Origin of the sequence: Chromobacterium sp. LK11, from assembly GCF_001043705.1 — a bacterium.
In the GTDB taxonomy this organism is placed as follows: domain Bacteria; phylum Pseudomonadota; class Gammaproteobacteria; order Burkholderiales; family Chromobacteriaceae; genus Chromobacterium; species Chromobacterium alkanivorans.
Window position 1 is genome coordinate 222511 of record NZ_LDUR01000009.1, and the last position, 57671, is coordinate 280181.

Below are 57671 nucleotides of genomic sequence, written 5' to 3' on the forward strand. Positions count from 1 at the left end.
CCGGCGTTTGAGCCGCGATGCGGCGCGAGGAGGCATCCATGTTGGACACAGTTGCAAGCGGGGCGAGTACGGTGCGGTTGCAGGGCTTCCGCCGTTTATCGGAATCTTCGGTGCAGCGGCCGGCGCAGGGCCTGGCCGCCGCCTTGAGCGGCGCGCGCGGCGCGGCCGAACGCAGCGTGGAAGACGCGCCGCCGGCGCGCGGCGGCCAGGTTGCGCTTAGCGACGACAAGCTGCGCCTGCGGCGCGAGGACTTGGGCCAGACCTTGCTGGCGATGAAACGCGAAGCGTATCGCCAGGCGGAGCCGGAGCGCTCGCGCTGGCCGCGCTGGGTGCAGGCCTTGAACATCCTGCCGCGCAGCCACGCGGTGGCGCCGCGGACCGTGGCCATCGTGGAAAGCTTGCGGCAGACGCTGGCGGCCGGCGACGCGCAAACGCCGCTGGACATCAAGGAATGCGCGCGGCTGTCGCTGGACATGGAGGCGCTGGCGCGCGCGGCTACGCCGGGCAGCCCGCTGGCGGAACTGAGCCAGCGGCTGGCCTTGTTGGGCCAGGCGGCCTGGGCGCAATTGGCGCGGACGGAGGCGGAAGCGCAGTTGCTGCCGCAGTTCCAGCGCTTCGACCAGCCCGGCGCCAGCCAGGAGCGCAACGTCGGCGGCTCGGTCGGCGTCGGCCTGGGGCTGGGCGAAGCCGGCGCCGGAGCCAAGGCCACCTTCAGCGTGGGCCTGGCCTGGAGCCGCGGCATGGACAACGACGACGAAGGCTTCGTGTTCCAGAACCAGGGCAAGGCGGTGTCGGCGCGCGCCGGCGTTCAGGGCGGCGTAGGCGTCGCCACCTTGTCCGGCGCGGTGGAGGGCCGCCGCCAGCGCACCATGGCGACCGAATACGCCAGCGCCACCGCCTTCGTCAAGCTGAAGGCGGACCAACTGACGCACGGCTCGCGCCGCGACACCCTGGGCGTCAGCGCCCGCACCGTGGTGGGCGCGCTGATCCGCCTGTTCCGGCCCAGCCACGGCAACGAGCTGCGCCAATACCAGCAATTGCAACAGCAGGCGGCGGATCAGCAGCAGCGGCTGGGCGTGCTGCTGGGCTGGCTGGGCCAGCGCGACAACGCCGCGTCCCTGCCCGGCGCGCAAGCGCCTTATCTGCCGCCCAGCAAGGTGGACAGCGTCAAGGGCAGCGCCTCCGCCCGCGCCGAAGCCGTCGGCGTCGGGGCCGGCGTCGCCGCGGCGGTGGAGCGCATCGACATCCAGGCCGACGCGCTGACGCCGATCTGGCAAGGCCTGCGCCAAGAGCAAGGCGCGGCGCGCAACGCGACGATCGCGCAGCAGCGACTGGCCGGCATTGAACAAAAAGCCGCCGCGCTGATGGGCGCGGACGCGCGCAACCATCCCTTGAGCTGGCTCAGCGGCGCGCAGAACATGGCGGAACTGCGCGAGCAGACGCCGGCCAAGCTGCGCGACGCGGCGGAGGGCCTGCGCGCCGAATTCGAACATTTCTGCGCCGTCGCCCAGCAACTGGACGCCGGCATTGGCAAGCGTCAGGGCGGCGCGGCGGTGGAGCGCTCCGTCCAGGCCTCCTGGCGCGCCGGCAGCCGCGAGGAGACGCTGGCCAATATGGCGCTGGCCCACGCCGCGCTGACGCTGACCGCGGCGGGCAAGGGCGACGCCGAACTGCTGCAAAGCCTGGACGCGCTGGCGCCGCGGCTGTACGCGCCGCCCATCCGCCACGACGCGGCGGCCCTGGCCAAACGCACCAGCTTCCACGACGTGCTGCGCCTGCAGATCCGCGACCGCAGCGTCGCGCTGGACCTGGGCGGCGCGCTGGGCCCGCTGGGCCTGAAAGCCGAAGCCTCGCTGACCGAACGCACCCGGGTGCACCACAACCCGGTGCGCGCCGGCGACTACAAGGACGTGAGGATCAGCCTGTCCGGCAATCTGAGCGGCTCTTGGCCGCTGGACGCCTTGCGCGACGCGCTGAGCGCGCAATTGGCGCCGCACGGCCTGGCCGCCGAAGTGCCGGCGGCGCTGGCCGGGCTGCAAAGCTCGGCAGGCCTGCAAGGCGGCGGAGCGCTGACCCTGCTGCTGCGCTTCTATCGGCCGCAATACCAGACCCAGGCAGATTTCCCGGCAGAAGCCGCCGGCTTCCGGCTGCAACTGAGCCGGGTCAGCGCCAGCGGCAACCTCGGCGTGTCCGCCTCCGGCGGCGTGCCGCTGCAGCCGGGCGTGTCGCTGGAACTGGGTCTTAACGCCGGCGCCTCCGCCACCGCGGTGCTGGGGGAGCGTTGGGGCGACAACAGCCTGAGCGCGCCGCTGATGCACTATCTGCACCTGAAGGGCGTGAACGAGAGCGAGCGCTGGCCGGCCTTGAGGGTGGCGCAGCGCCCGGCGCTGGAGGCCCTGTGCCGCAAGCTGGCCGAACCGGGCTCGGCGGTGCGCCAAGAGGCGGATTACTACCTGCGGCGGCAGGGCGCGGACGGCGTGGATTTCTTCGCCGCGATGGAGCGCTTCGCCGCCAGCGGCTCCAAGCCGGCGGGAGACGCCGCGCTGGACGCGCTGGACGCGATGATGGAGCGCCAGCTCCCGCTGTGGCAGGCGGACAAGCAGAGCTTCGCCGGTTGGGAAGAGCTGCCGCTGGCGCGCTAGCGGCGGTGGATAAGGCAAGAGGACACAGCAAATGAGAATCACGGCAAGCGGCGCGGCGATGCCGCCGCCGCGCCCGGACGCCCCGCCGGCGACGGAGTCCAGCCGGCTGGCCCAGGCGGTCAAGGGCGTGGACAGCGTTTGCGAACCCGCGCCGCGGCCCTTGGAGCGTTTCCGCGACGTCGCCCGCTTCGTCGCCGCGCTGATGCCAAGGGAAGGGGAAACCGGCCTGGTGGACGAAGAGCTGCGTGAAGCGCGCGATCCGCGCCATCGCTACCGTCAGTACGCGCAGCCGGCGCATAAGGAATGGGTGGCCAGCGGCGCTTGCGCCAAGGAAAACTTCTTCGCCTGGATGGACGCCCGCCCGCAGCTGGACATCAATCTGGCGCGGCCGGGCCAGCCGCCGCGCATGGCGCGCTTGGGCGATGCGCCGCAAGTCAGCTATCTGAGCGACGCCGCCGCGCTCAAGCCTCATCTGGCCGAAGTGGCCGACGGCGTGTGGCGGCGGCCGGACGGCACGGCTATCGACACCGCCGGCTCCAAGGGCAAGCTGGACATGCCCGGCTACGGCATCCTGGTGTTGGATCGGGAGAACAGGCTGTTCGTCCACGACGCGGTGCTGGGACGGCTGCACCACAGCAGCACCAGCGCCGGCAAGCCGGTGCGGGCGGCGGCGATGATAGAGCTGCGCGAGGGCAAGGCCAGGTCGCTGATGCTGTCTTCCGGCCACTATATGAGCGATCTGGACGACCTGGAGCGGTTGCTGGATTTTCTGGACGGCAAGATGGATCTGTCGAAACTGGCGGTGCTGGCTCCGCATGAGGACCGGGCGGAACTGGCCGAGGTGCTGGCGCCCTATCGCCAGGCCCGGCACTAAAGCCGGGACGGTTTCAGACGCAAGCGGCGCGCCAATTTGGCGCGCCGTTTTTTTATGTCAGCTCGGCGCCCGCGGCTTAGGTGAGCGCTTTTTGGAAGTGCTTGATCTTGGCTTGGATTTAAATACTTACGACTGTTTTATTTTTTTAATTTTCAGGAGTCGCAGACATGATGCTGAATTCAGTCGGAGTTCGTCTGCTTCAAACCTCGTCCTCCAATGCCGGCGTGGAATCGGTGCAGGCCAGCAAGCGTTTTGCTCAGGTTTACGATAAGAGCGATTTCAAGGCGGTGTCGTCGGAAATCCATATGGTTTGGCTTGGCTCCAAGCCTGGCGACAGCCAGCAGAAATATCTGCGCGGAGGGCCGGAGAAAATATGAACAGCACGGTGAGTTTGTGGGTGGATTCGAAACCATTCGGCGCTTGCGCGGTGAATAAGAAAGTCCGCGAACAAGTGAATACGCTATTCCCGGATGCCAAGCAATATCAGCAGGAAAAACAACTACGCGGCTTGTTCAGTCAATTGAAGGCCAGCTTGCAGTCCGAGGACAAACCACTGAGCCGTGCGGCGCAGAGAAAGGAAATGCCATGAGCGAAAAAAATGATGATCAAACCCACTTCTTGGGCAGGTCGTTGAATTCTGTGACCTACAGTTCATTGTCATTCTCTCAAAATATTCATCATGAACTTAGTTCCTTGGTTCGCGATGCACTGACCGAGCTGAGCGTTTCAGACCAATTGTTGTATGGCTTTGACTCACACTCAACCATAGCCATTGATCTAAATGAAGGGCTGTCTATTAATATTTCGTTGGTCGACGATCGCCTCTTCATTTGGTCATTTATCCCGATTGGTGAAGAGCTGTTGATAGACAATGCCAGGCACATCATGCCTGTTCTCACCACTGTAATGGAATATGTTGAAACGGGCCACTTAACATTGGGTAAGTGTAATGATGGTTTCGAATTAAAAGCATTGATTAACCCGAGCGCATTGCTTGAAAATAAATTCAGTGAAGTTATTTATGGTTTTTATGGCGCGCTAAAGATTGTGTCTAGCCACCGATGAGGAAGGATGTTTAATGCTGGAAATTAAAGTCAATCACATCGCCCAGGTCAGCAGATGCCAAGCAGAACAGCAGGGTGAGCCTCAGTTACTGCCGGTTAAAACAATAAAAAACTCCCCAAGCATGATGCGTTTCAAAGAGGCCGCACAATTCATTATGGAAATGATGCCAAGAAAAAGCTGTGGGGAAGCAGGTGCTAACCCAAAATACTGGCTGGAAATTAAAGATCCGAAGCATCGCGATAGGGTTTCGTTGAATGGTCTTGATGCACAGTCCGGTGCATTAAGCGCATGGCAGGAAGACGCTAATAGCAAGGTTGGGCTGTTTCAGTGGATTGATCAGCATCCCGATGTTGAAATCAATACGCTCAAGAATAAACCTAAGCATCCTCTATCGCAGGATGTCGGCTATATCAATTATCTATCCTCTGGTCAAGCCGCTAATTATCGGGTAACGCTTTCTCAGGGTGAATGGAAAGTAGGGGATAAATTATTAGATACGACACATCTGCCGGGCAAGGCCGGGATGGAGGGCCACGCTGCCATTGTTGTCCATCGAGATGGAAATATCTTTGTTCACCCATATGAAAAAGGCAAATGGCAGCATACTTCGACGACAGAAGGTAAGCCGGTTTTATCAGCGGGTATGATACTCATTGCACAGGGGAAAGCGAAATCATTTCATCTGGATTCCGGCCACTATATGCCCCAGCGGCCTCAACTAGAACATCTCTTAGCTCGATTGGCGGCGCAAGGCGTCAATATTGACGAGCTCGATATCCACGCCAAGTCTATCGCGCAGGGTGATATAAAGGCGCTGGTGAGGAAATATTCTGGTTGACGTTGTTTGCCAGGTGGGAGTTTAATAATATAAACGCATTCTATTAGGATATAGACAATGATCCAAGTCCAAACATTGCATCGTTCTACCTCTATTACGCCGACTGAGCAAAGTCATCAGCGCAATCAATCCCTAAATGTGCTGGCAGTGCACAATACTCAAAACTCGCCGATGCACAGAACGCTGGACATCTACGGTATAGATGATAATCGGAAAGCGTTAAGCCAGCTAAATCAGGATAAATACCATGTGTTGATTAAAAAAGACCACTCAGGTAATTCTGATTTAACCCACGGTACCTATGTGTCCAAACAGGGTGAGGATGGCTATGGCAACTTTAACTGGTTAAATCCAAAGGGGCTGATGAAATATCAAACCCCAGATGTCGCTGTTATCAGCTTTACGAATAAAGATCAGTTAACACAGCTTAGCGAGACCTACTCGAAGACTCCCTTGCCGGATTTTCTCACCAAGGTACTTAATACAGAGGCCTGCCTAGATACTGATCTTTATCGCCGGAATGAGAGTCTGGCGCAGTTTGTTTCGCCAATTGACAGCACGCAACATGGATATCTCATTAGTCCCAATACACCGTACTGCGATGCAAAAGTGTTGGATGCCTACGTCAACGCTCCCGAAACACTCAAAAATAGCAAACATGGCATCATCTTGTGCACCTACGCGATTCATCCGGGTATACAGTCCTCATTTCTGGAATCGAGAAATCATCAATCAGGCTCTGAGAGGCTTGAGGCAAGCCAGAAGACGCCACAAAAGATGATTGATGAAAAAACACAGATTGACTCCTTGACCAGTATTCTAAGTTTAAAACAAGAGCATCTTCCGCAGCTCGAAAAATTGCGACAAGAGACAGTGCAACATCTTCGAAATGTATATGCTGTAAATGAACATGACAATACCAGAATGTTTTTCCATTTTCCCGTTGCAGAGAAAACCGCCACGCTTCACTTGCACACCTGGGTAAACAAAGGCGATCACCCGCTAAATGAACCAAGGTCTTTCGATCTTGACGCGATTATTGCGCATCTTAAGTCCGGGAAAGAGATTAGCGATCTTGTTCTTGACCGAAACGGGGGGGATTATTTTTTGCCGACCTCAGATTCCATTAAGGATATTAGCGGTATTCCATTTAAAGGCGTGCGCGGCAATGTTCTAAATCTGCCTTTGTAATATTTATACTTGGCCTTTTGTTCGTTGGAGTGCGATCAGTAAGCCTGAGTGACTAAGTGCAGCCAACGCACCTGCAACGTGCAACATGACAACCACAGGAAATAACTAATGATTTCAATTCAAGCGTTGCGGCCTTCTGCTGCGACTTTGCCCGCTGACTCGAGTCGCTTATGCCATGAGACCCTAGATGTACAGGCAGTACGTAACTCTCAGGCCAGCCTGACACAACACGAAAGTTCTGCGATCCGCAGAACATTGGATGCCTATGGTATTGATGACAATCGGAAAATCCTGAGCCAGCTAAATCAAGACAGCTATCATGTGTTGATTAAACAAGACAACTCAGGCACCGCCGATTTAACCCATGGCGCCTATATATCCAAACAATCTGAAGACGACTATGGTAGTTTCAGATGGCTAAACCCAAGAGGTTTGCAAAAGTATCAAACTAAGGACCTGGCTCAGGTAAGGCTGACAACAACAAACCTGGCACAGCTCCAGGAAACGTACAAAAATGAAAATACTACCCAGTTCCTGGTTGAGCTGCTACGCGGTAACAGCCGGGAACCTGGCGATAAGGTATACAATGAGGTGTATAAAAAAAATCCAGATATCTTCCATTACTCTGCCCCGTTGGAAACGGGTAATGGGTTTCTGATTTATCCGAATATTCCTTATATGTCGCAAACCTACACCGCTGGACAAGTCACGGATTTGGCCGCTAGGCCAGAAGGCATCCAGCTGACGGCCTGGGCCGTTCATCCTGCTTTACCACATGACTTGATTCAGGAAATGAAGGGTGATCCTTCAATAGAAAAAGTAGCGGTTAAGCAGAGTGAGGAATTAAATCAATATAAGGCTGAGTTAAAATCAGGCGTGAAGTCATTGACTTCTATATTGGATTTGGAGCAAAGCGATGTTGGAATGCTGGAAAAACTAAAGCGGGATAGCCTTCAGTATTTAGTTGATACCTATGGGGTGTCTGCTGAAAAAGATAAGGTTAAGTTGTTTTTCCATTTTCCGGTGGCGCCTTCAACCGCTACCTTGCATCTGCATATTTGGGTGAACAAAGGGGATCATCCCTTAAATGAGTCGCGCGCATTTGGTATTGATGAGGTCATTCAGCATTTAAAGAGCGATGGAAATATCAATGAGTTGATATTGTCCCGAAACGATGGGGAATTTATATTGCCGAGCAAAGATATGTTACATAAGATTAAAGGCATGCCTGAAAGTAAAGCACCAATGCCTGCCGACTATAGTGAACTTAGGCTCCCTATCGATGTGGCGCATCAAAAGGACATGGCCTAAGCGCCTGTTCATGATCCAATGCGCATAGCGAGACGCCGCACGGCGTTTTGGCGGGGTTCGCCTCAAGGCTAACCCCGCCAAGGCGCGCATATCCGGCGGACCGGAAACGTTCAGCCTGTTTCCGCTCAGGCGCCGCCGCCGTCCGCGGCCAGCCAGCCCGCGCCGTTGCGGTCCAGCTCGCGCACCGCCTGTTCGCCTATGCACAGCCCCAGTTTGCGGTAACTCTCGAACTGGGATTCGTCGAACCACTGATTGAGCGTGGACTGGTGAGGGAAGGTCGGGTGCTCGGCACGGTATTGCAGCACGTCCACCGGCTCCATGCCCTGCAGGCAGGGCTTCAGATAAAGCAGATGGCCGCTGGCGCCGGAGGCGTAGCGGATGTAGCCGACGGCGAAGGCGGCCCGGCTGAGGCCGGTGGCCGGGTCGCGGCGGATGGCGTCCACGTCGATGTGGATTTCCGCGCCCAGATCGATCCGGCATTTGCGGATGGCGTTGCCCAGGTCCTCGAAAGTCATCTGCTCGTCCTGACCGGCGTCGCTGATCACGATCAGCCGGCATTCCCGCCGCAGCAATTCATACAAGCCCAGGTTTTCGAAGTGGCCGCCGTCGCTGAGGTAGACGAAGTCCAAACGGGCATTGGTCTGCCCCAGCAACTCCTTGAGCAGATAGACCCAGCCCTGCGGCGGGGACATCGCCTGCAGCGCGGCGCCGGGCTTGCCCGGATTGGGGCACCAGCGCCCCAGCCTCACATTGAACACCGTCAGCAGAAAAGTCACCGCCGGCGAGCTGTGATAGCCCTGGTTGGGGCTGACCGCCGCGCCGGACACCGCCATCAGCGAGCCCAGCATCGGCCCCTGCTCGGCGCCGGTGGCGTCGTCGTGCATATAGTCGAGGGTGGGCACGAAGGCGTCGATGGCCTCCGGCGCGCCGTCGGGAAATTTATAGCCGCAGTAGCGCGGGGTGAAGGTGAAGGAGGCGGCCTTGCGTTGCTGCCAGGCCAGGTCGTCGCCGGCCACCAGGTTGAGGGTGGTGTTGATCAGCGGGTAGGGCCGCTGCGGCGGACCGGAGGGCGCGCCGGCCAGTTCGGCCAGCGGCAGGTCGTCGCCGGCGTTGAAGCCGGTGAAGCGGTTGACCGTGTCCGTCCGCTGCGGCGCGCTGGCGCCCAGATAGCCGCGCGTCAGCCGGTTGCGGTAGAAGTTGTGCAGCGAGAACAGATTGATGTCGAAGCGCGAGGAGGCGAACACCGCCAGCCCCAGGCTGGCCAGGATCAGCACCGCGTACAGCCCGCCGCCCATGCCCTGTTGCTCCGAGGCGGCGAAGTGCAGCGTGGTCCAGTCGCCGAGGCCGCAGCTTTGAAAGCCGCACAGCTGCTGGCGCAGTTGCCAGCCGTCGGCGCGGATCTCCAGCGCGGCCAGCAGCCAGCTGAGGCCGGCGCTGAGCAGGATCAGCAGGCCGGCGACGAAGACGTAAGGCCCGATGCGGGCGACCAGGTCGCGCCAGCCAGCGTGCTGTCCGCCGCCGGTCTTGGCGGACTGCCCCTGCCAGACCGCCGCCAGCGTGGTCAGCAGCCAGGCCGGCAGCGTCAGCGCGCGCAGCCAGTCGGCGGCCACCGCCAGCAGCGGCAGCGACAGCGCCACCACGAGGAACAGCAGCACCAGCGCCAGGTCCAGCGCCAGCAGCAGGCCGCCCAGCCGGGACCACCATTCGCGCTGCAGGTCCGAGAAGCTGCGCTTGACCAGGCCGATGTGCAGCGCGGCGCTGAGGGCGAACACCGGCGGCAGCACGGCGAAGGCGCCGGCCACCACGTACCAGGCCTGGGCCAGCGGCGCGCGGATGCCCAGGCCGTAGTCCAGCGCCTGCAGCAAGAGCCACAGCTTGCCGCCGCCGGCCAGGCCGGCCAGCAGCGCCCACAGCACGCTGCGCAGATAGCCGTTGCCGTGCAGCTGGCTGAAGCCGCGCGCCAGCAAGGCCCAGTAGCCGGCGTAAGCCAGGCTGGAGACCAGGGCCACCCGCCACAGCGGCAGCTGGTGCCAGAAGTCGGCGCGGTTTTCCAGTTGCCGCAAGGTGAACACCGCCATCGCGTAACAGAAGAGCAGCAAGAGCGCGATGCTGCAGGCCGGGGCATTGGGCGAGGCGGCGGTTTTGCCGTCGCGGGTGGTGGCGCGCGCCAGCAGCGCGGACAGCGCGGCGGAGGCGGCGGCCACGGCCAGCGCGGCGGTGCCCGCATAGGGCCAGTCGGCGAGATTGCGCGCCAGGCCCACCAGGAAATGAGGGCCCAGCAGCAGCGCCAGCAGCAGGCTTTGCAGCACGATCTGGTTGAGGATGAAGTTGCGCCAGTAGGTGATGACGGCGGACAGGGTGTCCAGGCTGAACGGCCCGGTCTTGGGGGTCAGGTAGTTGCTGTAGTCGCGCAGGAACTGGATGGCCGGCTGACGGCCCTGATGGTCGCGCAGCGTCTGTTCCATGCCGGCGTTGCCGGCGCGGCGCTTGAGCGCGGACAGCCAGCCGCCCAGATAGCCGCCGCCGGAGACGGTGGACAGGTAGTCGAATTCGCGCAGCCAGCGGCTGCTGACCAACGCCTGCAGCACGCCCAGGTTGAAGGTGGCGCTGCGGATGCCGCCGCCGGAGAAGGCGAGGCCGGCTTGCGGCGCGGCGTCGCCGCCCGGGCGTTCCACGCCTTCGTCCGCGCGCGCGGCGGCGAGACCGGCGCGTTCGTCGGCGTGGACTTGGGAGAAGGGCTGGGTCGGGGTGCTCATCGGGTCCTTTCCGACGGAATGGGTCGAGGTGGCGGCGCGGGTGGGGCGGGGAGATGATATGGGTTTGCTTCCCTATCCTCTCCACGCCTAAAGGCCACTCGGCAAGGCCGGTTCGCGCCTGGACGCCATCCCGCAGCGCTTATGAGCGCTTGGCGTCTTCCAAAATCGCCTCCGCCGCCTTCTCCGCGATCATGTACACCGCGGAGACGATGAAGAAGCCGGGGATGCGCGGAAACACCGAGGCGTCCACCACGCGCAGGCCGCTGACGCCGTGGACGCGGAACTGGCTGTCCAGCACGCCGCCGGCTTCGCGCGCGCCGATCGCGCAGCTGCAGGAGGCATGGTGGCCCCAGGCGTTGTCGCGGACGAACTGACGCAGTTCGTCGTCGCTTTGCAGCGCCTCGCCGGGCAGTTCTTCTTCCGCGATCAGGTTCTGCTTTTTCAGGTCCGCGGTCAGGGTGCGCACGAACTTGATGCCTTCCACCACCGAGTCCAGGTCCTGATCGCCGCCGGCGCTGCCTTCCTCGAAGTAATGGAAGTTGATGTCCGGCGGATCGCGCGGGTCGGCGGAACGCAGCGTCACCGTGCCGGCGCGGTTATTGGTGTGCGCCTTGAGAATGGCCCAGGTCAGGTAGTTCAGGTGTTCCGGAAACAGCCGCGAGTAGCCGGGGAAATAACCTTTGAACAGGCCCAGCAGCGCGAAGCAGAACAGGTCGGGCAGCGGGCGCTCTTGCGCCGAGCGGCGGATCACCGCCAGCACCGCGCCGTTGGTGGTGTAAACGCCCTTGCGTCCTTCCGCCCACTGCTTGTACTGCGGGTCGCCGGGCGCGAACTCCGCGCCCTTGAGCACTTCCCAGTGCTTGAAGTTCATCCGGTTGACCACGCCCACTTCATAGCGGTCCTGCAGGTTCTGGCCGACGCCGGGCAGGTCCACCCGCGGCGCGATGCCGTGCTCTTGCAGGTGGGCGGCCGGGCCGATGCCGGACAGCATCAGCAGTTGCGGGCTGTTGAAGGCGCCGCCGGCCAGGATCACTTCGCGGCTGCAGCGCGCCTCGCGGCGTTCGCCGGAGGCCTCGCTGACCCGGCCGCTGGCGCGGTAGAGACCGGCGCCTTTCAGGTATTCCACGCCCACCGCGCGCTGGCCTTCGTCGAACAGCACCCGGGTGGCCAGCGCGTCCAGTTCCACGCGCAGCCGGTCCGGGTGGCGCGCCGCCGCGTCCAGCACCCGTTCGCGGCTGCCGTTGCGCTGATGGTTGCGGGTGGCCAGCGGCGGGTAGCAGACGCCGACGGCGTTGTCGCGCACCAGCCGCCAGTCGTTGGGATCGGCCTGGCCTTGCAGCAGCCAGCGCCAGCTGCGGTGCGGCACGTCCACTTCGTCGAAGGCCTTGTCCACCGACACCAGCAGGGTGTCCACCAGGCCGGCGTCGCCCAGCGCGGATTCCGGGATCGCCTTCTCGGTTTGCAGCCAGCCGCGCCAGCCGTGGCGGGTGGGGTTGACGCCGAGCAGGCCCAGCCAGCGGTAGAGCGGGCGGTGGTGGCAGTTTTCCAGCCGCTCGAAGTAGCCGCGCATGTGGTCCGCGCGCCAGCTGTGGTCGCCGGTGAGCTGGGCGATGCCGTCCCAGTCCGCGTTGTGCGGGTAGACGGTGATCATCGCGTTGTGGGCGGTGCAGCCGCCCAGCGCGCCGGCGCGCGGGTAGAGCACGCCGTCCACTTTCCGGCCGTTCCATTCCGCGCGGTATTTGGGATCGCGCTTTTGCTGGGCGTCGTCGGCGTAGTGGCGGACGAAGTAGTCCAGCTTCATCGCCTCGTTTTCCGAGGCCAGCGCGTGGAACACCGGCACGTCGTAATCGTCGGGCAGCCGTTCGGCCTGGGGTTGCCAGGCGTCGCCGCCCTTGAGCGCGCGCGGGTCGCCGCCGGCCTCCAGCAGCAAGACTCGGTGGCCGGCCTCGGCCAGCCGCGCCGCCAGCGTGCCGCCGCCGGCGCCGGAACCCACCACGATGTATTCGTATTCGTCCATGGCGCGCGCTTTAGAAGGTTTTCAGGAATTCGATCAGCGCGTATTTGTCGCTGTCGCTGAGGCCGGGCTCCTTGGTCTGGTAGCCGGTGCCGAAGTAATGGCCGCGGTTGACCACGAAGTCAGGGCAGGTGCTCAGCTCCAGCATCGGCTGCGCCAGGTTGGCGAACACCTTGCGCGCCTCTTCGTCGCTGGCGCCCGGCGGCAGCGCCTTGAGGTCGTGCTTGATCTTCAGCAGCAGCTCCAGCAGTTTCTTGTCGTGCTTGAGTCGTTCGCCCAGCGAGGGGTTGTCCAGCGTCACCTGCAGATTGGAGATCAGGTTGACCGGGGTGCCGGCCGGGATCGGGCCCAGCTCCACGCCGTCCTTGCCGAACAGCCAGGGCAGATAGCGTTGCAGCGGGCCTTGCAGTTCCTGCAGCGCGTCCGGCAGGTAGCCGGTGGGCACGCGCAGATAGCTGCGGGCGGTGGTGCGGTCGATCAGGCCGGGCACTTTGTCGCCCAGCACCTTGTCCTTCTCGCGTTTCTCCGGCCACAGCAGTTTCTGGATGGAGTCGTTGAAGGACTCCATGCGCGCGGCCACCGACGGGCTGGGGTTGAATTTGCCCAGGCTGTTGTTGAGCAGGAAGGGCGCGGTGGACCAGACGCTGATCAGCGAGGCCGGGCGGGTGAAGCCGCGGCCGCCGGCCGGCATCTTGTACTGCGAGGGGGCGCCGGTGAACGGGTTGTGCACGGTGATCTCGCCGACCGAGGGCAGGTCTTTATAGGTTTTGGACGAGAAGTTGTCCCAGATATTGCCCTTGAGCGCATTGGTGGCCAGCGGGCTGCAGGCGTTGGTCTGCAGCAGGGTCACCGGCACCCGCAGTTCGGTGGACAGGTAGTTGTCCTTCAGGAAGTCGTCGGCCTGGACGATCTGGCGCATCTGCGATTTGAAGTCCTCGGTCTTGGTCCAGTCCCAGTATTTGTTGAAGCAGGCCAGGTAGTCCGGGCCGGCGCAGCCGGCGCTGGGGTCCAGCGGCGGCACCTTGGGCGGCAGCTTGCTGGAGTGGCAGCGCGCGCAGTTTTCCGCGAACACCACTTTGCCGCGGCTGAGCTGGGCGGCGTCGCTGCTCAGGTATTGCGCGCCGCCGGGAGCGTCCTTCAGCTTGTGCGGGTCCGTGCTTTTCAGGAAGAACAGCGCCATGTCCACCGTTTGCAGTTCGGTGGACTGCCAGTACACCGAGTTCTTGCGCGCGTCGGCGATCTGGATCGGGGTGATGGTCTTGCCGCCCACCAGCGGGTTGAAGTGCAGCAGCCATTCCTCGCTGAACAGGCCGATGTTCAGATAGACGCGGTTCAGCGCGCCCAGCGCGCCCACCGAGTCCGAGCCGTCCTTCAGCACCCGCGGCGTCCACACGGTCTTGGGCGGCTGGAAGAACTGGGTCAGCGGGCCGTCCTTGACGAAGTCGTTGAACTGCTTGTTGTTGAGCCCGCCGCCGGCCAGGGTTTCCTTGCCCCAGCGTTTGGCGATGTCCAGCCGCGGCCCCAGGCCGTACACCGCGTTCATGGTGCGCGGGTTGTTGATGGAGTCGGTGGAGATCAGCGAGGTGTCCAGCGCGCCGGGGCGCGAGGTGTGGAACAGCTGGAAGGGGAAGCTGCTGGGGTCCGCCTGCCAGGAGAAGATGCGGTCCACCCAGAAATATTGGGCGCCGACGTTGGAGCTGAGGTTTTCCCACTTCGGATGTTCCGGGTCCGCCGGCGGTTTCACCGGATTGGGGCCTACGTGGCAGAACGCACAGGACATGCCCACGCGGTAGGGGCGGATCAGGTCCTTGTCGTTGTAATACGTCGGGTCTTCGTAATAGCGCTTGGCGTCCCATTTCTTGGCGGCGGCCTCGTCGAAGGCCGGGTTGGGGAACAGGCGCAAGCCCACCACGCCGGTGGCGTAGCCGTAGAAGGAGCCGGCGGGCAGGTTCTTGCCGCGCGCGCCTATGGCCACGCCCGGATATTTCTGCTCGTTCTCGAACGGGTCTTTCGGGCAATCGGCGCGGCGCTGGTCCAGCCACAGGCCGAAGCGCTTGTCGTCCGGGCCGCCGGCCTTGTCGAAACAGGGCTCGTTGACCAGGCCCAGGTAGTTCCAGCGATTGTCGCGGCTGAACTTGAGGCCGGGATGGGAGGACAGGGTCTTGAGCAGGTCCAGGTTGCCGACGCTGACGGTGGCCAGCTTGTCCCACAGCCTGTCGTTGCCGCCGGTCCACACCAGCCAGGTGTTGCGGCCCTTGACCTCGGCGGCGTTCAGCGCCACCGCGCCGTCCATGTCCTTGAAGTAGTCCTCGTCGGCGGCGGGGAAGGATTCCACCGTGCGTTGGGCCTGCTTGGCCTCGTCCAGCACGGTGCCGGGTTTGGGCTCGCCGTCCCGGCAGCCGGCTAGGCTCAACAGCAATAGCAACGCCGCTCCCCGGCGCAGGGTAGGGGTCAACTGGGCCATCGCATTTTCTCCATCGGCAGCAAGGCGGTTTTGATTTTGTTTCATTTATTTGGCATGTCTGGGCCTATCTCTGCCTATAGCACGGCGGCGGCGGGACCGCGCCCGCGTAGTTTTGCTGAGCGTTCATACGGATGGCGAAAATCCGGCGCCATGGTCGATAGTTGAAAGTTGCCCGCGGCGGGAAAAGGAATAATCTCGGCGCTGATCCAGGCTCAAGCGGCGCGCGCCTGCGCGCTCGTCGAGGCTTGTGTCGCGCGGGCGCCGCCGCGGCGGGCCTGTTCTTTGTGTCTGGCGCGCGCCGCGGCGAAAACTCGGATCCCCATCAGATTTGCATCAGGATTCGCCCGCGACGCTGGGCGACACTTTCCCGGTCCAAGCACGAGCCCGGCAGGGCGTTTGACCGATGACCGATAACGATGTGTTGCACCCGCTGGAGACTTTGGAGGCCGCCGCTAAGCGCAGCGCGCCGGCCCAGGACGTCTGGCTGCTGCCGCCGCGCCGGGAAGAGGCGCGGCTGGAATTGAGCTGGGAAGAGGGCGCGGAAACGCTGACCCTGGCGGCGGATTGGCAGGGCCTGCTGTTGCTGGACCGCGTGGAAGTGAACGTGGTCGCCGGCGCGCTGGCCTTCCAGCCGGTCCGGCTGGAAGCGCTGAGCAAGCTGCTGGCTTTCGTCGACGAAGCCAAGACCGACGAGGCCCGCGACGCGGACGCGCCGGCGAGCGAGGCGCGCTGCGCGCGATTGCCGCTGGCCGATCTGAACGCCTGGCAGGACCGCAAGCGCTGCGAATACTGGTTCTTGCTGCAGGTGCTGATGCCGTCGCCGGCCTTCGCCGCGCTGCTGGCGCTGCTGCGCCGCAGCGAGAGTTATTGGCTGGTGCGCTTTCTACTGGCCCAGTCCACCTGCGGCGACAAGCTGCAGGCGCTGGGCGAGCGCTACGGCGTGTCTTACTCCCACTTCCGCCGCTTGTGCCGCCACGCGCTGGGCAACGCGGCCAAGACCGAGTTGCGCGACTGGCGCATGGCCCGTTCGCTGCTGGACGTGGCGGAAGGGCGGGAAAACCTGACCCAGGTGGCGCTCAAGCACGGCTACGCCTCGTCTTCGCATTTTTCCAACGAAATCAAGGGGCTGATCGGCGTGTCGCCGCGCGGTCTGTCCAACATCATTCAACTGGCCACCAAATGAATCGAAGCTTTTTATCCGCCGCGCTGCTGGCCGCGGCGCTGCTCGCGGCCGTGCCGGCCGCCGCCGCGCCGGAACCGGCGCGCGCCGCCGACTCCGCCGGCTACATCGCCAAGAAGGAGGGCCTGCGTTCTTTCTTCGACGCGATTTCCTCGCGGCTGAAAAAGCCGGTGATCGTCAGCAAGCAGGCGGCGCGCAAGCAGATCAGCGGCGATTTCGACCTGGCCAACCCGCAGGCGCTGTTGGACAAGATGACCCAGCAGCTGGGCCTGATCTGGTATCACGACGGCCAGGCCATTTACGTCTACGACGCCAGCGAAACCCGCAACGCGGTGGTGTCGCTGCGCAATGTGTCGCTCTCCGCCTTCAACGACTTCCTGCGTAAGTCCGGCCTCTACGACAAGCGTTATCCGCTGCGCGGCGACAGCCGCAGCGGCACCTTCTACGTATCCGGGCCGCCGGTCTTCGTGGACCTGGTGGTCAACGCCGCCGGCTTCATGGACAAGCAGAGCGACGGCATTGAGCTGGGCCGGCAGAAGATAGGCGTGGTGCGGCTCAACAACACCTTCGTCAGCGACCGCAGCTATGAGTTGCGCGACCAGAAGATCGTCATCCCCGGCATGGCCACGGTGATAGAGAAGCTGTTGCAGGGCGAGGGCAAGCCCTTGCAGACCGCCGGCGTCAATTCGGCGCGGCCGCCGGCGCGCAATAGCGACATCCCCGCGATGCCGGACTTCCCCGCCGGCGGCGAGATCAAGGCGCCGGCCTACCAGGCCGGCCTCAGCCTGCCCGACGCGCTGAAGCAGGACGCGGCGGCCGGCGACATCAAGGTGATCGCCTATCCGGACACCAATAGCTTGCTGATCAAGGGCACCACCGAACAGGTGCGCTTCATCGAAAACCTGGCGCTGGCGCTGGACGTGGCCAAGCGCCACGTGGAGCTGTCGCTGTGGATCATAGACCTGGACAAGGGCGACCTGGATCAACTGGGTGTTAACTGGAGCGGCAGCGTCACCGTGGGCAACAAGCTGGGCGTGGCGCTGAACCCCAGCAATTCGATCAGCACGCTGGACGGCACCCGCTTCATCGCCTCGGTGATGGCGCTGTCGCAGAAGAACAAGGCCAATGTGGTGTCGCGCCCGGTGGTGCTGACCCAGGAAAACGTGCCGGCCATCTTCGACAATAACCGCACCTTCTACGCCAAGCTGGTGGGCGAGCGCAATTCTAGCCTGCAGCACGTGACCTACGGCACCCTGGTCAGCGTGCTGCCGCGCTTTTCCGCCGACGGCCAGATCGAAATGTCGCTGAATATCGAGGACGGCCGCGAGGCCAAGAGCCCGGATTACGACAAGGACCCGCAGGACGCGTTGCCGGAAGTGGGCCGCACCCGCATCAGCACCGTGGCCCGGGTGCCGCAGGGCAAGAGCCTGTTGATAGGCGGTTACACCCGCGACGCCAATATCGAACAGTACAACAAGGTGCCGTTGTTGGGCAGCCTGCCCCTGGTGGGCGGCCTGTTCCGCTACCGCAGCCAGAACCAGAGCAATACCGTGCGCGTGTTCCTGATTCAGCCGCGCGAGATCGACGACCCGCTGACGCCGGACGCCAGCGATCTGTCGGCGGCGGTGGCCAAGGAGGGCGGCATCTCCAGCGATCCGCTGCAGCAATGGGTGCGGGATTATCTGGACCGCGAACAGCGCGCCGACGGTGCGGCCAAGGGCGCGACGCGTGGACATTAGCGGCCGTCCGCCGCCGGTCTTCGGCGTCCGCTCGCCCAAGCACCAAGGCAAGCTGGACGCCCAGCGCGACGCCCAGCGCCAGGGCGAAGCCCGGCAGGCGGAGGCGCAGCAGGTGGAGGACGCCAGTCCGGCGGCCGAGGTGCAGCGCTTCGCCCAGTCCACCGATGAAATGTCGGCGGCGCTGACCCAGTTCCGCAACCGCCGCGATTACGACAAGAAACTGGGCCATCTGGCCGACAGCTTCGAACGGGTGCTGGACGAGGAGGCGCAGCCCAAGGCGCAGCAAATCCTGCACGTGGCCAAGTCCCACGGCGTCAGCGCCGAGGAGCTGCTGCGCCAGGCGCGCTCCTTGTTTCCGGACGACAGCGATCTGGTGCTGGTGCTGCGCGAGCTGCTGCGCCGCCGCCAGCTGGACGAGGTGGTGCGCAAACGCCTGCAGGCCCTGCTCAAGCAGGTGGAGGATCAGGCCGAGCCCAAGCCGCTGAAGGCCGGCATCAACTGCGCGCTGAAGGCGAGGCTGTTCGGCAAGGCTTTGTCCCTGAGCCCCGGCCTGCTGCGCGCCAGCTACCGCCAGTTTCTGGAGAGCGAGGCGGCGGAAGTGGAGATCTACGCCGACTGGGTGGGCAGCTACGGCTACCAGCGCCGGGCGGTGGTGCTGGATTTCATCGAGGGCGCGCTGCTGGCCGACATCGATTCGCTGGACGCCAGCTGTTCGCGGCTGGAGTTCGGCAACCTGCTGGGCCGGCTGAGCCAGCTCAAGCTGCTGCGTTCGGCCGACGCGCTCTTCGTCGGCCGCATGCTGAGCAATCCGCAGGTGTGCGCCTTCAACCCCCACGAGGCGGACTGGCTGTTGTTTTTGCTGTCGCTGCTGCAGCAGCCGCAGCAGCTGGACGGCCTGCTGGCGGAAACGGTGGGCGACACCGCGCTGCTCAGCCGCCACAGCGAGCACTCCACCTTGCTGCAGGCGCTGTACCAGGCCTGCAAGGCGCTGCCGCCGCAGCTGTTCGTCGACGAACGCTGGCTGGACGCCTTGCAGGAGGAATTCCGCCGGCTGGCCGCCATCGCCTACCGCCACGAGCTGGCCGAACGCCGGCGCGAGGCCGAGGGCGGCGGCGCGGAGTAAAACGAGAGCCGCCAGGCAAGGCGGGGGACATGTCCCGTCTTGCCTGGCTGTTTTTCCCGGCGGGCTGCGGCCCGTCGCCAATATCGAATCGCTTTGGATGACTAACGGTGTTTAATTCCCTGCTCAACGGCGCGCGCTCGCGGCCGGAATTGCTGATCCTGCTGTTGATGGTGATGATCATCGCGATGCTGATCATCCCGCTGCCCACCTATCTGGTGGACTTCCTGATCGGCCTCAACATCGTGCTGGCGGTGCTGGTGTTCATGGGCTCGTTCTACATCGACCGCATCCTCAGCTTCTCCACCTTCCCCTCGGTGCTGCTGATCACCACGCTGTTCCGGCTGGCGCTGTCCATCAGCACCAGCCGCCTGATCCTGATCGAGGCCGACGCCGGCGAAATCATCAACACCTTCGGCCAGTTCGTGATCGGCGACAGCCTGGCGGTGGGCTTCGTGGTGTTCTCCATCGTCACCGTGGTGCAGTTCATCGTCATCACCAAGGGCTCGGAGCGGGTGGCCGAGGTGGCGGCGCGCTTCTCGCTGGACGGCATGCCCGGCAAGCAGATGAGCATAGACGCCGACCTCAAGGCCGGCATCGTGGACGCCGACGGCGCGCGCGAGCGCCGCAGCGTGCTGGAGCGCGAGAGCCAGCTTTACGGTTCCTTCGACGGCGCGATGAAGTTCATCAAGGGCGACGCCATCGCCGGCATCATCATCATCTTCGTCAACTTCATCGGCGGCATCGCCGTGGGCATGACCCAGCACGGCATGGACCTGTCCACCGCGCTGTCCACTTACACCATGCTCACCATCGGCGACGGCCTGGTGGCGCAGATTCCCGCGCTGCTGATCGCCATCAGCGCCGGCTTCATCGTCACCCGCGTCAACGGCGACAGCGACAATATGGGCCGCAACATCATGAGCCAGTTGCTGGGCAACCCGTTCGTGCTGGTGGTGACCGCGGTGCTGGCGCTGGCGGTGGGCATGCTGCCCGGTTTCCCGCTGATCGTGTTCCTGATCCTGGCCGCGGCCTTGGGCGGCCTGTTCTATTACAAGCGCCGCGTGGCGCGGAAAGGCGCGTCGGGCGCGGCTCAGGCGCCGGCGTCGGGCGCGGCGGCCGGCGCGACGCCGGCCGGCGGCAAGGACAGCTCGCTGGGCCTGATCGGCAATCTGGACAAGGTGGCGGCGGAGACCGTGCCGCTGATCCTGCTGGTGCCCAAGGCTCGCCGCGCCGCGCTGGAGCAGGCGCAATTGGCCGAGCGGCTGCGCAGCCAGTTCTTCATCGACTACGGCGTGCGTTTGCCGGACATGCTGCTGCGCGACGGCGAAGGCCTGCCGGACAACCGGGTGGCGGTGCTGATCAACGAGATTCGCGCCGACGAGTTCGAGCTGCATTTCGACTTGCTGCGGGTGGTCAATTACTCGGACGAGGCCGCCGCGCTCGGGGTGCAGCCGGTGTTCAGCGCCCAGGGCGCCAGCCAGTGCGCCTGGGTGCGCCCGGCCGACGGCGACAAGCTGGCCAAGCTGGGTTACCAGCTGCGCCCGGCGCTGGACGAGCTCTACCTATGCCTGGCCGCGCTGCTGGCGCGCCACGTCAACGAATACTTCGGCGTCCAGGAAACCAAGCACATGCTGGATCAGCTGGAAGCCAAATACCCGGACCTGCTCAAGGAAGTGCTGCGCCACGCCACGGTGCAGCGCATCGCCGAAGTGCTGCAGCGGCTGCTGGCCGAACGCATCTCGGTGCGCAATATGAAGCTGATCATGGAGGCGCTGGCGCTGTGGGCGCCGCGCGAGAAGGACGTGATCAATCTGGTGGAGCACGTGCGCGGCGCGCTGGCGCGCTACATCTGCCACAAGTTCGCCAGCGGCGGCGAACTGCGCGCGGTGATGATGTCCGCCGAGGTGGAGGACATGGTGCGCAAGGGCATACGCCAGACCTCGGCCGGCGCCTTCCTCAACTTGGAGCCGGCGGCTTCGGACGAGCTGATGGACCTGTTCGCGCTCGGCCTGGACGGCATGGGCATCGCGCACAAGGACCTGGTGCTGCTGGCCTCGGTGGACGTGCGGCGCTTCATCAAGAAACTGGTCGAAACCCGCTTCCGCGATCTGGAAGTGGTGTCCTTCGGCGAAATCGCCGACAGCGTGTCGGTGAACGTGATCAAAACCATCTAAAAAAGGATTCCGCCTATGTTCGCCATGGATATCGCCCAACTGGTCCGCTCCGCGCTGGAAGAGAGCGGCTGCGATCCCGCCCTGCTGGGCGAGCTGGACAGCCATTCCACCATCGCGCTGGACCTGCACGACCTGCCCAGCATCCACGTCAGCGCCCAGGACGGCGAGGTGTGGCTGTGGGCGCGGCTGGGCGAGCATAACGAGGCGGTGCTGGCCCAGCGCGCGGCCCAACTGCTGCAGGACCTGATGCAGGGCTGCCACTTCGCCCGCGGCGGCCAGCTGCAACTGGCCGCCAATGACGGCTATCTGGAACTGAAGGCGATGGCGCACCCGGACTATCTGACCGACGGCAAGCGCTTCTCCGAGGCGTTGAACGGCTTCTTCGACGCGCTGGAGCGCTTCAGCGAGTCGCTGCTGCGATGAAGGCGCCGCGCCTGCTGCGCCGGTTGGCGTATCCGCAACGCCTGTCCGGCCCCATTCTGGAGGCCGCGCTGCCCGAGGTGGCGATAGGCGAGCTGTGCGACATCCGCCGCAGCTGGCAGGACCGCGAGGTGGTGGCCCGCGCCCAGGTGGTGGGCTTCCAGGGCCCGCGCGCGGTGCTCAGCCTGATCGGCAACGCGCGCGGCCTGTCGCGCGAGGCGGTGCTGCAGCCCACCGGCCGCGCCTTGGCCGCCTGGATAGGCGAGTCGGCGCTGGGCGCGGTGCTGGACCCCACCGGCCGCATCGTCGAGCGCTTCGCGCCCGAGGCCGGCGTCGGCGGCGAGGAGCGCGGCATCGACGCCGACCCGCCGCCGTACTCGCGACGCGTGGGCATACGCGAGCCGCTGGCCACCGGCGTGCGCGCCATCGACGGCCTGCTGACCTGCGGCGTCGGCCAGCGCGTCGGCATCTTCGCCTCCGCCGGCTGCGGCAAGACCATGCTGATGCACATGCTGATCGAGCAGAGCGACGCCGACGTCTTCGTCATCGGCCTGATCGGCGAGCGCGGCCGCGAAGTGACCGAGTTCGCCGAATCGCTGCGCGCCTCGCCCAAGCGCGAGCGCTGCGCGCTGGTGTTCGCCACCTCGGACTTTTCCTCGGTGGACCGCTGCAACGCGGCGCTGCTGGCCACCACGGTGGCCGAGTACTTCCGCGACCAGGGCAAGAAAGTGGTGCTCTTCGTCGACTCCATGACCCGTTACGCCCGCGCGCTGCGCGACGTGGCGCTGGCCGCCGGCGAGCCGCCGGCGCGGCGCGGCTACCCGGCCTCGGTGTTCGACAGCCTGCCGCGGCTGCTGGAGCGCCCCGGCGCCACCCGCGGCGGCAGCATCACCGCCTTTTACACCGTGCTGCTGGAAAGCGACGACGAGCCGGACCCGATGGCGGACGAGATCCGCTCCATTCTGGACGGCCACATCTACCTGAGCCGCAAGCTGGCCGGCCAGGGCCATTACCCGGCCATCGACGTGCTCAAGAGCGCCAGCCGCGTGGCGGGCCAGGTTTGCGACGGCGGCCATTTGCAGGCGGCCTCGGCGTTGCGCGCCCTGATGGCGCGGCTGGAGGAGCTGCAAGTCTTCATCGACCTGGGCGAATACCGCCCCGGCGAGAACGCCGACAACGACCGCGCGATGCACGCGCGTGACGCGCTGCGGCGCTGGCTGCGCCAGTCGATGGACGAGGGCGCGGGGTTCGACGACACCCTGCGCAGCCTGCATGAGCTTGTTGCCTAAGCTGGGCGCGCTGCTGCGCCGCTGCCAGGCGGCGCAATCGCGCTGCGAGGCGGAGCTGGCTCAACTGGCGCGCCAGGACGGCGCGCTGGCGGCGGAACAACAGGCGCTGGCCTCGCAGGGGCTGGGCCTGCGCCAATTGCTGCTGGCGCAGCGGCCGGCCGGGGCGATGAGCCGCGGCCAGCTGTTCGCGCTGCAGCGCAAGCAGGCGGTGCTGCGCCGCCAGTTGCAAAACCTGGACCTGCAAAGCGGGCAGTTGCAAGAACAGCGCCAAGGCCTGGCCGGCCGGCGCGAGGAACAACAGGCTTTGCGCCGGCAATGGCTGCGCAAGGAAGACAAGTATCAACGCTGGGCCAAGCTGCAGCGCCGCCAGGAACGGATGCGGCGCTTGCGGCTGGACGAGGCCGAGCAGGAAGAGAGGACGATATGGAAGCGATGACGCCCATTCCCGCGCCGAGCGCGGACACCCGGCCGGGAGCCGCGGCCGACGCCGACGGCGCCGCCGAGGCCTTTGCCCGCGAAGCCCAGAGACAGCGTCAGGACGCCGCCGATCCGGAGCGCGACGGCGAGGACGAGGCCGGCGAGCGCGAGCGGGATCGCTCCCGCCTGCCGGCGGGGGCGCTGTGGCAGCCGCCGCTGCCGCCGCACTGGAACGCCGCGCGCCTGAACTCCGGCGGCCGCCACGCGGCGGACGCCGCCTTGTCCGCGCCGGGCAAGCGCGGCCAGACGCCCTTGGGCGACGGCGAACGGCTGGACGCCGCCGCGCGCGGCAAGACCGCCGCCCGGCCGCAAGACCCGCACGCCGCCGCGGCGGCCTTGGCTGCCGCGCACGCGGCCGGCCTGGCTTCGGATGCCGACGTTCCGGCCAAGGCCCGCTCCGCGTCGCCGGCGCCGGCTGCGCCGCACAAGATCGAGCACGCGCCGGCCAAGGGCGAGGCCCCGCTTCCGGCCGCCGCAGCGTCGTCGACCGGCGCCGACGCGCCGGTGTCGCATGGACGGGGCGCGCTGAAAGCCGAAGCCGCCGCATCGGTTTCCGCGCCGACGCCGCCCGCCGCGCGCGAAGGCGGCGAGGCGCGCAAGACCGAGGCCGCGCCGGCCGCCGCCGCGGCCATCGCGCCGCCGCCGGCCCAGCCATCGGCGCAGCCGACGCCGCCGCGCGAAACCGCGCCGCCGGCGCGGCCGCGCCAGGACCCCGCCTCGACCGCGGCTCAAGCGGCGCCGTCCGCGCCCAGCGCGCCGGAACCGGCCCAGCCGGGGCTGACGTATCGCTTCCAGCGCTGGGGCGGCGAACACGCGGTCAATGTGCAAAGCCAGCCCGGCGGCGTGCTCAGCCTGCAACCGTCGGACAGCCTGGTGCAGCAGCGCCTGGGCGAGCAATGGCAGTCCGGCAACCCGCAGCAATGGCAGATGGCCCGCGACGACGGCCGCGAGCAGGGCCGGCAGCAGCCGCAGCGGGATGAGGAGGAGGACGCCTGATGCTGGCGCTCAGACAGATAGACGCGCGCGAGCGCGCTTTGCGGCGCGCCGCCGAGGCCTGGCGGCGCCAGGGTTGGGACGCGACGCTGGAAACGCCGCCGCGCGGCGGCCTGTGGCTATCGGTGGCCGACGCGGAACAGCGCTGGCAGGGCTGGTTGCAGCCGCGCGCCTGGCTGGAGAGCGCCGCGCCCGAGCTGGCGCGGCTGGCGCTGTCCGCCGGAGTGGAGTCGCAGGCGGCGCAATGGCTGGCGGCGGCGGAACGACCGCTGACGCCGCCGATGCCGGAGCTGGCCTACCAGCGCTTGAGCCTGGGCGAAGCGGGGCCGGGCGACGCCTTGCCGCGCCAGCCGCTGCTGCGGGTGATGTGCGCCGAGGGGCCGCTGTGGCTGGAACGCGCGCCGGAGTTCGAGGCCGGAGACGCGCCGGACCCGGCGCCGCTGTTGAGTTGGCCGCTGCGCTTCGTCGTCGGCGACAGCCGCGTGAGCCTGGGCCTGCTGCGCGGCGTCGCGCGCGGCGACGTGCTGCTGATCCGCGAGCCTAAGGCGGCGGTGCGCTGCCACGACCGCGCATTGGGCACTTATCAAACGTATGAGGAAGGAATCGTCATGGAATGGGATGAATCGCAACAGGAGGCCGAGCAGGAAGCGCCGGCGCGCGATATGGGACAGCTGCCGGTGGAGCTGGAGTTCGTGCTGCATCGCGGCCGGATGACGCTGGCGGAGCTGCAGGACTTGTGCCGGGGCCGGCTGTTGAACCTGCCGGCCGACGTCGAGCGGCGGGTGGAAGTGCGCGCCAACGGCGCCTTGCTGGGACGCGGCGAACTGGTGCAGCTGGCCGGCCATCTGGGAGTGGAAGTGACGGAGTGGCTGGGCGGAGCCGCCGATGTCGAATGATATTTCGCTGATCGCGCTGCTGGCCTTCGCCACGCTGCTGCCTTTCCTGATCGCCTCCGGCACTTGCTTCATCAAGTTCTCCATCGTGTTCGTGATGGTGCGCAACGCGTTGGGCCTGCAGCAGGTGCCGTCCAATATGACGCTCAACGGCATCGCGCTGATGCTGTCGATGTTCGTGATGCTGCCGATCGCGCAGCAGGCTTACAGCCATTACCAGGAAGAGCAGGTCAGCTTCAACAGCGTGGAGTCGGTGAGCAATTTCGTCGAGAACGGCCTGGACGGTTATCGCGGCTATTTGCAGAAGTATTCCGACCCGGAGCTGGTGAGCTTCTTCGAAAAGGCCCAGGCGCAGCGCACCGAGCGCGAAACCGGCAATGCGGCCGAGGACGAACAGCCGTCCATCTTCGCCTTGTTGCCGGCCTACGCGCTCAGCGAGATCAAGAGCGCGTTCAAGATCGGCTTCTACCTCTACCTGCCCTTCGTGGTGGTGGACTTGGTGATCTCCAGCATCCTGCTGGCGCTGGGGATGATGATGATGAGCCCGGTGACGATTTCGGTGCCGATCAAGCTGGTGTTGTTCGTGGCGCTGGACGGCTGGACCTTGCTGTCCAAGGGCTTGGTGTTGCAGTACCTGGATTTGGCTTCGTAGGGGGCAAAACCGCCGATGCTGCGTTGCGCCTCCTTGTCGTACGACGGGTACTGCCTGCGTCGGCGCGCCTTGCCTCGGTCGCTGCGCTCGGTTTTGCTGCCTATGCCGCCCGCCTCAATTTTGGAGTTTTGCTATGAATGATCTGGTGTTCGCCGGCAACAAGGCGCTGTACCTGGTGCTGCTGATGTCGGCCTGGCCCATCATCGTCGCCACCGCCATCGGCCTGCTGGTGGGCCTGTTCCAGACCGTGACCCAGTTGCAGGAACAGACGCTGCCCTTCGGCATCAAGCTGTTCGGCGTCAGCCTGTGTCTGTTCCTGCTGTCCGGCTGGTACGGCGAAACCCTGCTCGGCTTCGGCCGGGAGGTGATGCGCATGGCGCTGGCCAGGGGCTGAGGCGGATGCAGTTCGGCCTGTTCTTCGAAATCCACGGCTGGGTGGCCTCGGCCGCGCTCGGTTTCGCCCGCGTGGCGCCGGTGTTCTTCATCCTGCCCTTCCTGAACAGCAATGTGCTCAGCGGCGTGGTGCGCACCTCGGCCACCATGCTGGTGGCGCTGGGCTTGTGGCCGCATCCGGTGGAGGCGCTGCCGGCCTTCCAGGCGCTGCCCTTTCTCGCGCTGATCGCGCGCGAGGCGGCGGTGGGCCTGCTGCTGGGCTGTCTGCTGGCCTGGCCGTTCTGGGTGTTCCACGCGCTGGGCAGCATCATAGACAACCAGCGCGGCGCGACGCTGAGCAGCAGCATAGACCCGGCCAACGGCGTGGACACCTCGGAACTGGCCAATATGTTCAATCTGTTCGCCGCCGCGGTCTATCTGCAAGGCGGCGGCATGAATCTGATGCTGGACCTGTTCCGCCAGAGCTATCAGTTGTGCGACCCGCTGGGCGCGTGCACGCCGGCGCTGCAGCCGACGCTGAGCCTGCTCAATCAGGTGATCAGCAAGGCGGTGGTGCTGGCCAGCCCGGTGGTGGCGGCCTTGCTGCTGTCCGAGGTGGTGCTGGGCCTGCTGTCGCGCTTCGCGCCGCAGATGAACGCCTTCGCGGTGTCGCTGACGGTGAAGAGCGCGGCGGCGCTGCTGATCATGCTGATGTATTTCGGCCCGATTTTGCCGGACACGGTGATGCGGCTGGCCTTCCCGCCGCAGGCGCTGCCCGGCTGGCTGAGCGCGCCGGTGCCTTGAGATGTCGAACAAGACCGAACAACCGACGCGCAAACGCCTGCAGGACGCGGCCAAGAAAGGGCAGTCCTTCAAGAGCCGCGACCTGGTGGTGGCCTGCCTGACCTTGTGCGGCGTCGCCTATCTGGTGTCCTTCGGCTCGCTGGTGGAGCTGATGGGCGCTTTCCGCCAGGTGATCGCCGGCGGCTTCCAGCAGGACATGCAGGGCTACGCCCAGGCCGTGGTCTGGCTGGGCATCAAGCTGCTGCTGCCCATCTTCCTGCTGTGCATCGTCGCCTCCGCGCTGCCCTCCCTGCTGCAAAGCGGCTTCGTGCTGGCCAGCGAGGCCTTGAAGCTCAATCTGGAAGCGCTGAACCCGGTCAACGGTTTCAAGAAGCTGTTCAGCCTGCGCACGGTGAAGGAGGCGGTGAAGGCCTTGCTCTACCTGGCCAGCTTCGTGGTGGCGGTGCTGGTGCTGTGGCACAAGCACAAGGCGCTGCTGTTCGCCCAGCTCAACGGCGACCCGATGGGCATGGCGGCGATCTGGCGCGAACTGCTGCTGGCGCTGGTGCTGACCTGCCTGGGCTGCATCGTGGCGGTGCTGGTGCTGGACGCGATCGCCGAGTACTTCCTGTTCATGAAGGACATGAAGATGGACAAGCAGGAGGTCAAGCGCGAGATGAAGGAGCAGGAGGGCAATCCGGAGATCAAGTCGCGCCGCCGCGAGGCGCATATGGAGATCCTGTCCGAGCAGGTGAAGTCCGACATCGAGAACTCGCGCCTGATCGTGGCCAACCCCACCCATATCGCCGTCGGCATCTACTTCAAGCCCGAGTTGCTGCCCATTCCCTTCATCTCGGTGATGGAGACCAATCAGCGCGCGCTGGCGGTGCGTGCCTACGCCGAAAAAGTGGGCGTGCCGGTGGTGCGCGACATTCCGCTGGCGCGGCGCATCTTCGCCAGCCATCGCCGCTATTCCCTGGTCAGCCTGGACGAGGTGGAGGAAGTGCTGCGTTTGCTGATGTGGCTGGAGCAGGTGGAAAACGCCGGAGCGGAGGCGTCGGAGCCGGCGCCATCGACGCCACCGGCGGCGGAGCAGGGGAAGGACGGAAGCGTCGCCGGGCCTGCTGTGGATAAATCCGCCGCCAAGCCCGCTTCTGTGGATAAGCGAGACGCGCAGGAGGGCTGAGCGCATCGACGCGCTCCAAGGCCCTTCCCGTCAGCCGCCGTCTATCCTCCCCCGCGCGGCGGCGGCTTCAAAGCCGGCAGGGCCGTGTTGCGCAAGCCCGGATTTCCGGTGCGCCGTCGCCATGAGCGATTCCTGAATGTTTCCCCCCGCCGGCCGCTGTTAAATGACAGCGACGACGGTCACCTCACCCCCAAGACAACCGTCGTCTCTAGCCAGCTCTGCCGGGTTGGTGACAGCGACTAGGAGATGTTTGATGAACCCTGAAGACAGTGTCAGCGACGACCGCCTGGCAGAGATGGTCTGGGAAGCCGTAAGCGCAGGCGCCACCCTGAAAGACGTGCACGGCATACCGCCGGACATGATGGAAGGCCTGTACGCCCACGCTTACGATTTTTACAACAAGGGAAGGCTCGACGAGGCGGAAACCTTCTTCCGCTTCCTATGCATCTACGACTTCTACAATCCCGACTACATTATGGGGCTGGCCGCCGTGTGCCAGCTCAAGAAACAGTTCCAGAAGGCCGCCGATCTGTACGCGGTGGCCTTCGCCCTGAGCAAGAACGACTACCGGCCGGTGTTCTTCACCGGCCAGTGCCAGCTGTTCATGCGCAAGGCGGCCAAGGCCAGGCAGTGTTTCGAGCTGGTGTGCGAACAAAGCGACGACGAGTCGCTGCGCGCCAAGGCCCAAGTGTATCTGGACAGTTTGCAGGAGACGGAGGCCGAGCAATCCCGTCAGCAGGAAAAGGAGCAAGCATGAGCGGTAACACTATCGGTCAAAGCTTCAATCTTGACAGTGCCAAGCTGGCGAAAGCGCTATCGGGCAACACCCAGGCGAGCGAGAAATTCGTCGACGCCGCGCAGAAGTCGGCGCAAGCGCTGTTCACGATGCGCGTCAGCGACGACGCCGGCGCCGCCAAGCCGCGCAGCGACTTGAACACGCCGCCGCTGACCCAGCCCACGGCCAAGGCCAAGGAAGAGCTGGACGGCGCGGGCAAGCTGACGCTGCTGCTGGGGCAGTTGATGTCCTTGCTGGGCAATGTTTCGCTGTCGCAGCTGGAAAGCCGCATCGCCACCTGGCGCGCGATGATGGAAGCGCAAGTGGCGATGGGCGAGAAACTGTCCAAAGAGTTCCAGGACGCGTTCAAGGCGGCGAGCGAAGCCACCGAGGCGTTGAAAGACGCCGTGGGCAACTACGACAGCGCCAAACAGGCCGCGGATGCAGCCCAGAAGAAAGCCGACGCGGCCCTGGCCAAGTTGAACGGCATGTCGCCGGACGATCCGGGCTACGCCGACGCTCAGGCCGCCAGCCAGCAAGCTTCCGGCGAAGCCGCGCAAGCCAAGCAGAAAGCCGACAAGGCGTCCGAGGTGGCGGAAAAGGCCCGCGTGGTGGCGGTGGAAAAGGGCAAGATCGCCGATGATCTGGCCGGCAAGGTGCAAGGCGCCAATGTGGGCGGCGATGTCGCGCGCAAAACCGGCGAGGACAACCTGTCCAATGTAGCCAAGCTGACCATGCTGATGGCGATGTTCGTCGAGATGGTGGGCAAGAACAGCGAAGAAAGCCTGAAAAGCGATCTGGCATTGTTCCAGGCCATGCAGGAAGGCCGCCAGAAGGAAATGGACAAAAAATCCGCCGAGTACCAGGAAGAAGTGCGCAAGGCGGAAGAACTCAATCGCACCATGGGGTGCATTGGCAAGATTCTAGGCGCGGTGCTGACGGTGATCAGCGTCGTGGCCGCAGCATTCACCGGCGGCGCCAGCCTGGCGCTGGCCGCGGTGGGCGTCGCGCTGATGGTGGCGGACGAGGTGGTCAAGGCCACCACCGGGGTGTCTTTCATGGAAGAGGCGTTGAAGCCCTTGATGGACAAGGTGCTCAAACCCTTGATGGACCTGATAGGCAAAGCCATTACCAAGGCGCTGGAAAGCATGGGGGTGGACAAGAAGACCGCCGAGCTGGCCGGCTCCATCATCGGCGCGGTGCTGGCCGCGGTGGCCATGGTCGCGGTGATGGTGGTGGTGGCCGTGGTGGGCAAGGGCGCCGCCAGCAAGCTGGGCGGCGCGCTCAGCAAGCTGATGGGCGACGCCATCAAGAAGATGGTGCCCAATGTGCTGAAGGAACTGGCCAAGAACGGCAGCAAGATGTTGACCCAGGGCTTCCAGCGCCTGGCCAACAGCCTGGGCCTGCGCACCGACGCCGCCTCCAAGCAACTGATGGCCAACACCCTCAACCGCGTGGTGGTGGGCGGGGAAGTGGCGCAAGCCACCTCTCAGGCCGGCGGCAATGTGGCGCAGGGCGTGTTCATGAAGAACGCCAGCGATATGCTGGCCGACTTCACCCTGGCGCGCGCCGCGATGGAGCAGATCGAACAATGGCTGAAGCAGGCGGTGGAAGTCTTCGCCAGCACCCAGAAAGTTACCCAAGACCTGACCACGATGATGTCTTCCGCGTTGCAGCAGAACGCCGAAGCCGGTCGTTTCGTGCTGCGTCAGAGTCACGCTTGAGTTAGGAGAGAATATTATGGCAACTATTATCGGCAGTGTTTCCACCCACAATCCGTTTCCGGCGGCGCTTGAATCCGGCGCGGCTGAAAAATCCCCTGTCGCCAAGTCCTTGGTGGACATCAAGGACATCCTGCCCATCCTGAACAGCGCCGGCCGCGACGGCAAGGCGCTGGCCGAGGTGATGAGCGGGCCGCAACTGCGCCCTCCGTCCGCCGAGGTGAGCAAGCAGGTGACCGACGCGCTGAAGAGCTATTTGAGCGAAAAAGCCCAGGATCCGGCTTTCGTCCAGGATCTGGGCGCGGTGTATCAGAAGGTCGAGTCCGGCGTCAGCAAGCTGGTGGACGACAAGGTCAAGGAGCAGGCCGAGCAGGGCAAGCCCTTCGACATCAGCGGCATGGCGCCCAACGGCGCGGCGCTGATGGTGGCCGCCATTGTCTTGATGTCGGCGCTGCGCACCGCCGACAACACGCTGAGCAGCAAGCTGTCGCTGGTAGGCTTCGACGCCACCAAAGCCACCGCCGCCTCCATGGTGCGCGAGGGCGTGGCCAACCTGTCCAGCAGCATAGCCCAGGGCGTGGGCCAGATGGCCATCACCGGCGTCGGCGCCAAGAAGAACCTGAGCGGCTTGAGCGCTGAACGCGGCGCGCTGAAGAACAACGCGCCCAAGCTGGCCAAGCTGGGAGATGAGGGCCGCAATATCCAGTCCGCGCTGGGCCGCCAGAACACCGTCAAGCTGGGCACCGACGCCGACGGCCTGAAGCAGGTGGGTCTGAAGCCGCAGCAGCCGGGAGCGGCCAAGCCGGGCGCGGGCGAGTTGAACGCGCAGTCCAACGCCGCCGGCAGCGTGGCCGACGGCATGGCCGGCGACAAGATCGGCCTGCAGTCCAGCAACCAGCGTTTGTCCAAGGAGCATGAAACCGCGCTGGGCGGCGCCGGCGAGAACTTGTCGGTGAAGGGACAGGCGGAACAACTGGCCATGGACGACACCAAGCTCAAGGCCGAGGCCAAGAAAACCACCGGCCGGGCCATCATGGACAGCTCGTCCGCGGCCAGCAATATCGCCGGCGGCTCCGGCCGCTACGCGGCCACGCTGGAGCAGTCCGAGCAGCAGATCAGCCAGGCTTCCAGCCGCGTGGCCAATACCGCCTCCGAGGAAACCCGCGAGAGCAGCCGCAAGTCCGACAGCTTCATCCAGGAGCTGCTGCGCACCTTGGACAGCATCAGCCAATCCAAGAACGCGGCCATGGGCGCGGTAGCCGGCAATATTCGCGCCTGATCCGCTAGCCCGGAACCGGGCGGAGCCATCCCAGGCTCCGTCCGCCGGCCCGGCCAACCCGGCCAACCCGGCCGGGCCTGCCTTCCACACCATTCATCCCGCCAGCGCCTTGGCGCCTGCCTCGGCGCTGGCCATGCAGGGGAATTCCCATGAACGGCATTCAAACCACATCCTCCTTGCCGCTGACGCGGCCGCAAATGACGGAAACCCCGGCCGCCGCGCCGCGCGCCGATGTCGGCGGCGTCGCTGCCGAAATCCGCGCCGCCGCGCCGCAAGGACCGGAGCTGTCCGCGCTCAATACCGCTCAGAACAAGGCTGACGCGCTGCGTCAGGTCAACGAAACCGTCCGTCGCGTCATCGAAGGACAGACCACCTATGAAAGCAAGCTGGCGGACCAGCGCTGGCAGGCTGCGATTTCCGGCGGCGAGCAGCCGCCGGCCGAGCGCGTGGCATTCCAGCGCGGCGCGCTGACGCGGGCCTTGGACGAGGCCCGCGACATGCAGACCCTGGCAACCCAACAGTTCGTTGGCGCGCTGAAGAGCGTGGGAGAAAGCGGCTATGTGATGACGCCGCAGCAAAAGCAGCAGCTGCTCGACGGTATCGAGAAGGAAGTCGCCGACATTTCGCCGACGGCGCGGGAGTTTGCCGCGCCGATGCTGAACGCGGCCCGGGACGCCTCCGGCGGTGTGATCTCCGACCGCGAGCTGTGGAAATTGATCAGCGACTCCATCGGCAACATCAAGAACGGCTATCTGGGCGTGTATGAGAACGTGGTGGGCAAATACATCGAGTTCTACCAGGAGTTCAGCGACATCTTGGCCAAGATGGCCGGCTGGATCTCATCCAACGACAAGGGCGACAAAGTCACGTTGAATGTGGGCGATCTGTATGCCGAGCTGAAGACATTGAAGGAGAAATACGAGAACACGGAGTTGTTTGCCAGTACCGCCGATACGCCAGAGAAGGCCAAGGAAGAAGCGGAAAAATGGGCCGCGGAATTGGGCTTGCCCAAGGAATGTGTGAAGGAACAACCCAAGGATTCAGGCAGGTATGTGGTGGTCATCGACACCGGTCCAGTGGATAAAATGATGAAGGCGCTGGAAGGGCTGGCGGGCAACAAGGTGCCGTCGCAAGGGCAGAAGGTGGAAATGGACAACGCCAAATTCCAGTCCTGGCAGTCCGGCTTCAAGGCGCAGGAGGAAAACCTGAAGAACACCTTGCAGACGCTGACCCAGAAATACAGCAACGCCAACTCGCTGTTCGATAATCTGGTCAAGGTGCTCAGCAGCACCATCAGCAGCTGCACGGAAACCGCCAAGTCCTTCCTGCAAGGCTAAGCGCGGCTAAAACTCCCGCGGTGCCGCGCGCCGATTTACCGTACGACGGCTACCGTCGGCGCGCCTTGCCTCAGCCGTAAAACCGACTTCTGTTAGCCGCTCTATAAGGCTAAGGAGAACCACACCATGCCCATTAGCGGAGCATCTCCCCTTCTGACGCGCTCCCTGTCCATGCCGGCGGACGCGTCGCGGCGGCCGGCCACCCCGCTCTCCGAGCGTTTCAACGGCGGGCGCAGCAGCGCCGCCACGCCGGCGCGCCGCCACTCGCTGATGGATCCGGCCAGCTTCAAGGCCCAGCACACCCGAGACAGCGTGGCGGCCTTGTTCGCCGCCTCGACGGACGCCAAGGCGCTGGACAAGCTCTACCTGGCTTCGCCCAATGTTTACGCTCAATTGGAAATCGCTGAGTTCGCCAAGGTTTACGCGCAACTCAAACAGCAGCCGGACTTGAGCCCGCAGGACGCCAAGTCTCTGGACGATCTGGCGCAGCAATACACCGCCCGCATCCAGAAAGACGGCTTGGGCGCCAAATCCGCCTTTGGTCCGTGGACCCAGAGCACCAATAAGCAATACCAGCTGCGCAACCAGCTGGAGCACAAGTTGGCGCAGCTGGCGCACGAGCATTGCGGCGGCGACACCATGAAGTTGGGCAACGACTTTATGCAGCGCGAGGTCAGCACCTTCATCCTGTCCTATGTGGAGACTCAGCTGGGGCGTTCACTGGATGCGGCTACCGGCGAGAAAGTGATGGAGCTGGTGGACAGCGCGGCGGGGCTGGCTTTCAACGCGCTGCGCCAGAGCCGCGGCGAGATGCTGGGGCTGAGCGGCCCGAGCCTGGGCCGGCAGGCGCGCGATCTCGACACCGTGGCGATTCTGCCGCAATTGCTGCGCAGCGTGCTGGCGGGACTGGGTCAGGAAGCGCCACCGCAGGCGAAGCCGGATCTTCCCGACGCGCCCAAAGGGCCGGCCACTCCAAAACCCGATCCTTCCGCCGCGCCGGCGGGCGGGCCCAACATCACCATCAATGTCGGTGGCATCACCATCGATAACAGCGTGAATATCACGGATAGCGGCAATACCTCCGATAGTGGCAACAGCAGCCGCAGCCAGCGGCCCGCCCGAGGACGGCGAGATCCGAGCAGGCTGGTGCAACGTTTGAATCTGAAGATGCATCAGCATCAGCAAGGCGCTCAGCGCGGGACTGCGAGCGGCGACGAGCAGACCCGCCGCGCGCCCGCGTCTGGCGATGGCGCGGGGCGCTCGTTCCGCTCCATGGAGACGCAAACGGATGCGGCCGACGGCCGCGACGGAACGGCGCGTACGACCGAAGTGAAAACGCCGGTGACGGATCTGGATAGGTCGCGCGTCAACGTCGGCTCGACGGATGCCGAGCGCGGGGAGATCCCCGTGGACGCGTCCACGCAGGCCGACGACACCGCCGCCGCTCCTCCGCTGTCTTTCAAGCAGTGGCGCAGCAGCTTCCCCGAGGTGGTGTTGAAGTCCGTCATTTACCAGTCCGATGCCAACAAGGCGGCCGGCGCGTTGGCGCAGGACATTCGCACCGCCATGCTGCTGGACAGCCGCGGCGAGCTGGATCGCGGCCCCCTGGTGCAGGCGCGGGATGCCTTTTTGCCCGAACCCGGCTCAAGCGTGGGCGGAAAGCTTTATGGTAGGGCCATGCCGGAGACGCAATGGCAGCAATTGCGTCAAGGCTTGGAACAGCACCCGCAGCAGACGCAGCTGCGCGGCCAGATCCTGAAAACGGCGCGCTTGACCAGCATCGCTAAATTCGACGGCGACAAGGACTGCGTCATCCTGCGCTTGCTGAACTGGGCATCCGTCCAGGCGCCGGCCACGGCCCAAACGCTGGCGGGCGGCAACAGCCCGCACGTGGAAGGGGCTTTGCTAAGAGAGCTAAGAGAGCAGCCCAATGTCCTGCAAGCCTCCAGCCAGCCGGTGGCCAACGCCGCCGCGCAATACAGCCAGCCGCTGACGGCGCCGACGCGGACGGATACGCCGCCGGTTCTGGCCGATGGCGGCGCGGAAGCGGCGCACACAGAGCCCAAGGCGATGGATCTGCGCCGGCAAGCCTTCCTGCAAGGGATGCTGAACGGCAACGACGCCCAGCCGAGCGAGCTCGAGAACCCTGCCGCATCGTCTCCCAGCGGCACGCCGCCGCCGCTTCAGTCGGCCGCGACAGCGCAAGCCGCGACACCGGCCGATACCCGGCCTGCCGGCGGTTTCAATCTGCTGCGCTTCGGCAATATGCCGACCCTGCCGACGCTGAGCTCCCTGCGCCAGCAAGGCATGGCCTTGAATGGCGAGGTCGAGTTATTGCGCGCGGCGCGCAGCGTGTTGGCTCCGGAGTGGAACCCAAGCGCGCAGCAGCGTGAATTCGATGCTTTGCGCAAGCAGGCCTTGCCGGACGCCAGAAGCGGGCAAACGGGCTTGTTGACCGTGTTCGCCAATGGCACGCAGACGGATGCCCAGGCCAAGGCGGCGGAGCGCTTGCAGCAGGTGCTGGCCACGCACCAGGGGCTGGCGGGACGACGCGAAGCCTTGAACCGCTTTGCGGGCAATTTGATCAAGGAGGGTTATCTGCTGACCAAGGGGCAGCCGGAGAACCCGTTGGTGCTGGGTTTGCTGGACGCGGTGGGTCTTGACGCCGCCACTCAGCGGCAACTCCGCGATGACGGCAATGCGCAGCGTAAAACGCAGCGCAGCGCCGCCTCTGAGATCACCCTGACCACCGACGGCCTGCATCTCGACCCCAACCGCATCCGGGAGCGCAACCGTGGCAATCAGTCTTGAGCAACAAGTGGTGGCGGTGATGGCTTGCTGTTTGTCGGTGGAGGAGTCCAAGCTGCAGCCGCAGGCCTTGCTGGTGGACGAGTTGTACGCGGACTCGATGGAACTGCTGGACATGGTGCTGTTGCTGAACGACGAGTTCGGCATCGAGATCGGCGTCGACGACATCGTCGACATCAAGACCGTGGCCCATGTTTGCCAGGTGGTGGAGCGGCAGCTGGCGCGCCGCCTCGCTCAGTCGCCGCTGGGCGCCGGCTGCGGCAACGCCGCCTCCAGCGTTTGAAGCAGGTCCTGCAGCCGGCCTGAGTCCGGCTGCGGCTGGCGCAGCGCAGTCTGCATTTCCGCCGCCAGCGCCGGCAAGCGCGGCAGGCCGGCGCTGAGCGCCACGCCGTGCAGGCGGTGCGCGTAGTGTTCCGCCTGCGGCCAGTCCCGCGCCTGCAAGGCCTGGCGCAGCGCGGCGGCGTCGGCGTCGCAGCTGTGGCTCAGCAACTGCGTCAGCTCGTCGTCGGGCGGCGCCGGCGCGGCCGGCGACGGACCGGGACGGTGGTCCAGCCACAGCGTCATGATCTGCTCCAGCTGGGCCAGCCGCAAGGGCTTGGTCAGGCAGCTGTCTATGCCGCTGTCCAGGCAACGCTGCTGGTGTTCTATGCCGGTGGTCGCCGAGATGGCGATGATGGGCAGATAGGGCTGCCACTGCAGCGCCGGGTGGCGGCGCAGCCGCAGCGCCAGTTGATAGCCGCTGATGCCGGGCAGATTGCAGTCCAGCAGCGCCATGGCGAAGCGCTGGCCCTGATCCAGCAAGGCCAGCGCGGCGGCGCCGTTGTCCGCCGTCACCGCGCGGTAGCCCAGTTGCAGCAGCTGTTGGGCGATGATGAAGCGGTTGGCCGGCTGGTCCTCCACCACCAGGATGGGATCGCAGGACTCCTTGAGCGCCGCCGGCGCGCTGGCGGCGTCCGGCTCGGCGTTCGTTTCGGCTTCGGCCGGCGCATGGCGCACCGGCAACCACAGCGTCACCGTGGTGCCGCGCTCCGGCAGGCTGTCCAGCGCGATGCGGCCGGACATCAGCTCCACCAGCTGCCGGCAGATCAGCAAGCCCAGCCCGGTGCCGCCGTAGCGCTGTTGGGTATTGTCCGCCTGCGCGTATTCGCGAAACAAGCGGGCCTGTTGCTCCGGCGCGATGCCGATGCCGGTGTCGCTGACCTGGACGCACAGCAGCGCCCGTTCCTTCTCTATTTCCTGCAGTTCCAGCTTCAGGCACACCTTGCCCTGACGCGTGAACTTGACCGCGTTGCTGAGCAGATTGCTCAGGATCTGGCGCAGGCGCACCGGGTCCACCACCAGCAGGCGGCGGCACAGGTCCTGCATTTCCAGTTGCAGTTCCAGCCCTTTCTTTTCCGCGCAGGCGCGATAGATCGCCGCCACGCCGCTGGCCAGCGCCGCCGCGTCGGTGGCCACCGGTTCCAGCCGCAGCCGCCGGGCGTTGAGCTTGGACACGTCCAGCACATTGTCCAGCAGCTCCAGCAGATTCACCGCCGAGGCGTTGGCCAGCGCCGCCAGCTCGCGTTCGCGCGGCGGCAGCTCGGCCTGGCGCAGCAGCTCCACCGAGGCCAGCACCGCGTTCATCGGTGTGCGGATTTCATGGCTCATCACCGCGAGGAAGGTCGATTTCTCCGCCTCGCTGCGCTGGGCGGCGCGGCGCGCGGCGTGGGCGCGCTGGGCGAACAGCAGCAGCAACAGCAAGACCAGGCCGACGCCGGCCAGCTCCAGCGCGTAGTAGCGGCCGATGGAGCGCCAGGACGGCGCGCCGTAGTCGGTGGTCTGCAGCCAGTCTTCCAGCATGTGCTGGGTGTCGTCCGCGGTCAGCTGCGCCAGCGAGCCGTTGATGATGGACAGCAGCTGCGGCTGGTCCTTGTTCACCGCCATCGACACCAGTCTGGGCATTTCGCTGACGCTGCCGGCGATGCGCAGCGAGCCGTAATAACGGCGGCGGATCACGGACTGCATCACCGCGTCCAGCCCCACCGCGGCGTAGGCCTTGCCGTCCGCCACCGCGTCCAGCGCCGCCAGCGGCGTGGGCGTGGCCACGATGTCCACGGCGGGAAAATTCTCGCGCAGGAAGTATTCGTAGGGGTCGCCGCTTTCCACCGCGATGGTCTTGTCGGACAGCTTGGAGGTGCTGAACACGATGGGCTTGTCCGGCTGGGTGACCAGCACGGTGCTGCCGGAGAAGTAGGGGTCGCTGAAGCGGATGCGCCGGCCCACTTCCGGCGGAATCAGCCCGGAGGACAGCGCGGTGAGCAGGTCGATGCGGCCGCTGAGCATCATGTCCACCGCCTGCTGGCGGTTGGCCACCGGCACCAGTTCGAAGCGCAGGCCGCTGATGTCGGAGATGCGGCTCAGATAAGCCTGGGTCAGGCCGCGGTGCTCGCCGTCCTCCATGTATTCGATCGGCCAGCCGTGCGGGTCTATCGCGTAGCGCACCACCGGGTGCTTGAGCAGCCAGGCGCGTTCCGCCGGATTGAGGGCGGCGCGGCTGAAACCGGCGGGCAGGCAGAAGGCCAGCAGCAGACAGGAGGACAGCAAGAGGCGCGCGCGCATGGCTTCAGTGGCTGGCCAGCCGGCTTTGCAGCTTGAACAGCTCGTTGTCGCTGCGCAGGCCCAGCTTTTTCAGCGCGGATTGCTTCTGATTGCTGATGGTCTTGATGCTGCGCGAGAACTTGACGGCGATGTCGCTGACCGTCATGCCGTCCAGGCAGCAGCGCAGCACCTCGCGCTCGCGCGGGGACAGCTCCGGGTGGTCCAGCAGGCTGCGCAGCATGGCTTTTTGCGGCGCCGGCAGGTTGGCGCAGCTTTCGTCCAAGGCGGCGCTCATGTCCGGGCTCAGATAACCGTGGCCGTCGGCCAGCAGGCGGATGGCGGCCACCAGCTCGTCCAGGCTCTGTTCCTTGCCGATGAAGCCGTGCGCGCCGCAGCGCAGCGCCAGCGCCACCGTGGCCGGGGTGTAATAGGCCGACATCACCAGGATGCGCACTTGGGCGAAGCGCCGGCGCAGGCCGCGGATCAGGCTGAAGCCGTCGATGTCGCCGGGGCTGAGCGCGTAGTCGGTGACCACGACGTCGACGCCGTCGTGCTGCGCCAGATGCTGGATCAGCGGCGCGCTGCTGGTGAACTGTCCGGTCACGCTCAGGTCCGTTTCATCGGCCAGGCGGCCGGCCAGGCTGTTCAGCACCATCAGGTGATCGTCCAGCAACATGATCTGTATCGGCTGGCTCCGCAATGATTTGGCATCAGGCATATGAGTATCCCAACAGATGGCGGCGCGGCTGCGCCTTGCGCCATGGTTATGTCTCTGAACCTGTGTACTCTGTTGCGCGGGCGGCGGCTCCGGTTTCGCTCCGGCATCAGGCTTGGTATAGGCCATTACGCAAAGGTTTGGCGGCCGGGAACGCTTGCGCCGCCGGTCTGACCGGTGCGGGAACGGAGGGTGGAATGGCGGGGCGGGCCGGGCGCTGCGGCGCGGCCGGCGTCGCCAGCGGCGGGGCCGGAGGCGAAAGCGTGCGCATTCGTGATCTCGTTCCCCGGATTGTTAAAGACGGCCAGCAGGCCATTATTCCGCGCCGGCTGCGCCTTGTGAAGCGATTTCGACGCATGCCGGCGGCGCTTAGCGCAGCGGCATGGAGCCGGCGGCGAGACGCCGCCGCCGGCGCGATGGCGTGTATCGGTTCTTAGAGCCTGTTCAAAGTCTCGCGAGCAAGGGCGAGACAAGGCGAAAACGACTGAGAAAGCGGAATGTACGAGTGGTGCCTGAGCATTTCGAAGGCGTTTTCAACGCCGTATCGCCGATGCGCAGCAGATCGTAAACAGGTGCTTAGAAACCCGAGAGCACGATCTTGCCCTTGGCCCGGTTGCTCTCCAGCAAGGCGTGAGCGCGTTTCAGGTTGGCGGCGTCGATGCGGCCGAAGCGCTCGGCCACCGTGCTGCGGATCAGGCCGGCGTCCACCAGATCCGCCAGCCGGTTCAGGAGCAGGTGTTGCTGAATCTGGTCGTCGGTGCCGAACAGCGAGCGGGTGTACATGAACTCCCAATGCAGCGACACGCTCTTGCGCTTCAGTTCGCGCACGTCCAGCGCCGCCGGATCGTCGATCAGCGCCAGCTTGCCCTGCGGCGCGATGGCGGCGACGATCTCCTTGAAGTGGGCGTCGGTCTGGTTCAGGCTGGCCACGTAATCGACGCTGGCGTAGCCGATGCGCTTGAGCTCCTCGCTCAGCGGGCGGCGGTGGTCTATCACCTGATGGGCGCCCAGCTCCTTGACCCAGGCCTGGGTTTCCGGCCGCGAAGCGGTGGCGATCACGGTGAGGCCGGTCAGTCGACGCGCCAGCTGCACCAGGATGGAGCCGACGCCGCCGGCCGCGCCCACCACCAGCAGGCTGCGGCCGCTGGGCGCGCGGTTGTCCAGCACTTGCAGCCGGTCGAACAACAACTCCCAGGCGGTGATGGCGGTCAGCGGCAAGGCGGCTGCCTGTTCGAAGTCCAGGCTCTGCGGCATGCGGCCGACGATGCGCTCGTCCACCGCGTGCAATTCGCTGTTGGCGCCGGGGCGGTGCAGCGCGCCGGCGTACCACACCTTGTCGCCGGGCTGGAACAGGCTGACCTTGGCGCCCACCGCGCGCACCACGCCGGCGGCGTCCCAGCCCAGCACCTTGGCCTGGCCGGCCTCCGGCGCCGCGCCGGCGCGCACCTTGGCGTCCACCGGGTTCACCGAGACGGCTTTGACCTCCACCAGCAGATCATGCTCGCCGATGGCGGGCTCGGGCAGTTGCACGTCCTGCAGCGATTCCGGATGCTCGATCGGCAGGTTCTGGTAATAGGCGACGGCTTTCATAGGGTGTTCTCCATAGCGTGCGGGCCGATATAGCCCGGTCTTGATGGTGTCCATGCTATTCCTATTCGGAGCAACGAAAAGCCGGCTAAAATTCGATTCAGTTTCAAAAAAATTTTGACGATCATGGTCCGTTTCGAAGATTTGCAGGTGTTCGTTCGCGCCGCCGACAACGGCAGCCTGTCCGCCGCCGCGCGTCAGCTGGACCTGAGCCCGGCGGTGGCCAGCGCGGCGCTGAAGCGGCTGGAAAAAACCGTGGGCGCGCAATTGCTGGCGCGCTCCACCCGCAGCCTGCGGCTGACTCTGGCCGGAGAGCGCTACCTGGCCCATGCGCGCGCCGCGCTGGAGGCGGTGGAAGCCGGCGGCCAGGCGCTGGCCTTGCAGCGGCAGGCTTTGAGCGGCGAATTGTCGCTGTCCATGCCGTCGGACCTGGGGCGCAGCCGGCTGCGCGGCTGGCTGGACGCCTTTCTGGAGCGGCACGCCGGCCTGCGCCTGCAATTGCGGATCAGCGACCGGGTGGCGGATCTGTACCGGCAGCCGGTGGACGTGGCCCTGCGTTACGGCGTGCCGGAAGACTCCAGCCTGGTGGCCCTGCCGCTGGCGCCGGACAACCGGCGGGTGCTGTGCGCGTCGCCGGACTATCTGGCGCGCCACGGCCGGCCGCAATCGCCGCAGGAGCTGCGCCGCCATCAATGCCTGCGCCTGGTGTTGGGCGCGGCCTTGCACGAGCGCTGGAGTTTCAGCCAGGGTCCGCTGCGGGAGCTGGTGACGGTGGACGGCCGCCGCCAGAGCGACGACGGCGAAGTGGTGCGGCGCTGGGCGCTGGAGGGTTTGGGCATCGCCTATAAATCGCGTTTGGACGCGCTGGACGATCTGCGCGCCGGCCGGCTCTTGCCCTTGCTGGAAGACTGGCAGACCGAGGCCGCGCCGCTGTGTCTGGTGATCCCGCATCGTCTGATGCTGTCGCCGGCGGTGGCGGCGCTGCGCGAGCATTTGCAGACATGCCTGCAGGATTACCTGGCCGCGCCTTGAGTGTTGGTTTTCGGTGGGGGAGTGTGGTGGGTATCGCCTACGGCTCCACCCACCCTACAAGACCATCCACCGTAGGGTGGGTGGGGCGTAGCGATACCCACGCGGAAACGCGATGGGATTGATGCTTGGATCTTGGCGGCGGGCTTTGGTGGGTATCGCCTCTCGGCTCCACCCACCCTACAAGACCGTCCACCGTAGGGTGGGTGGAGCGTAGCGATACCCACGCGGAAACGAGATGGGATTGATGCTTGAGTTTTGGTGGCGGGTTTTGGTGGGTATCGCCTGCGGCTCCACCCACCCTACAAATACCCCCGACCAAACCATCCGCCGTAGGGTGGGTGGAGCGCAGCGATACCCACCGCAAGGCGCTTAGCGGTTTCGCAGGCGGATGCTGCGGAAGCGCGCTTCCAGGCTGAAGCGCTGTCCCAGCGCCAGGTAGAGCTGATGTTGGCTGTCTACATGGCGATAGACCCGGACCCGGTCCGCGCCCAACAGCATGATGATTTCCAGATAGTTGAAAAAGCCCATCCACTGGCCGCGTCCATCGCGGTGGTCAAAATCGATGTCGCGGGCGACGCGGCTGAGCAGGCCTTTGCCGACGTATTCGCGGTTGTCTTTCAGCCATTGCAGCAGGTGAGCCGCGCATTCGCGGCCATAGGCGTGGTTGGCGAGGAGATCCTTGCTGGGCGTGGGCATTTGCCAGTAATGCGGGTAGGTGCGGCCGGGGCAGAAGCGGACGAAGGGGAGCAGCGCTTCCTGTTGTCCAAGAGCATTCAGTTTGTAGCGGCGGCGCGGGGGAAAGTTTTGAGGCTGTTGCATGGTGTTTCTCCTGCGGTGACACAAGATAAACCACCTGCCGGGGAAGGCTGAGGTATTGGGCAGGCGCGTGGCAGGATTGGCGTACTGGTCTACTTACCAAACCAGCGAGTGCATAGCACTCCCCCACCATGCGCCTGCCAAATGGCGCGGCCATGGTAAAGCAGCCCGCGCGGCATGCCGCGCAAGCAGAATTGGTAAGTAGATAACGGGACGCCAATCCCGTGTGCCGCATGTGGGCGGCAACCTGGGGATTGTTGCCGAGGGGGCGGTTGGGGTCAAGGTGGGGTGGTTGCTTTGATTGAGCGTGGCTTATTGGTTAGGTGATCTGGTTTTTGAATCCGCTACGCGGATGATGTTTTTGGTGCCGCTTTCCGCGCGGCGAACGGGGAGGGGGCGGGCCGCCGCCCCCTTCCATCCCCCCTCGTCCCCCAGGACGCGAAACCCCGAAGAAAAAGGGGCCTGCAAGGCGCGGCTGAACTCGCGATTTGCTAGCGTCAAATCGCTCAAACAAAGCAGCCGCTTAAGACCTTGCAGACCTCTTTTTCTCCGGCGCGCCCCGAGGGGACACTTGGGCGCTACACGAGGTGGTATTTTTTGAATTAAGAGGGGTGGTTTAGCGAAGTGGGCCATTCTTGTGGGTAACTTGGCCCATTGCTCTTATCTGTGGATAAGTCTTGTTTCCTAAAAGAAAGTATGTATCCGACGCGCCCTAGGTCCCTTCAAGCCTGCCGTCGGGTGGCAGGCCCGAGGTTTTAAGCGGCTGCTTGTTCGAGCAGCGCGACGTTAGCGCGCTGCGAGTTCAGCCGCGCCTCGGGCCTGACGGGCCCCGGCGGGAAGCCGCAGGCCAGGCTTGCAGGGCGGCCTTTGGGGTGAAGGGGAATTTGGCCGCGCAAATTCCCCTTCCTGCCCGCCGGGCAGCCCCGGCAATGGAAATCATCATCCGCGCAGCGGATTCCACAGATTAATCATTAAAACGCTGCACCTGCCATATTCGGCTCCGCGAAGCGCCCACCGGCCACCCCCGCTCAGCCCCCGGCGGTGCGCGCCTGCCAGGCCGGATCGCTGGCGAACCGCTCCACCAGAAAATCCAGCATCGCCCGCAAGGTGGCCGGCATCTGCCGGCGCGAAGCGTAAATACCGTAAATGCCCAACTCCTGCGGCTGATACTCCGGCAACAAGGCCACCAACTGACCGCTGGCGATCAGCGGCGCGGCGGAATACAAGGGCTGCAAGGCAATGCCCGCGCCGGCCGCGGTGGCGGACAACAAGACCATGGACTCATTGGCGCTCAGATTGCCGCTGACCGGCACCGCCAACTGCTCGCCGTGACGCAGGAAGCGCCACAAGCTCTTGCCGAAATAGGAATAGGTCAGACAGTTGTGCAGCGACAAATCCTCCAGCCGCTTGGGCGCGCCGTGGGCGGCCAGATAGGCGGGAGAGGCGCAGATCACCGACGCGCAATTGGCCAGCGGACGGGCAATCAGGCTGGGGTCCAAGGCATTGGTGATGCGGATGGCCAGATCAATTCTTTCTTCCACCAGATTGACCGCGCGGTTGCTGATCTGCAGATCAATGGCGGTTTGCGGAAAGCGGCGCAGAAACTCGGTCACCGCCGCCGCCAGCGCGTCCTGGGCCAAGGACTGCGCGCAGCTGATGCGCAGCAGGCCCTGCGGCTGGCCGGGGTCCGCGCTGTTGGCCGCCGGCATCTGCCCGGCGATTTCCAGCATCTGCCGGCACCGCGCCAGCGTCTCCTCGCCGGCCGGGGTCAGGCTCAGCCGCCGCGTGGTGCGGTGCAATAGCCGAGTGCCGGCCCACTCCTCCATTTCCGCCAGATAGCGGGTGATCATCGCCCGCGACATGTCCAGGGTGTCCGCCGCCGCGACCAGGCTGCCGCGTTCGGTAATGGTGACGAAGACTTGCGCCGCGGTGATCCTATCCATGATTTGCTCGATTTATGCAACTAACCATTGCTTATTATCCGGTTTTTGATTCGAAAATAGCAATCTATGATTCACATCAGGCTTGCTACCAAGCCGACCGATCTCAAATTCACCAAATGGAAACCATCATGATCCAACACCGCATTTCCGGCAGCTTTGTAGCAGGCGCCCTGTTGATGTCCGCCGCCTTCACCCAGGCCGACGCTTTGAAAGTCGATGTCTACAACCCCGGCGCCAAGAGCCTGTTCCCGGTGTCGTCGGAACTGGTCACCGGCAAGAGCGAGGCTGTGCTGATCGACGCTCAGTTCCAGCGCAACGACGCCGAGGCCCTGGTGGCCAAGGTCAAGGCCAGCGGCAAGAAGCTGACCACCGTGTTCATCTCCCATCCGGACCCGGACTTCTACTTCGGCCTGGACGTGATCAAGGCCGCCTTCCCGGACGTCAAGGTGCTGGCCACCGCGTCCACCATCGAGTCGATCAAGGCCACCAAGGACGGCAAGATGGCTTACTGGGGCCCGATCCTGAAGGACAACGCGCCCAAGACCGTGATCGTGCCGGAGCCCATTCAGGGCGACACCCTGAAAGTGGACGGCCAGAAGCTGCAAGTGATGGGTCTGAAAGGCCCGACTCCGGACCGCACCTATATCTGGGCGCCTTCGATCAAGACCGCGATGGGCGGCGTGCTGACCTACGGCAATATGCATGTCTGGACCGCGGACACTCAAACTCCGAAGGACCGCGCGGACTGGCAGAAGTCGCTGAAGAACCTGCAGGCGCTGAAGCCCAAGGTCGTGGTGCCGGGCCATTTCCTGAACAATGCGCCGCACACCCTGGCTTCGGTGAAGTTCACCAGCGACTACCTGAAAACGCTGGAAGCGGAACTGCCCAAGGCCAAGAACTCGGCCGAGCTGGTGACGGCGATGAAGCAGCGTTATCCGAAGCTGGACGGCGTGTCCGACCTGGAACTGAGCGCCAAGGTGCTCAAGGGCGAGATGAAGTGGCCGCAATAAGGGGCTGAGGGCAGCGGCTTCGTTTGCCGCCCTCATGCTTCACGAGCTGTTGCGCGTAGACGGCCCGCCTGCCGGCAGCCGTTTACGCCTGATGATTTGAATGCATGGCCGCCCGCGCCGCGGGCGGCGCAAGAAAGGAAACCGCCATGTCCGGCATTATTTTGCACACTATTTTCGATCCGCTCTGCGGCTGGTGCTACGGCGCCGCGCCCTTGCTGGAAGCCGCGCGCGGCGTGCCGGGCCTGACGGTGGCGCTGCACGGCGGCGGCATGATGGTGGGCGCCAATCGCCGCCGGGTCAGCCCGGAGTGGCGTCAGTTCGTCTTGCCGCACGACCGCCGCATCGCCGAAGTCTCCGGCCAGCCTTTCGGCGAAGCCTACTTCGACGGCTTGCTCAAGGATCACGGCGCGGTGATGGACTCCGCGCCGCCCACCACCGCCGTACTGGCGGCGGAGGAGCTGGCCGGCAGCGGGCTGGAACTGCTGCACCGCATCCAGCGCGCCCATTTCGTCGAAGGCCGCCGCATCGCGGAATTCCCGGTGCTGGCCGAATTGGCCGCCGACATCGGCCTGGACGCGGACGCTTTCGCCGCGGCTTACCGCCGGCAGGAGGGCGCGGCCACCGACGCCCACTTCCAGGAAAGCCGCCGGCTGTTGGCCCAAGCGGGCGGCCAGGGCTTCCCCACGCTGGCGCTGGAGGAAAACGGCCGGCTGACGGTGCTGGATCTCGGCGCCTATCTGGGCCGGCCGGACGCCTGGCGCGCCCGCTTGAGCCAGGCCGCGTCCAGCGCGGCCCCGGCCGCGACGGAGGCGCTGGCCTGCGGCCCGGACAGCTGTGCGCTGTAGCGATAAGGGAAGGGCATGAGCAAACCGATTTTTGGATGGAACACCATGAACGCTAATCAAACCTCCGGCCAGGGCCACCTGAGCAATGTGGACATCGTCCGCGCCACCTATGAAGGCGATTCCGAGGCCAACGGCCGCAATCTGCTGGCCGCGCTGGCGCCGGACGCGGAATGGACCGAAGCCGCCGGCTTCCCCTACGCCGGCACCTATGTCGGCGCGGAGTCCATCGTCAAGAACGTGCACGAGCGGCTGGGCCGCGAGTGGGAAGGCTACCGCGCGGCGGTGGACAGCTTCTACGACGCCGGCGAGCACGTGATCGCCCAAGGTTTCTACCACGGCGTCTATCGCGCCACCGGCAAGGGCTTCGTCGCCTCTTTCGCCCACATCTACACGCTGCGCGACGGCAAGATCGTCAAGTTCGTGCAGATTGTGGACAGCGCCAAGGTGCTGGAAGCGATGCGGGCCTGAGAACCTGCTTACGATCTGCTGCGCGTCGGTAGAGGCATTGTGCGATGAGTGCCCGCTTCGAAATGCTCATGTACCACGCGTACATTCCGCTTTCTCAGCCGGTTTCGCCTTGTCTCGCCTTAGCCCGCGAGATCGTAAACACGTTCTGATAACCGGGTCCGCCCATGAAAAAACCGCCAGCCGGCACCGGTTGGCGGTTTTTTTGCGCGGCGCGGCCGCTCAGGGGCTGATGGCGAAGAACACGAAGGACGCGAAGATCACCAGGTGGACGATGCCTTGCAAGATGGTGGTGCGGCCCACCGCCAGCGACATCGAGCTGACCAGCAGGGTCAGCACCAGGAAGATGGTTTCCTTGTTTTCCAGGCCCAGGATCAGGGGCTCGCCCATGGTCACGAAGATCAGCGCCACGGTGGGGATGGTCAGGCCGATGGAGGCCAGCGCCGAACCCAGCGCCAGGTTGAGGCTGGTTTGCACCCGGTCCGCGCGCGCGGCGTTGGCGGCGGCCAGGCCTTCCGGCAGCAGCACCAGCGCGGCGATGATGATGCCCACCACGGCGGCCGGCGCGCCGGCGGCTTCCACGAATCCTTCGATGGACGGCGACAGCAGCTTGGCCAGGCTGACCACGCCCACCAGGCAGACCAGCAGCAGCGCCAGGCTGATCAGCGTCACTTTCATCGACGGCGGCGGCGCGTGCTCGTCCTCGCTATGGCTGTCTTCCGCCAGGAAGTAGTCGCGGTGGCGTATGGTCTGCACAAAGACGAAGGCGCCGTACAGCACCAGGGACACCACGCCGGTGAAGGCCAGTTGCGACGAGGACAGCAGCGGGCCGGGCTCGCTGGTGCCGTAGTTGGGCAAGACCAGGGCCAGCACCGAAATGGCGGCCAGCACCGTCAGCGCCACTTTGGCGCCGCTGAGCTGGAAGTTCTGTTCGCGATGGCGCAGGCCGCCCAGCAGCAGGCAGATGCCGACGATGCCGTTGCAGGTGATCATGATGGCGGAAAAAATGGTGTCGCGCGCCAGCGCCAGCTTGCTTTCGCCGCCGGCCAGCATGAAGGAGACGATCAGCGCCACCTCGATCACCGTCACCGCCAGCGCCAGGATCAGCGTGCCGAACGGTTCGCCCACCTTGTGCGCCACCACTTCGGCGTGGTGGACGGCGGCGAAGACGGTGCCGGCCAGCAGCACGGCCAGCAGGGTGAGGAAGAGGGGGGAGGCCGCAATCGAGGAGGCTGCCAGGATTGCGCCCCCGGCCACCAGCGGGGTGACGACGGTCCAGCGGGGAATGGTGTTCGGAGACAATTTATTTTCCTTGTTATTGACGGTGGTGTAAGCCGGGCCGTGACGGGGAAAGCGCATTGATATCACTATAAGGCCAGGCTGCGATTTTTTTTGCGGTCATGGGTGCAAGGATGCGCGACGGCGGGTGGCGGACAAGCTGCCAGTGTCGCGCGAGGGTATAGACAATGGCAATTGAAACCGGTTCGCTCATGCCCAAAAAAAATGGCCGGAAATCCGGCCATTTGGTGGAGAACGGAGGCGATCAGGCGGCTGCCAGCGCGTTCTCTTCGCGTTTCAGACGACGGAAGGCGCCCCACAAGGCCAGCGCGGCGGCCGTGCCCAGCAGCAGGTTGACCAGGGGCATCGCCAGCCAGACGCCATCCAGTGCCAGCCACAGCGGCAGCAGCCACAAGGCCGGCAGCAACAGCACGGTCTTGCCTATGGTCAGCAGCAGCGCCGCCCGCGTCAGCGCCATCGCCTGCAGCGCGAGGATGCCGATGATCACCAGGCCGTCGAAAGGCATGGCCAGCAGGTGCAGGCGCAGCGCGTGGCTGCCGGCGGCGATGAGCGCCAGGTCTTCGCTGTTGTACATCCGCACGATCAGGGTGGGGAACAACTGCACCACGGCCAACGCCGTCAGCCCCAGCAGCATGGTGACGCGCAGGCCGTAGCGCAGCGCTTCGCGGGTGCGCTCCGGCCGGCCGGCGCCGGTGGAGTGGCTGAGCAGCGGTTGCAGGCCCACCGCCAGCCCGTGCACCACCAGGGTGAACAGCGCTTCGCTGTAGCCGGCGGTGGCGTAGGCGGCCACGCTCAGGTCCGTGCCCCAGCGCAGCAGCTGGAAATTGTGGGCGAACATCAGCAAGGCCAGGTTGAACTCCATCAGCAGGCTGGACAGGCCCAGCGCCAGGACCGGGACGCAGCAGCGCCAGTCCAGCCGCAGCTGGGCCGGCCGCAGCCGCAGCCGCGCGTGGCGGGTGAAGAAATAGCCGAGGCCGGCCAGCATCACCACCGATTCGGACAACAGCGTGGCCTGGGCCGAGCCGGCCAGGCCCAGCTTGAACACGCCGACGAACAGATAGTTGAACACCACGTTGAGCAGCGAGCCTATCACCATCAGCAGCGTGGCCAGCCGCGGGCGGCCGTCGTTGCGCAGCAGATAGGTGGCCACCATCTGGCCCATGGTGAACAGCGCGCCGCCCAGCATCCATTGCAGATAGTTGCGCGCCTCCGCCATCACGATGGGCTGCTTGTCGGCCTGCAGCCATTGCAGCAGGGTGTCCAGATAGCTGAGGCCAAGCAGCGGGATGGCCAGGCTGATCAGCGCCAGCAGCGCCAGCGCCGCCACCAGGGTGGCGCGCGCGCGCTCGTAGTCGCCGCCGCCTTGCAGGATGGCGATGCGGGTGGCCGCGCCCATGCTCAGCATGGCGCCCAGGCCTACTTGCATCATCACCAGCGGGTAGGCCAGCGCAATGGCCGCCAGGCCGTGGCTGCCGACGAAGTGGCCGACGAAGATGCCGTCGATGACCACGTACAGGCCGGTGGCCAGCATGCCGGCGAGGGAGGGTATGGTGTATTGCCAGAACAGTTTGGACACCGGCAACGTGTCCAGGTCGCGGTGGTTTGTTGTTGTGTGTGACATGGGAGTGCCTAAGAAGAGTTTCAAAAGATCGAGGGACGGGGAAGGCCGACGCGTCTTGCCTTGAGCGCGGCCGGCCTTGTTCATCCAATTAATCAATCACGGTTGATTAATTAATTCTTTGAGGTAGCATCGAAGGAAAAGTTCAGAGGCGGATATGGCCAGGAAAACCAAGGAAGAATCGCAAAAAACCCGGGACGCGATCCTGGACGGCGCGGAGCAGGTGTTTCTGCGGCAGGGCGTGGCCAACGCCACCATGGCGCAGATCGCCGACGCGGCCGGGGTGTCGCGCGGCGCGGTCTACGGCCATTACGACAACAAGATGGAAGTGTGCCGGGCGATGGTGGACCGCGTGTTCGAACTGGACGCGCTGCGTTTCCCGGCAGAGCAGGCGTCGGCGGGCGAAACCCTGGTGGCGGTGGGCATGTATTACCTGCGCCAGTTTCACGAGCCGGGGCCGGCGCAGCGGGTGACGGAGTTTCTGTACCACAAGTGCGAGCGCAATCAGGAAAACCGCGGCATCCTGCGCCGCCGCGAGCTGATGGACCGCGCCAGCATGCATTATGTGCGCCGCCAACTGCGGCGCGCCGTCGCCCAGGGCGAGCTGCCGCAGGACATCGAGGTGGGCATCGCCGCCGAATTCCTGGTGCGCTTGTTCGAAGGCATGTACGGGATGATGGACGGCGGCAAGGCGCCGTTCGCGGCCTGCGAGCGGATATTGCGCGCGGCCTGGCAAAGCCTGGCGACGGTGGCGGCCTGGCGGGGCGGGGCCTGAGAAGCCGTTCGATGTCTGCTGCGCGTCGGCGGGATGAATAGATAAAGGGCGTTGAAACCGGCTACGAAATGCTTACGCGCCGTATGCGCACTCCGCTCTTTCAGCGGTTTTCGCCTTGTCCCACCTTAGCTCGCGAGACCGTGAACACGTTCCGGGAGTCCGTGCGAAGTCCGTCGCGCGACGGCCTGGTCAGGGGCTGGCGGCCCAGGCGGCCGCGCCCATGGCCGCCGCGGCGGGCGGCGTCCGCAGCCGCAATTGGCGCGGACTGAGGCCGAACATTTGCCGGCACAGCCGGGTCAGCGCGCTTTGATCGGAAAAACCGCAACTGGCGGCGATGTCGGCCAGCGGCCGGCCGCTGTGCTGGATGGCGTGGCAGGCGGCCTCCATCCGGGTGCGGCGGATGAACTCGCCTACGCTGGCCTGGAACACCCGCTTCATGCGGCGGTCCATCTGGCCGATGCTGAGGCCGGACAGATCGCACAATTCCTCCAGGTGCAGGGGGCGGTCGAAATGGGTCTGGATGTGGTCGACGCAGGCGGCGAAGCGCTCGTCCAGCAGCTTCTCGCGGGTCAGTTCGGTCAGGTCTTTGGAAATGCAGACCAGTCCGATCAGGCGCCCGTCCGGGTCGTGCAGCGATTGCTTGTTGGTCAGGCACCAGCCGGGCGCGCGGTCGTGGTAGACGGTGAGGTCCAGCCGGTTGCGCACCGGCCGCCGCTCCGAGAAGACCTGCAGATCCTGGCTGCGGTAGCGGTTGGCCATGGCGTTGGGAAACAGTTCGTGCGCGGTCAACCCTTCCGCCTGCCATTTGTTGCGCAGCGCGCAACGTCCGACGCAGCCCTCGCTCAAGGCCAGGTAGCGGCTGTCCAGGTCCTTGACCGCGAACACCACGTCGGGCAACTGATCGAACAGGGCGGCCATCGCCTGCATGGCGCTCGGGTCGCTGACGATGTAGGGGCGTTGCGGCGGCATGGACATGGCGGGCGTCCTTATGACCTGTTTGCGATGTGTTGCGCTCCAAAAAGACGGCTGGCCAGCGAGGCGGGCCGGGCTATCCAATCTTCATGTCATTCATTAAACATTGTTTGAAAACAAAATGCATTAATTCAACCCATTTTGCAAGTCCGCCGCGGACGGGCCGCGGCGGGTGCGGCTTTGGGCTTAGTCGTAGCTGGCGCTGACGGTGACGTTGGCGAAGGGCTGGCGCGCCTGCAGCGTCAGGTAGTACCAGCGGCCGGCTTGCGGCGCGGCGATGGCCACGCTTTCCTCATTGCCGGCGACGGCGGACGCGTAGTCGTAATTGCCGGGCGTCGGGTAGCGGTCCAGCGCCACGTAGAGATCGACGTCGCCGCTGCCGCCGCTGGTCCACAGCTTGAGGTTGCGCGCGCCGGCCGGCAGCAGGATGGTGGCGTAGGCCGCGCCGGAAGCGGAGGCGGAGAGGCCGCCGATGGAGCAGTTCTTGCCCAGATAGCTGGGCGAGGCCTCCTTGCACGGCGGCAGGCTGGTGTCCGACGGCAGCGGCGGCTGGCCGGCGGTGGTGGCGCTTTGCGCCCAGCTGGCGAATTCCGCGTCGTAGCGGCTGCCAATCAGCTGGATCTGGCTGCGGTAGCCGGCGTAGTCGCCGCTGCGGAAGCGGGCGAGGAAGCCGTCCACATCGCCGCGGTGGCGTTCCATCATGAAGCGGGTGGCCATATAGCCCCAGCGGTAGGCGCGGGTCACGTAGTCGCTCATGTCGTAGGTGTTGCCGAAGATCTGGCTCAGCGTGTAGCCGCCGCCGCGGGCGGCGTCGATGGCCGGCTGGTTGCCGTTGCCCAGCGACAGGTACTCGGCCAGTCCCTCAATCCACCAGACCGTGGGCAGGCGGGTGCTGGCGCCGAAGTCGCCGTACATGTCGAAGCGGCCGTCCAGATAGTGGATGTATTCGTGCTCCAGGTTCCAGACTTTGAAGGTTGGGCGCAGCCAGGAGGCTTCGTGGGCGATGAAGCGCGCCTGGTTGCCGGCCGCGGCCGGGTCGCCTTCCAGATACATGCCGCCGTTGTCGGTGCTGATGCCGTAGATGACGGAGGCGTATTTGGCGTAGTTGTTGTAGTCGTCGAACACCACCACTTCCAGCGAGGTGTTGTTGTCGTTGGCCACCGGCTGTTTGCGGGTTTGCAGCATCTGATGGAAATAGGATTCCTCTTTTTGCAGCAGCGCGCAGGAAGACTGTAGCTGTTCGGCGCTCATTTCCTGGGCGCGGATGCGGATGCTGGCGCTGCAGGTGTAGCGGTTGACCAGGATGGCGTCGGCGAGCCGGGTTTCGAAGTCGCAGGTGCCGTAGTCGGCGCAGCTGGCGGCGTCGTAATACTTGACCGCTTCGGCGGTGGCCAGCCACAGCTCGTTGTCGGCGCCGGTCATGCTGCTGCCGGCCAGAATGGCCTGCGCCTGCGGCTTGATCGCCGGCTTCAGCGCCGGATATTGCATGAAGCGCAGCCCTTCGCGGGTGGCGTCGCCCAGCTGGAAGGCGCTTTCGGTGCCGAGCAGGCTGCTCTTGTTGGCCAGGGCGAAGCGGGTCAGCGCCGCGGAATAGCTGCCGTCGTTCTGCAGCAGCGGCGTGGCGTTGGCGCGGCCGTGAGCGTAGAAGAACACGGTCAGCGCGCCGGTGAAGCCCTGGCTGGCGCTGGTCTCGCGCAGGGCCTGGGCGGCGTTGGGCTGGCTGGCGCTATTGGTGTAGCGCTGCACGATGGCGCGCATGCTGGGCAAGTAGTAGGCCTCGTCCGCCATATTGGTGATCAGCTTCATCACCTCGCCGGCGGTGGTGGAGGCCTGGGCGTTGGCGGAGAACAGCGCGTTGCCGTCGGCCAGCTGCTTGATGCCGGGGCGCAGCACGGTGAGCAGATTGGGGTCCAGCGCCGGCAGGGCGCCGCCGCTGGCCAGGTAATAGCCGGCGCGCAGGTAGAGGGTGAGGTTGACCAGGGTCATCGAACCGGCGTTGTAGGCGGCGGCCTCCTGGGCGAAGCGGCCGGCGACGGCGTTGAGGTTGGCCGCGCTGTAGAGCGTGGCGGCCAGTTTGCTGTCCAGCGAGAACAGGCCGTAGGTGCAGGTGTAATCGGGCAGGGCGGCCAGGTAGTTGGCCAGCGCCGCGCCGCTGTAGCCGGCCATGGCCTTCACGTCCGGGCACTGCACGACGGCGGCGCGGCGGATCAGCTTGCTTTTGGGCTTGCCGATCACGGTACGCTCGTCCGGCAAGCGGTAGCGGGATTGAGCGTCGCTTGGCGGGCGTTCTTGCCATTGCCGCGGCGGCGGCGCTTGCTTCGGCCGGGCCTGCGCTTGGTGGGGGGCTTTTTGCAGCTTGGGCGCGGCCAGCGCCGGCTGCGCCAGCAAGGCGGCGGCGAGGCTCAGGCACAGCGCGGCGAGTGGGAGCTTGGGCATTGTTGTCTCCAGAGGTCAGGGCGAGTCCCTGATGGCGAGATCATGCCAATGGCACAGCGGGCTTTCTTGGCGCGCTTGCGCGTCCGCGCGCGCAGATTTGCCAAATCAGCGGTGGGCGCGGGCGCGTCGCGGTGGGTTTCCGCGCGTCGGCGATTGACGCGACGGTCGACTAGCTATATTATGCGCCTCTCTCTGGAGGGGTTCCCGAGCGGTCAAAGGGATCAGACTGTAAATCTGACGGCTCTGCCTTCGAAGGTTCGAATCCTTCTCCCTCCACCAGATTCAACAAAAAAGCCAGGCGATGCCTGGCTTTTTTGCGTTCTGTTTCCGTGCACGCGCTCATAGTCCGAGGTGGCGCGCGTGGAAGCGCAGCTGTTCCTCTATCAGGCTGGCGACGAAGTAATAGCTGTGGTCGTACTCGGCGTGGCGGTGCAATTCCAGCGGATAGCCGCAGTCCCGCGCCGCCGTTTCCAGCGCCTCAGGTTGCAATTGCACGTCCAGAAAGCTGTCGGCCAGGCCGATGTCCACGCGCAGCGGCAGCTGCCGCTGCGCGTGCTTGAGCAGCAGGCTGGCGTCCCAGTCCTCCCAGGCGGCGCGGTCTTCGCCCAGATAGGCGGAGAAGGCCTTTTGGCCCCAGGGCGCGTTGACCGGGTGGCAGATAGGGCTGAACGCCGACGCCGAGACATAGTCCTGCGGCCGCTTCAGCGCGCAGATCAGCGCGCCGTGGCCGCCCATGGAGTGGCCGGCCACCGCGCGCTGCGCTGTGACGGGGAAGTTGGCCTCGATCAGCGCCGGCAGTTCGCGGCTGACGTAGTCGTACATCCGGTAATGGCGGTCCCACGGCGCCTGGGTAGCGTTCAGGTAGAAGCCGGCGCCCTGGCCCAGGTCGAAAGCCTCGTCGTCGGCCGCCTCCGCGCCGCGCGGGCTGGTGTCCGGCGCGACGATGGCCAGTCCCAGCTCCGCGGCGACGCGCTGCGCGCCGGCCTTTTGCATGAAGTTCTCGTCGGTGCAGGTCAGGCCGGACAGCCAGTACAGCACCGGCACGCGCTGGTTAGCACCGGCCTGCGGCGGCAGGTAGACGGCGAAGCGCATCCGGCAGTCCAGCGTTTCCGAATCGTGCAGATACTGCCGATGCCAGCCGCCAAACGATTTGTTGGCGCTGATGTTTTCCAGGTTCACGCGCGTCTCCGGCTCAGTAATGGATCACGGAACGGATGCTCTTGCCCTCGTGCATCAGATCGAAGGCTTCGTTGACGCGCTCCAGCGGCATGGTGTGGGTGATGAAGTCGTCCAGGCGGAATTCGCCCTTCAGATAACGTTCCACATAGTCCGGCAGCTCGCTGCGGCCGCGCACGCCGCCGAAGGCGGAGCCGCGCCACACCCGGCCGGTGACCAGCTGGAACGGGCGGGTGGAGATTTCCTGCCCGGCCCCGGCCACGCCGATGATCACCGATTCGCCCCAGCCCTTGTGGCAGCATTCCAGCGCCGCGCGCATCACCTTGACGTTGCCTATGCATTCGAAGGAGAAGTCGACGCCGCCGTCGGTCATCTCCACGATCACGTCCTGGATGGGCTTGTCGAAGTCATTGGGGTTGACGCAGTCGCTGGCGCCCAGCTTCTTCGCCAGTTCGAACTTGCTCTCGTTGATGTCGATGCCGATGATGCGACCGGCGCCGGCCATGCGCGCGCCGATGATGGCGGACAGGCCGATGCCGCCCAGGCCGAAGATGGCCACGCTGTCGCCGGCCTTGACCTTGGCTGTGTTGATCACCGCGCCCATGCCGGTGGTGACGCCGCAGCCCAGCAGGCAGACTTCCTCCAGCGGCGCGGCCGGGTTGACCTTGGCCAGCGAGATTTCCGGCAACACCGTGTATTCGGCGAAGGTGGAGGTGCCCATATAGTGGTAGATGGGCTTGCCGTCCTTGGAGAAGCGGGTGCTGCCGTCCGGCATCAGGCCCTTGCCCTGGGTGGCGCGGATCTTCTGGCACAGATTGGTCTTGCCGGACAGACAGAATTTGCACTCGCGGCATTCCGGGGTGTACAGCGGGATCACGTGGTCGCCCACGGCCACGCTGCTGACGCCGGGGCCGACGGATTCGACGATGCCGCCGCCTTCATGGCCCAGGATGCAGGGGAACACGCCTTCCGGGTCTTCGCCGGACAGGGTGAAGGCGTCGGTGTGGCAAACGCCGGTGGCGACCATTTTCACCCGCACCTCGCCGGCGCGGGGCGGATGCACTTCCACTTCTTCTATGCTCAGCGGCTGGCCGGCGGCCCAGGCCACGGCGGCCTTGCACTTGATGATGTCCTGGCTCATGAGCCCTCCTAGATGTTGGATCGCCGCCAGCAGTTCGCTGCTGTCTAAAGACTGAAGGCCGGCGGTGGCAAAACTTTGATTGTATTTCTCGTGTTTGAATAGATAATCGTGGCAATTGGTAAATGATTTTTTCCGAGGTGGAATAATGCTGGGTTGGGAAGGCATTTGCGAATTCGTCAGCGTGGCGGAGCAGGGCAGTTTCACCAAGGCGGCTCAGGCGCTGGGCATTTCCGTCGCCCAGGTCAGCCGCCAGGTCACGCAGCTGGAGCAGCGTTTGGGCGCCAAATTGCTGTATCGGACTACCCGCCATCAGGCGCTGACCGAGATCGGCGCGTTGTATCTGCGCCACTGTCGGCAGTTGCTGGATTCGCTGGCGGAGGCGGAGCAGGCGATCTCGCGCCATCAGGCGCAGCCGCAGGGCAAGCTCAAGCTGACCGCGCCGCTGGCTTACGGCCAAAGCCACATCGCGCCGTTGTTGACCCGTTTTCTGCAGCGCCATCCGCAGCTGGAGGCGAGCCTGAATCTGTCCAACCAAGTGCTGGACCTGGTGCAGGACGGCTACGACCTGGCGATCCGCATCGGCCATTTGAGCGATTCCACGCTGATGGCGCGGCGGCTGGCCTCGCGCCGCCATCATGTCTGCGCGGCGCCGGCTTATCTGGAGCGGCACGGCCGGCCGCAGGAGCCGGCGGACCTGGAGCGCCACAACTGCCTGTCGCTGAGCGGCGAGCACTGGCATCTGCAGGACGGCGGCCGCAGGAGGCAGGTGAGGGTCAAGGGCAGCTTGCGCTGCAACAGCGGCCATGCGCTGGCGCACGCGGCGCGGCTGGGCCTGGGGCTGGCGCAATTGCCCGACTATTACGTCGCCGGCTTTTTGAGCAGCGGCGAGCTGGTCGAGGTGTTGGCCG

Annotated in this window: 48 protein-coding genes and 1 tRNA gene (1 of these 49 running past the window's edge); 34 read left to right on the forward strand and 15 right to left on the reverse strand. The window is 65.2% G+C overall.

The window, feature by feature from the left end; genetic code table 11:
- Positions 1–38: 38 nt before the first annotated feature.
- The 8 genes from VK98_RS05690 to VK98_RS23225 all read left to right on the forward strand — a co-directional run bounded on the left by VK98_RS05690 (position 39) and on the right by VK98_RS23225 (position 7921).
- Entirely contained in the window at positions 39–2642 is a 2604-nt protein-coding gene (locus VK98_RS05690; RefSeq protein ID WP_156187773.1) for a hypothetical protein, read from the forward strand.
- A 31-nt stretch (positions 2643–2673) separates the two neighbouring features.
- Positions 2674–3516 (forward strand): hypothetical protein, encoded by an 843-nt coding sequence (locus VK98_RS05695; protein WP_156187774.1) that lies wholly within the window; start codon positions 2674–2676, stop codon positions 3514–3516.
- Between the two features lie 167 nt (positions 3517–3683).
- Positions 3684–3893, forward strand: a complete 210-nt coding sequence (locus tag VK98_RS05700) for a hypothetical protein (protein WP_048413101.1) — start codon at positions 3684–3686, stop codon at positions 3891–3893.
- Complete coding sequence (locus VK98_RS05705; RefSeq protein WP_048413102.1) at positions 3890–4105, forward strand: hypothetical protein; 216 nt, start codon at positions 3890–3892, stop codon at positions 4103–4105. The genes VK98_RS05700 and VK98_RS05705 overlap by 4 nt, the downstream gene beginning before the upstream one ends.
- Positions 4102–4581, forward strand: a complete 480-nt coding sequence (locus tag VK98_RS05710; protein ID WP_048413103.1) for a hypothetical protein — start codon at positions 4102–4104, stop codon at positions 4579–4581. The genes VK98_RS05705 and VK98_RS05710 overlap by 4 nt, the downstream gene beginning before the upstream one ends.
- Positions 4582–4594: 13 nt before the next feature.
- Complete coding sequence (locus VK98_RS23650) at positions 4595–5419, forward strand: hypothetical protein (protein ID WP_156187775.1); 825 nt, start codon at positions 4595–4597, stop codon at positions 5417–5419.
- A 57-nt stretch (positions 5420–5476) separates the two neighbouring features.
- Positions 5477–6610: a hypothetical protein gene (locus VK98_RS23655; RefSeq protein WP_156187776.1), complete on the forward strand. Its 1134-nt coding sequence runs from the start codon at positions 5477–5479 to the stop codon at positions 6608–6610.
- A 108-nt stretch (positions 6611–6718) separates the two neighbouring features.
- Positions 6719–7921: a hypothetical protein gene (locus VK98_RS23225; protein ID WP_082158772.1), complete on the forward strand. Its 1203-nt coding sequence runs from the start codon at positions 6719–6721 to the stop codon at positions 7919–7921.
- Positions 7922–8046: 125 nt separating this feature from the next.
- Here VK98_RS23225 and VK98_RS22680 read toward each other — a convergent pair whose 3' ends face one another.
- From VK98_RS22680 to VK98_RS05735, 3 genes are all read right to left on the reverse strand, one after another.
- A complete protein-coding gene (locus VK98_RS22680) occupies positions 8047–10677 on the reverse strand; it encodes a hypothetical protein (protein WP_053077239.1) in 2631 nt (876 codons plus the stop codon).
- 139 nt (positions 10678–10816) lie between these two features.
- Complete coding sequence (locus tag VK98_RS05730) at positions 10817–12694, reverse strand: GMC family oxidoreductase (protein ID WP_048413106.1); 1878 nt, start codon at positions 12692–12694, stop codon at positions 10817–10819.
- 10 nt (positions 12695–12704) lie between these two features.
- Entirely contained in the window at positions 12705–15155 is a 2451-nt protein-coding gene (locus VK98_RS05735; protein ID WP_053077240.1) for a hypothetical protein, read from the reverse strand.
- Positions 15156–15558: 403 nt separating this feature from the next.
- Between VK98_RS05735 and invF the strand changes: the two genes are divergently transcribed.
- The 17 genes from invF (at position 15559) to sctA (ending at position 33548) form a co-directional block, all read left to right on the forward strand.
- On the forward strand, positions 15559–16338 hold the full coding sequence (gene invF / locus VK98_RS05740; protein WP_082158773.1) for an AraC family transcriptional regulator InvF: 780 nt from the start codon (positions 15559–15561) through the stop codon (positions 16336–16338).
- Positions 16335–18074, forward strand: a complete 1740-nt coding sequence (gene sctC / locus VK98_RS05745) for a type III secretion system outer membrane ring subunit SctC (protein WP_053077241.1) — start codon at positions 16335–16337, stop codon at positions 18072–18074. The genes invF and sctC overlap by 4 nt, the downstream gene beginning before the upstream one ends.
- Positions 18064–19197 (forward strand): YopN/LcrE/InvE/MxiC type III secretion system gatekeeper, encoded by a 1134-nt coding sequence (locus VK98_RS05750; protein WP_304413551.1) that lies wholly within the window; start codon positions 18064–18066, stop codon positions 19195–19197. Before sctC ends, VK98_RS05750 begins: the two co-directional genes overlap by 11 nt.
- A gap of 107 nt (positions 19198–19304) precedes the next feature.
- On the forward strand, positions 19305–21371 hold the full coding sequence (locus VK98_RS05755) for an EscV/YscV/HrcV family type III secretion system export apparatus protein (protein ID WP_082158774.1): 2067 nt from the start codon (positions 19305–19307) through the stop codon (positions 21369–21371).
- A gap of 15 nt (positions 21372–21386) precedes the next feature.
- The gene (spaK, locus tag VK98_RS05760) at positions 21387–21794 is read left to right on the forward strand and encodes an SPI-1 type III secretion system chaperone SpaK (protein WP_048413107.1); all 408 of its coding nucleotides are present in this window, start codon (positions 21387–21389) and stop codon (positions 21792–21794) included.
- Entirely contained in the window at positions 21791–23080 is a 1290-nt protein-coding gene (sctN, locus tag VK98_RS05765; protein ID WP_048413108.1) for a type III secretion system ATPase SctN, read from the forward strand. Before spaK ends, sctN begins: the two co-directional genes overlap by 4 nt.
- Positions 23064–23516, forward strand: a complete 453-nt coding sequence (locus tag VK98_RS05770; RefSeq protein ID WP_048413109.1) for a hypothetical protein — start codon at positions 23064–23066, stop codon at positions 23514–23516. The genes sctN and VK98_RS05770 overlap by 17 nt, the downstream gene beginning before the upstream one ends.
- A complete protein-coding gene (locus VK98_RS05775) occupies positions 23504–24553 on the forward strand; it encodes a type III secretion system needle length determinant, SpaN/EivJ family (protein ID WP_048413110.1) in 1050 nt (349 codons plus the stop codon). Before VK98_RS05770 ends, VK98_RS05775 begins: the two co-directional genes overlap by 13 nt.
- Complete coding sequence (locus VK98_RS05780; protein ID WP_053077243.1) at positions 24553–25446, forward strand: YscQ/HrcQ family type III secretion apparatus protein; 894 nt, start codon at positions 24553–24555, stop codon at positions 25444–25446. Before VK98_RS05775 ends, VK98_RS05780 begins: the two co-directional genes overlap by 1 nt.
- Positions 25436–26095, forward strand: a complete 660-nt coding sequence (locus VK98_RS05785; RefSeq protein ID WP_048413112.1) for an EscR/YscR/HrcR family type III secretion system export apparatus protein — start codon at positions 25436–25438, stop codon at positions 26093–26095. Before VK98_RS05780 ends, VK98_RS05785 begins: the two co-directional genes overlap by 11 nt.
- A 133-nt stretch (positions 26096–26228) precedes the next feature.
- Positions 26229–26489 (forward strand): EscS/YscS/HrcS family type III secretion system export apparatus protein, encoded by a 261-nt coding sequence (locus tag VK98_RS05790; RefSeq protein WP_019104573.1) that lies wholly within the window; start codon positions 26229–26231, stop codon positions 26487–26489.
- A gap of 5 nt (positions 26490–26494) precedes the next feature.
- Complete coding sequence (gene sctT / locus VK98_RS05795) at positions 26495–27271, forward strand: type III secretion system export apparatus subunit SctT (RefSeq protein ID WP_048413113.1); 777 nt, start codon at positions 26495–26497, stop codon at positions 27269–27271.
- 1 nt (position 27272) lies between these two features.
- The gene (locus VK98_RS05800; RefSeq protein WP_082158775.1) at positions 27273–28436 is read left to right on the forward strand and encodes an EscU/YscU/HrcU family type III secretion system export apparatus switch protein; all 1164 of its coding nucleotides are present in this window, start codon (positions 27273–27275) and stop codon (positions 28434–28436) included.
- A 253-nt stretch (positions 28437–28689) separates the two neighbouring features.
- The gene (gene sicA, locus VK98_RS05805) at positions 28690–29193 is read left to right on the forward strand and encodes a type III secretion system translocator chaperone SicA (protein WP_019103389.1); all 504 of its coding nucleotides are present in this window, start codon (positions 28690–28692) and stop codon (positions 29191–29193) included.
- A complete protein-coding gene (locus tag VK98_RS05810; RefSeq protein ID WP_048413114.1) occupies positions 29190–30935 on the forward strand; it encodes a type III secretion system needle tip complex protein in 1746 nt (581 codons plus the stop codon). Before sicA ends, VK98_RS05810 begins: the two co-directional genes overlap by 4 nt.
- Positions 30936–30951: 16 nt before the next feature.
- Entirely contained in the window at positions 30952–32211 is a 1260-nt protein-coding gene (locus VK98_RS05815) for an IpaC/SipC family type III secretion system effector (protein ID WP_156187777.1), read from the forward strand.
- A gap of 149 nt (positions 32212–32360) precedes the next feature.
- Complete coding sequence (gene sctA / locus VK98_RS05820) at positions 32361–33548, forward strand: type III secretion system needle tip protein SctA (RefSeq protein ID WP_053077245.1); 1188 nt, start codon at positions 32361–32363, stop codon at positions 33546–33548.
- A gap of 101 nt (positions 33549–33649) precedes the next feature.
- On the opposite strand, the gene VK98_RS24005 is transcribed toward sctA, so the two are convergent.
- On the reverse strand, positions 33650–33907 hold the full coding sequence (locus tag VK98_RS24005) for a hypothetical protein (RefSeq protein WP_197082971.1): 258 nt from the start codon (positions 33905–33907) through the stop codon (positions 33650–33652).
- On the opposite strand from VK98_RS24005, the gene VK98_RS05825 reads away from it, so the two are divergent.
- On the forward strand, positions 33870–36359 hold the full coding sequence (locus VK98_RS05825) for a hypothetical protein (protein ID WP_231589209.1): 2490 nt from the start codon (positions 33870–33872) through the stop codon (positions 36357–36359). The two genes, VK98_RS24005 and VK98_RS05825, sit on opposite strands and share 38 nt — an antisense overlap.
- Entirely contained in the window at positions 36343–36639 is a 297-nt protein-coding gene (locus VK98_RS05830; RefSeq protein WP_156187778.1) for an acyl carrier protein, read from the forward strand. The genes VK98_RS05825 and VK98_RS05830 overlap by 17 nt, the downstream gene beginning before the upstream one ends.
- On the opposite strand, the gene VK98_RS05835 is transcribed toward VK98_RS05830, so the two are convergent.
- The 3 genes from VK98_RS05835 to VK98_RS05845 all read right to left on the reverse strand — a co-directional run bounded on the left by VK98_RS05835 (position 36591) and on the right by VK98_RS05845 (position 41238).
- Positions 36591–38954 carry a transporter substrate-binding domain-containing protein gene (locus VK98_RS05835; protein ID WP_048413117.1) on the reverse strand — a complete coding sequence of 788 codons (2364 nt, stop codon included), beginning with the start codon at positions 38952–38954 and terminating at the stop codon, positions 36591–36593. The genes VK98_RS05830 and VK98_RS05835 overlap by 49 nt on opposite strands.
- Before the next feature lie 4 nt (positions 38955–38958).
- Complete coding sequence (locus VK98_RS05840) at positions 38959–39651, reverse strand: response regulator transcription factor (RefSeq protein WP_048413118.1); 693 nt, start codon at positions 39649–39651, stop codon at positions 38959–38961.
- A gap of 573 nt (positions 39652–40224) precedes the next feature.
- Positions 40225–41238: a zinc-binding alcohol dehydrogenase family protein gene (locus tag VK98_RS05845; RefSeq protein WP_048413119.1), complete on the reverse strand. Its 1014-nt coding sequence runs from the start codon at positions 41236–41238 to the stop codon at positions 40225–40227.
- Between the two features lie 123 nt (positions 41239–41361).
- Here VK98_RS05845 and VK98_RS05850 point away from each other — a divergent pair, with 123 nt between their 5' ends.
- Entirely contained in the window at positions 41362–42267 is a 906-nt protein-coding gene (locus tag VK98_RS05850; RefSeq protein ID WP_048413226.1) for a LysR family transcriptional regulator, read from the forward strand.
- Positions 42268–42636: 369 nt separating this feature from the next.
- On the opposite strand, the gene VK98_RS05855 is transcribed toward VK98_RS05850, so the two are convergent.
- Together VK98_RS05855 and VK98_RS05860 are read right to left on the reverse strand one after the other, a co-directional pair.
- Positions 42637–43086 (reverse strand): hypothetical protein, encoded by a 450-nt coding sequence (locus VK98_RS05855; RefSeq protein WP_048413120.1) that lies wholly within the window; start codon positions 43084–43086, stop codon positions 42637–42639.
- A gap of 1025 nt (positions 43087–44111) precedes the next feature.
- Positions 44112–45026 (reverse strand): LysR family transcriptional regulator, encoded by a 915-nt coding sequence (locus VK98_RS05860; RefSeq protein ID WP_048413121.1) that lies wholly within the window; start codon positions 45024–45026, stop codon positions 44112–44114.
- Positions 45027–45154: 128 nt separating this feature from the next.
- Between VK98_RS05860 and VK98_RS05865 the strand changes: the two genes are divergently transcribed.
- From VK98_RS05865 to VK98_RS05875, 3 genes are all read left to right on the forward strand, one after another.
- Positions 45155–46036: an MBL fold metallo-hydrolase gene (locus VK98_RS05865; RefSeq protein ID WP_053077257.1), complete on the forward strand. Its 882-nt coding sequence runs from the start codon at positions 45155–45157 to the stop codon at positions 46034–46036.
- Positions 46037–46182: 146 nt separating this feature from the next.
- Complete coding sequence (locus VK98_RS05870) at positions 46183–46881, forward strand: DsbA family protein (protein WP_048413122.1); 699 nt, start codon at positions 46183–46185, stop codon at positions 46879–46881.
- A 45-nt stretch (positions 46882–46926) separates the two neighbouring features.
- A complete protein-coding gene (locus VK98_RS05875; protein WP_048413123.1) occupies positions 46927–47349 on the forward strand; it encodes a nuclear transport factor 2 family protein in 423 nt (140 codons plus the stop codon).
- A gap of 219 nt (positions 47350–47568) precedes the next feature.
- On the opposite strand, the gene VK98_RS05880 is transcribed toward VK98_RS05875, so the two are convergent.
- On the reverse strand, positions 47569–48648 hold the full coding sequence (locus VK98_RS05880; protein WP_197082974.1) for a calcium:proton antiporter: 1080 nt from the start codon (positions 48646–48648) through the stop codon (positions 47569–47571).
- 241 nt (positions 48649–48889) lie between these two features.
- Entirely contained in the window at positions 48890–50266 is a 1377-nt protein-coding gene (locus tag VK98_RS05885; protein WP_048413125.1) for an MATE family efflux transporter, read from the reverse strand.
- 154 nt (positions 50267–50420) lie between these two features.
- Here VK98_RS05885 and VK98_RS05890 point away from each other — a divergent pair, with 154 nt between their 5' ends.
- The gene (locus VK98_RS05890; protein WP_048413126.1) at positions 50421–51038 is read left to right on the forward strand and encodes a TetR family transcriptional regulator; all 618 of its coding nucleotides are present in this window, start codon (positions 50421–50423) and stop codon (positions 51036–51038) included.
- A gap of 189 nt (positions 51039–51227) precedes the next feature.
- On the opposite strand, the gene VK98_RS05895 is transcribed toward VK98_RS05890, so the two are convergent.
- A complete protein-coding gene (locus VK98_RS05895) occupies positions 51228–52013 on the reverse strand; it encodes an AraC family transcriptional regulator (RefSeq protein WP_231589210.1) in 786 nt (261 codons plus the stop codon).
- Positions 52014–52196: 183 nt separating this feature from the next.
- A complete protein-coding gene (locus VK98_RS05900; RefSeq protein WP_053077247.1) occupies positions 52197–54446 on the reverse strand; it encodes a M9 family metallopeptidase in 2250 nt (749 codons plus the stop codon).
- 194 nt (positions 54447–54640) lie between these two features.
- Between VK98_RS05900 and VK98_RS05905 the strand changes: the two genes are divergently transcribed.
- Positions 54641–54725 (forward strand) — tRNA-Tyr (locus VK98_RS05905).
- Positions 54726–54785: 60 nt separating this feature from the next.
- Here VK98_RS05905 and fghA read toward each other — a convergent pair.
- A complete protein-coding gene (gene fghA, locus VK98_RS05910) occupies positions 54786–55619 on the reverse strand; it encodes an S-formylglutathione hydrolase (protein WP_197082981.1) in 834 nt (277 codons plus the stop codon).
- A gap of 19 nt (positions 55620–55638) precedes the next feature.
- Positions 55639–56751, reverse strand: a complete 1113-nt coding sequence (locus tag VK98_RS05915) for an S-(hydroxymethyl)glutathione dehydrogenase/class III alcohol dehydrogenase (protein WP_369700241.1) — start codon at positions 56749–56751, stop codon at positions 55639–55641.
- Positions 56752–56908: 157 nt separating this feature from the next.
- On the opposite strand from VK98_RS05915, the gene VK98_RS05920 reads away from it, so the two are divergent.
- A protein-coding gene (locus VK98_RS05920) for a LysR substrate-binding domain-containing protein (protein WP_048413129.1) crosses the window boundary here: on the forward strand, positions 56909–57671 show its 5' portion. The gene runs 131 nt beyond the window's last position; 763 of the gene's 894 nt are visible here — the first part of the coding sequence; its start codon is at positions 56909–56911; the stop codon falls past the right edge of the window.

Bases quoted from the DNA above. Each gene is read 5' to 3' on its own strand.
- VK98_RS05800 (WP_082158775.1), top strand. From the start codon at position 27,273: ATGTCGAACAAGACCGAACAACCGACGCGCAAACGCCTGCAGGACGCG.
- VK98_RS05850 (WP_048413226.1), top strand. From the start codon at position 41,362: ATGGTCCGTTTCGAAGATTTGCAGGTGTTCGTTCGCGCCGCCGACAAC.
- spaK (WP_048413107.1), top strand. From the start codon at position 21,387: ATGTTCGCCATGGATATCGCCCAACTGGTCCGCTCCGCGCTGGAAGAG.
- VK98_RS05895 (WP_231589210.1), bottom strand. From the start codon at position 52,013: ATGTCCATGCCGCCGCAACGCCCCTACATCGTCAGCGACCCGAGCGCC.
- VK98_RS05815 (WP_156187777.1), top strand. From the start codon at position 30,952: ATGGCAACTATTATCGGCAGTGTTTCCACCCACAATCCGTTTCCGGCG.
- VK98_RS05780 (WP_053077243.1), top strand. From the start codon at position 24,553: ATGCTGGCGCTCAGACAGATAGACGCGCGCGAGCGCGCTTTGCGGCGC.
- VK98_RS05790 (WP_019104573.1), top strand. From the start codon at position 26,229: ATGAATGATCTGGTGTTCGCCGGCAACAAGGCGCTGTACCTGGTGCTG.
- VK98_RS05810 (WP_048413114.1), top strand. From the start codon at position 29,190: ATGAGCGGTAACACTATCGGTCAAAGCTTCAATCTTGACAGTGCCAAG.
- VK98_RS05890 (WP_048413126.1), top strand. From the start codon at position 50,421: ATGGCCAGGAAAACCAAGGAAGAATCGCAAAAAACCCGGGACGCGATC.
- VK98_RS05700 (WP_048413101.1), top strand. From the start codon at position 3,684: ATGATGCTGAATTCAGTCGGAGTTCGTCTGCTTCAAACCTCGTCCTCC.
- VK98_RS05735 (WP_053077240.1), bottom strand. From the start codon at position 15,155: ATGGCCCAGTTGACCCCTACCCTGCGCCGGGGAGCGGCGTTGCTATTG.
- VK98_RS05690 (WP_156187773.1), top strand. From the start codon at position 39: ATGTTGGACACAGTTGCAAGCGGGGCGAGTACGGTGCGGTTGCAGGGC.
- VK98_RS23225 (WP_082158772.1), top strand. From the start codon at position 6,719: ATGATTTCAATTCAAGCGTTGCGGCCTTCTGCTGCGACTTTGCCCGCT.
- sctA (WP_053077245.1), top strand. From the start codon at position 32,361: ATGAACGGCATTCAAACCACATCCTCCTTGCCGCTGACGCGGCCGCAA.
- VK98_RS05885 (WP_048413125.1), bottom strand. From the start codon at position 50,266: ATGTCACACACAACAACAAACCACCGCGACCTGGACACGTTGCCGGTG.
- VK98_RS05875 (WP_048413123.1), top strand. From the start codon at position 46,927: ATGAACGCTAATCAAACCTCCGGCCAGGGCCACCTGAGCAATGTGGAC.
- sctN (WP_048413108.1), top strand. From the start codon at position 21,791: ATGAAGGCGCCGCGCCTGCTGCGCCGGTTGGCGTATCCGCAACGCCTG.
- sctT (WP_048413113.1), top strand. From the start codon at position 26,495: ATGCAGTTCGGCCTGTTCTTCGAAATCCACGGCTGGGTGGCCTCGGCC.
- VK98_RS05900 (WP_053077247.1), bottom strand. From the start codon at position 54,446: ATGCCCAAGCTCCCACTCGCCGCGCTGTGCCTGAGCCTCGCCGCCGCC.
- VK98_RS05865 (WP_053077257.1), top strand. From the start codon at position 45,155: ATGATCCAACACCGCATTTCCGGCAGCTTTGTAGCAGGCGCCCTGTTG.
- sicA (WP_019103389.1), top strand. From the start codon at position 28,690: ATGAACCCTGAAGACAGTGTCAGCGACGACCGCCTGGCAGAGATGGTC.
- VK98_RS05845 (WP_048413119.1), bottom strand. From the start codon at position 41,238: ATGAAAGCCGTCGCCTATTACCAGAACCTGCCGATCGAGCATCCGGAA.
- invF (WP_082158773.1), top strand. From the start codon at position 15,559: ATGACCGATAACGATGTGTTGCACCCGCTGGAGACTTTGGAGGCCGCC.
- VK98_RS05710 (WP_048413103.1), top strand. From the start codon at position 4,102: ATGAGCGAAAAAAATGATGATCAAACCCACTTCTTGGGCAGGTCGTTG.
- VK98_RS05870 (WP_048413122.1), top strand. From the start codon at position 46,183: ATGTCCGGCATTATTTTGCACACTATTTTCGATCCGCTCTGCGGCTGG.
- VK98_RS05785 (WP_048413112.1), top strand. From the start codon at position 25,436: ATGTCGAATGATATTTCGCTGATCGCGCTGCTGGCCTTCGCCACGCTG.
- VK98_RS05840 (WP_048413118.1), bottom strand. From the start codon at position 39,651: ATGCCTGATGCCAAATCATTGCGGAGCCAGCCGATACAGATCATGTTG.
- VK98_RS05705 (WP_048413102.1), top strand. From the start codon at position 3,890: ATGAACAGCACGGTGAGTTTGTGGGTGGATTCGAAACCATTCGGCGCT.
- VK98_RS05730 (WP_048413106.1), bottom strand. From the start codon at position 12,694: ATGGACGAATACGAATACATCGTGGTGGGTTCCGGCGCCGGCGGCGGC.
- VK98_RS23655 (WP_156187776.1), top strand. From the start codon at position 5,477: ATGATCCAAGTCCAAACATTGCATCGTTCTACCTCTATTACGCCGACT.
- VK98_RS05770 (WP_048413109.1), top strand. From the start codon at position 23,064: ATGAGCTTGTTGCCTAAGCTGGGCGCGCTGCTGCGCCGCTGCCAGGCG.
- VK98_RS05775 (WP_048413110.1), top strand. From the start codon at position 23,504: ATGGAAGCGATGACGCCCATTCCCGCGCCGAGCGCGGACACCCGGCCG.
- VK98_RS05835 (WP_048413117.1), bottom strand. From the start codon at position 38,954: ATGCGCGCGCGCCTCTTGCTGTCCTCCTGTCTGCTGCTGGCCTTCTGC.
- VK98_RS05855 (WP_048413120.1), bottom strand. From the start codon at position 43,086: ATGCAACAGCCTCAAAACTTTCCCCCGCGCCGCCGCTACAAACTGAAT.
- VK98_RS05860 (WP_048413121.1), bottom strand. From the start codon at position 45,026: ATGGATAGGATCACCGCGGCGCAAGTCTTCGTCACCATTACCGAACGC.
- sctC (WP_053077241.1), top strand. From the start codon at position 16,335: ATGAATCGAAGCTTTTTATCCGCCGCGCTGCTGGCCGCGGCGCTGCTC.
- VK98_RS05695 (WP_156187774.1), top strand. From the start codon at position 2,674: ATGAGAATCACGGCAAGCGGCGCGGCGATGCCGCCGCCGCGCCCGGAC.
- VK98_RS22680 (WP_053077239.1), bottom strand. From the start codon at position 10,677: ATGAGCACCCCGACCCAGCCCTTCTCCCAAGTCCACGCCGACGAACGC.
- VK98_RS23650 (WP_156187775.1), top strand. From the start codon at position 4,595: ATGCTGGAAATTAAAGTCAATCACATCGCCCAGGTCAGCAGATGCCAA.